The following is a 56075-nucleotide window of genomic DNA, read 5'->3' as shown; positions in this document are numbered from 1 at the left end:
CGGCGTCGCTCGATGGCGCATCGTCGTGGCGGCAGTTCGCTTCGATCACCTTTCCGCTCATCGGGGCCTTCTTCACGATCAATGTCGTGCTGAGCCTCAAGGGCTTCCTCCAGGTGTTCGACCCGATCGTCGCACTCACCAATGGTGGGCCGGGAACGTCGACCGAATCGGTCACGCTGCTCATCTTCCGGGGGGGATTCTCCGGTGGAGAGTTCGCCTACCAAACCGCGAACGCTGTGGTGTTCTTCATCGTGATCACCATCGTCTCGCTCCTGCAGTTCCGGGTTCTTCAGCGCAGAGAGGTCGATTACTGATGTCATCGACAGCCACCATCCTCGCCCACGCAGAGGCGGCCACGCCGTCGCCGAAGCGCCGCCGCCGCGCACCTGCGGATGACGATTCACGCAAGACCAACTGGTGGGCGACGGCGTTCATCGCCGTGTGTTCCCTCACCGTCCTCATCCCGCTGTACCTGGCGGTGTCGGTGGCATTGAAGACGCCGGAGCAGCTCGCCGCGGGCACGGGGTTCGAATTGCCGAATCCCATTCGCTGGGAGAACTTCGCGGATGCCTGGGAACGCACCGCCTTCCCGCAGGCGCTGCTGAATACGGCGATCATCACGGTCGGAGCCGTGGTGTTCACCTTGCTCACCAGTTCGGTCGTCGCCTATGCGCTCGCGCGCAACAGCCACCGGCCGTTCTTCAAGGGAGTGTTCTTCTACTTCCTCGCGGCGCTGTTCATCCCGTTCCCGATCATCATGCTGCCGCTGGTCAAGCAGACGGCGCTGCTGGGCCTCGACAACCAGGTCGGCATGATCATCCTGTACACGATCTACGGGCTGTCGCTGAACATCTTCATCTACTCCGCGTATATCCGTTCGATCCCGATCGAGCTCGAAGAAGCGGCGCGGGTGGACGGTGCATCGACGTGGCGGGTGTTCTGGCAGATCATCTTCCCGTTGCTCACGCCGATGAATGCCACGGTCGGCATCCTCACGTGTGTGTGGGCGTGGAACGACTTCATCATGCCGCTCGTCGTCCTGACCGATCCCGGGGCTCGCACCCTGCCGCTCGCGCAGTATGTGTTCCAGGGGCAGTACAACACCGACTACACGACGGCGTTCGCGTCGTACTTGATGGCGATGGCGCCCTTGCTCATCGTGTACATCTTCTCCCAGCGCTGGGTTATCTCCGGCGTCACGCGGGGATCGATCAAGTAGGTATCGAGGGGCGGGGCGCGAGGGTCGGATCTCACCGGGGATCCGGCCCTCGCGCCGTTCGCAATACGATCGATCAGGGAGTGCGTCGAGGATGACGAGGTCTTCACCGCCGATCATGTCGTCGTGACGACGGAATCGTGGACCGACGATCTGCTAGGTCCGCTCGGGCCTCACCAGAGGCCCGTGACGGCACCTCGTCCGTTGTGCGTCGTCCCCCCATCGATCGGCGCGGTCTCGTGTTCTGCCAGATCGTGCACCCAGGGTGGCTGACGGTCGATCGACAGCGAGCCCGCGCCCGTGCGATAGAACGCGGCCACCGTTCGGCTCATGACGAAGGCGAGCGCCACGTCCCCGGCGTGGCGGCAGGTCACGAGGGCGCTGCGCGCGTGCAGGTCGCGCATCAAGCGGGCGAAGTCGTCGGGAGTCTCGGTCGGGGGGATCTGGCTCTCTGTCGGAAGATGGGCACGAAGATCAGCCACGAGTTCTCGGCGTGCACGTATACGGAGGCGCGCGAACGCCTCCGTATACGCCCGGTCGGCGATGCTCCAGGGAACGTCGCCCATGACGTGCGCGTAGCGTGCGATCTTCTCTTCGTTGCTGATCGCGTACAGGGGATGTCGCCTCATCGCGGTGCCTTCTGACTGGAGTCGCCCGGATACGCCCGTGGGCCGTAGACGTCGAGGGAGGTATGCGGCAAGCCGACGTCGTTTTCGACGAAAACGAGCCGGCGGCAATGTCGGACCCCCTCGTCAGAATGGGGGTATGGAAGAGCTCGCGGGATCGGCAGGCAGCGACGGCGACATCGCCGCGCTGGCCGAGATCGTCGCGAGCGTCGAATCGGTGGCTGCGCAGCTCACAGCGGCACAAGTCGCCGAAGTTCGACTTCTTGCTCAGGCCGGGCAGCTCGCCGAAAAGCAGGCTTCGGGCGCTCGTGCGAATGTGCGCGTCCACGACATGGCGCTGCGGGCGATCGCCGCCGAAGTCGGCGGCATCCTCCGGGTGACCGACCGCACGGTGCAGCAGCGCATCGGCGAAGCGCGGGAGATCGTCGAGTGTTACCCCGCCGCATTGGCGGAGTGGGAAGCAGGACGACTGACTCGCGGCCACGTCCGGGTCATCGTGGATGCGGGTGCGGTCGTTCCACCGGCGCAGCGTGCCGAATTCGAGCGTGAGGCGATCGCGCGGTGCCGGATCGATACCCCGAACCGCGTACGCGCCGGACTCGAGATTCTCGCCGAGCGGATGGCTGACCGCTCCTTCACCGAACGGCACCGGGACGCGTGTATCTCCCGGGCGGTGCGGGTCGTTCCGGGGCGGAACGGCATGTCTGATGTCGTGGCGTCTGTGCCCACGGTGATCGCCGATGGAGTCCTCGACCGGCTTACGCAGCAAGCGCAATCCGTCGTCGACGCGCGCGAATCGGGCGACGACGACGCGCGCACGATAGATCAGGTGCGCGCGGACGTGTTCGCCGATCTCCTGCTCGCAGGCTTGCCCGCACTCGACCCCACGGCGACGGGCGATGCCCCCGGTGCCCTGGGCGCTATCCGCGCCCAGGTGCAGGTGATCGTTCCGGTGCTCACCCTTCTCGGCGCGGACGACGGTCCTGTCGATCTCGTCGGTCGGTCCCCTATCGATGCGGATACTGCTCGCTGTCTCGCCGCGAACGCGTCGAACTGGGCTCGTGTGCTCACCGAGCCGATTCAGGGAGTCGTGCTGGCCGTCGACCGCTACAACACCCCGTGGCCGCAACGCCGGTACCTTCGGGCGCGTGATCAGCACTGTCGGTTCCCCGGATGTCGGCGCGCGGCGATTCGGTGCGAGATCGACCACACGATCGACGCCGCGTTGGGCGGGCCCACCGCGCTCTGGAACCTTGCGCATTTGTGCCAACGACATCACAGCATGAAGCAGTTCACGAGATGGAAGGTCCGGCAACTGTCGGGCGGGATCCTCGAGTGGACGTCGCCCACCGGCCGGATCTATCGCGAAGACGCTCCCGCACCACCGGTCTACTTCGTGCCATCCTCGCTCGTGGGCTCGGCGTCGGCACCTTTCTGAACGGAACCCGCAGCTCGAAGATGGGGTTGATTCCTGCCGACCTTTGCAGTCGTCTCGTGGCGATCGGGTCGAAGCGCACGATTGAGCACCACTACTGCGATTGTGGCGCCACTCGATCGTCCAGCGCATCCGCCACGAAGGCAGCCATCGCATCCGCGCCGAAATGGTCATCGGCCGTGATCGTCACGACGGCATCGTCGGAGAAGATCAGCATCTGGCCGTACGCGCCGTGAAGCCGCCATGCTGAGCCGGGACCGCCCCAGCCGGCCATCGCATAGCGGTCATAGCCCGGGTTGACTCCCGAGACGACCCCGTCGCTGTGCATCGCATCGACCCACGTCGCCGACACCAGTTGCCGGCCGTTCCACCACCCGCGGTCACGGATGAGATGTCCGATCCGTGCGAATTCTTCGGTGCGCAACGCCACACCCTCGCCGGCGAGGATCCACCCGTTCGGACAGCGCATCCACGCGACGTCTTCGATCCCCAGGGGGTCGAACAATCGCGGGCGCAAGTACTCGGCCACGTCCCCGACCTGGGTGGCGAGTACGCGCATCGCCGTGTACGTGCTCGCGTTCGAATACTGGAACACGCGCCCTCGGGACGGACGCCGCAAGAACTCGAGCGCGAGATCAGGCCAATCGGTCATCATCGTCTCCGACCACGGCAGATCGATCCCGCTCGACATCGTCAACAGGTGCCGGAGGGTGACCTCCCCGACGCCAGCACCGAGGTCGACGTCGGGCAGGTGGATAGCGATCGGCGCATCCATCGAGATCGCGCGCTCGTCAGCGGCGATCCCTGCGGCGAGCACGCAGATGCCTTTCGCGGCCGAGTGGATCTCTTCGCGGACGTCCGCGCTCCAGCGGTGCTCCGCGACCTCGGTGCCGATCCGGACGTGCAGACCATGCGCCCGGAACCCGGTGACATCGGCTTGCTGAACGATCCGGTCGCGGATGATCTGCGCGCTACTCACTCTCACAGTCTGCCGGTACCGGGCGCGCACCAACGGGTCGCGGCCGTCATTGCGCAGGTGCTCAGCGCTTGCCCTTCAGATGCGCTTTGGCTTCCTTCTCGATGAGCACCGGAACGAAGTCGCGCACCTTTGCGCTATCGAAGCCGGCGCGAGCCTTCTCGACGGCAGCGGAGATCTCGGCAGCGGGCTTCTCCGGGAACCGTTCCTGCAAGCGGCCGACGATTTCTGCAACAGCGTGATCTTCGTCGCGGGTCTTGTCTTCGGCCACAGTTACCTCCGCTCGTGAGGGGCCAGAACGTCCCCTTGATCCGACTCTACTGGTCTGCGTTTCCGGGCGACACAGGTATCAATGGCGACCGCTCGCGGTGGTGCAGCATCCGTTCATCATCTGCACATTCGAGGTTCATCGACATCGCGGCTCGCAACCCGGAACATGGGTTCATTCGGCGCCGGCGCCGCACGATCCTGAAGCGAGAGGCGACGCCATGACCCGACCCGTTCGAGTTCTTTCGCTGTACGAGGGCTTCTTCGCCGGTGGAGCACGAGTACTCCACACCGACCTCATCTCGGGTCTCCACGCGAGAGGTGCGCAACAGCACAGCGTGCTCTCGATCGCGTCGGAGGCGCATCGGGAGTCCACGCGGCAGCCGATGGCGGCTGACCCGCGCTATCAGCACCTTCTCCGCGCGGGCATCGGTGTGACGACGCTCGGCCGCTCTGCGGGTGCCGAACCTCCGGGACGGCACACCTTCACCGACCGAGAACTCCTCGTGGCGAGTGCGGCCGTCCGTCAGGCGGACGTCATCCTCTCGTTGAAGGAGCAGCCTTTGGGTCTTCTTCTCGCGCTCAGTGAGCGGGGACTGCTCCCGCCCGTGCCCGTGGCGACGTGCCTGCACCGATCAGACCCGATCCATTCCGGGCCCGCCCTGGGCTGGCTGGTGGAAGCGACGGCCCTCGGCATCGTCGACGCGACGATTTCATGTGCCATCTCAACCGACGACGCCTATGCGCGCGCCGGTGTCGACGCGATCGACCGCTACATCATCGCGAACGGGATCGATACCGACCGGTTCCGGCCGGGCACCCCGGACGAAGTAGGGGCAACGAAGGCTTCGCTCGGTATTCCGGCGTCGGCTCCGGTCGTGGTCTTCGCCGCACGCTTCGACGCGATGAAGAATCCCGGCCTGTTCCTGCGCGCCGTCGCGGAACACCGCGCCAACCGACCCGACGCGCACTACGTGCTGTGCGGGGCGGGTATGGACTGGGCCAACCCCGCTTTTCGAGAGCTGGCCGATGAGGGCGGTGTCGGTGAGGCCGACTCGATCCACGCGCTCGGCATCCGCGACGACATGCCTGCGATCTTTCAGGTCGCCGATATCGTCGCGCTCACGAGCGCTTTTGGTGAGGCATCTCCCCTCTGCCTCTTGGAAGGCGCCGCGTGTGGCGCCACTCCGATCACGACTGACGTCGGCGACGCTGCCCATCAGGTGTCCGGGTTCGGACTGGTCACCAGTCACCGGCCTCACGAGATTGCCGCCGCGTGGGACGTGGCGCTCGGCAACCGGCAAACGGGGAGAAGCGCGTCCCTCGCTGCTCGCGACGGAGTCGGACGTGATCGCATGGTGGCCGATTATGCCGGAGCCATCAACCGGCTCCTCAGCATCGAAGAAGCAGCTGCCTGAGACCCGTCAGCCCAACCCGACCCGGGCGAGGAACGCGTTCGTGAACCGGCCGCCTGGGTCGAGTCTGCGCCGTAGCGCGACGAAGCGCTCCCACTCGGGGTAGCGGCGGGCGATGTCGTCGCCGGGCATGGTGAAGACCTTGCCCCAGTGCGGGCGCGCACTGTCCGGCAGGGCGTGCTCGAGCGTCGGAAGGAAGGCGCGCACGGCGGGTTCGTCCGGGCGCCACGTGAAGTGAAGCCCGACGGTATCCGTGCCGGAGGCGCCAGAAAGCCACAGATCGTCGGCAGCGATCGTCCGCACCTCGCAGACCAGCAGCAACGCGGCGATCGGTTCCGCCAGCGCGCGCAATGCGGTGATCGCCGCGCGGGCATCGCGCCGCGGCACGAGGTACTCGGACTGGAGCTCCTCGCCCGATGACGGCATGAACGCGAGTCGGAAATGGGGGAGCCGGTCAAACCATCGCCCGGGCTCCCCGCCCTGGGCCGTGCACGGCGCCGGATCGATGCCAGGAAGCGGATGCCGCGGCCCGTCGGCCCGTATCCCACCGAGTCGGGCAACGTCGCCGCGGGCGTTGCCGACGCGCGCTTTCACCCACACCTGATCGATGTGATCCGCATCCGCCCACCGAGTGAAGAGGCTCACGCTGTCACCCGCCGACGTGAGGGTGTCGAAGTCCGCGAGGGCGGCATCCCAGGTCACGCCTTCGTAGACCGTCTGGGCCACGTCGTACGCGGGCTCGACATCGAGGTGCACGTGCGTGACGACGCCGAGCGCGCCGAGCCCGACGACGTATCCGGCGAAATCCTCGTCGCCGCGGGCGACCGTCGCGAGATCGCCGGATGCTGTGACCAGCTCGAGCGCCGCGACCTGGGTCGCGAGCGATCCCGTGCGGTCGCCCGAGCCGTGCGTGCCCGTCTGCACCGCTCCCGCGACCGAGATGTGCGGCAGCGATGCGAGGTTGCGAAGCGCCAGCCCTTCACGTTCGAGCGTCGGCACGAGATCTCCGTACCGGATGCCGGCTGGCACCCGCACCGTGGCCCGATCGGGCGCGACGACGACGTCATCCGCCCGGGTCAACGCCTCGAGGGAGATCAGCACGCCGTCCGTGTCGGCGATGTCGGTGAATGAGTGGCGGCTGCCGATCACCCGGATCGAGCGCTCGCTCGCGACGATGCGGCGGAGCTCATCCATCGTCTGCGGGGTGAGCGCGGCGCGCGCACGGAACTGGATGTTGCCGGCACAATTGGTCAGGTCGATGGTCATCTCAGATGCCCACGGCCCGGATGAGCGTCGAGCGGTCGACGTTCATCATCGGTGTCGCAAGTCCCAGACGCGTGAGCGCCTCACCGGACAGAGTCACGCCGGTGCGGGCCCACTCCGGCATCCCGTCGGGGCGGATGCTGGCAGCGGCGAGATCGACGATCTCGACCCGATAGCGCCGCGCCCCATCGAGCCCCGGGAGCTGAATGCGTCCGAGCGGCGCCTCGATCGAATGATCGACGACGCTCAACCGGTACAGCGCCTCGGACCCGTCGCGCGCGATCACGCCCTCGAGCTCGACTGCCGGGTTGGATGAGTCGGCATGCACGACCGTGCCCGCGTGGAGAAGCGGACGCATCCGCTTGTGGAACGCGATCCATTCGCCGAGATGGGCGAGGTCATCGGGCGCCGCGACGGCGAGGTCCCACTCGATCCCGAAGTGGCCCCAGATCGCCGTCGCGGCGCGGAAGTCGAGATCGAGCGCGCGACCGGTCGTGTGGTCATGATCGGCACCGACGTGCGTGCCCATGAGCTCCGGCGGGAGGATCAGCGACGTCCATCGCTGCAGACGCTGCCGCTCGTGCGCATCGATGCAGTCCGACACCCAGACGCGGTCGCAGTGCTCCATGATCCCGAGGTCGATGCGGCCGCCGCCCCCGCAGCACGACTCGATCTCCAGGCCCGGGTTCCTGCTCGTGAGCGTGTCCAGCATCCGATACGTCGCGAGGGTCTGATCGTGCACACCGGGCCGGAACGACGGGCTGTGCCCCGCGTCGACGAGCGGACGGTTGTGATCCCACTTGAGGTAGTCGATGCCGTACTCCTCGATGAGGGCCGAGACGCTCTCGAGAACATACTCATATGCCTCGGGGTGCCCGAGGTCGAGCACGTGCTGCTGTCGCGACGGAACGCCGGGTCCGTTCGCGGTGCCGAACACCCATTCCGGATGCCGGCGCGCCAGCTCGGAGTCGAGATTGACCATCTCGGGTTCGAACCACAGGCCGAACTCCATGCCGAGTTCGTGCACCCGGTCGGCCAGAGGGCCGAGGCCGTCCGGCCAGACATCGCCGTCGACCTGCCAGTCGCCGAGACCGGCGGTGTCGTCGCGGCGGCCGGTGAACCATCCGTCGTCAAGCACGAAGCGCTCGACGCCGAGACCGGCAGCGTGCTGCGCCAAGTCGAGCAGGCGAGGCAGGTCGTGATCGAAATAGACGGCCTCCCACGTGTTGAGGATGACCGGGCGCGCCGTGGACGGATGCTGTGGACGCGCGCGGAGGAACTCATGGAACCGTCCGGCGAACGCGTCCAGTCCCTCACCCCATGACCCCATCACCCACGGCGAGGAGTAGCTCTCGTCTCGGCCCAGCACGATCTCGCCCGGCAACAGCTTCTCGCCACCGCTCAGCAGTCGCCACCCCGTGTTGCTGCGTTCGGCCGAGACGACGCCGTTGCCCGACCAGGCCAGGTGCACGCCCCACACGGTGCCACGGCGGAAGCCGAAATCACTCTCGCCCGCGCACAGGACGGTGGCCGAGTCATGCCCGGGGCGCCCGCCCCATGCTTCGCGGGTCCAGCGACCGTGCCGGAACGGATGCCGCTGTGGCGCACGTTCGTGCGCATGCCGGCCGGTCATATCCAGGAGTTCGTCGGCGAGAGCCGGCACAGGAAGAGCCGGTTCGAGCGCGGTCACCTCGTATCCGTCCTCGCCGCGGTTCGTCACCGTGGCGCGCACCCGGACCAGGCCCGCCGGTTCCACCACGAGCTCGGTCATGACCTCAAGACCGTTCGCCGGGTCGGTCGCGACGCTGACGAGGTGCGCGGCGCCCTCGCCGTCATCGATCGTGTGAGCGACGGATGCGGGCGCGAACGACCAGCTACGCCCACCGCGACTCCCGAGGATCCCAGGGTGCCCCAGCCATCCGCGCGTGTGGAGCGGGAGGAGCCCCACGAGCGGTTGCGCGTAGACCACCGAATCACCAACCGGCACCGCCAGCGCGGTGAGGACATCGCCGAGAACATCGCCGTCGATCTCGGGCCCCCAGTGCAGCACGGTGGGCAACTCATTGCTGTCGAGGCGTGCGATCAAGCTCGTTCCGCCGCGGCGGAGGTGGATGAGGCGAGGGGAATCGGTGGAAGTCATGCCGTCTTTTCGCAGGAAGATGTGATCGTGGCCATGGTGGCCTTCACTAGTCTGCCGGTCGAGGGCGGAGTGTGACGTCTCCCGCGCTACTCACCTTCCGAGGCGAGGCGATCGGCATCCGCGCTGTCGATGAGGTCTTCGTTCGCGTCCGGATCGAACTCTTCGTGGCCGTCGACCTCGACGACCGGTTCCCCCTCGGGAATGTCACTGTCCGGCACGGAGAGATGCGGGGGGTGCCCCTATGTGGTTAGTCAAGCGAAGTAGAAGCCCAGCGGGTGTCCGCGGTTGTGTCGAAGTCAGGGCAGTGGAGCGCGCCGAGGTCTGTGTAGGTTCTTCTTGAAGTTGTCCCTTTCGCGGATAGTTGTCCGTTCGAGTCGCCTATACGAAGGTGCGCGTGCGTTCGCACGTGATTTTGACGATCTGTTTGGGGATAGCCGATCCCGCTCGCCAGCGGATTGCCGGCGGGTGCTTCTCGGTCGCGACGCGGCGACCCGTCAGCGTATCTCGGCGTTTCTAGAGCAGCGATCCGAGGTCGGAGCCGAGGGAGGGGTAGGTGGCGGTGGCGGATTTGAGTTGCCGGGTGGTGAGGCCGAGCTTGATGGCGAGTCCGAAGGTGTTGATGAGTTCGGAGTAGTCCGGGCCGAGGAGGTGTGCGCCGAGGATCTGGTCGGAGGCCGTGTCGATGATGATCTTGGCGGCTGCGGTGGTTTCGGCGACTCGGTAGGTGGAGTACCAGTGGCTGGTGTCGGTGAAGTGCACCGCAATGTCGTGCCCGTTGCCGACGGCTTCGTGCTCGAGGAGTCCGACACGGTTCAATTCGGGGATGGTGAAAACAGTGGTGGGCACTCCGGTGTAGTCGGGCGTGGTCGTGGTGCCTTTGATCATGTTGGATGCGGCTACTTTGCCTTCGAACACGGCGACGGGGGTGAGAGGGTGGCCAGGCGTGTCTGCGGCGTCGCCGGCGGCGTATACGGCCGGGTTGGTGGTGCTCTGCAGGTGGGCGGCGACCGCGACACCGCGGGCGCCGCTGGCGATGCCGGCGGCGTCAAGATGAAGGCTGGCGAGGTTGGGAACCCTGCCTGCGCCGTGGACGACGAGGCCGGTGTCGATGCTGCCCGTGCTGCCGGTGGTGTCAATGTCGACTCGGTAGCCGGCCGGCGTGGCTTCTACTCCGGTGACGGTCGTGTTGCGAAGGACACGGATGCCGGCCTGCTCGGTTCGGCTGATGAGGAGTTCGACGAGGTCGGGATCGAACTGGCGCAGCGGGCGTGACCCTCGGTCGATGATCACGCAGTCGGCGCCCGCACGGGCGGCGATGTGGGCGAATTCGAACGAGATGAAGCCGCCGCCGATGAACACGATCTTCTGCGGTAGCTGATCGAGATCGAGGAACCCGGTGCTGTCGATGAGATTCCCGGCACCGCGGAAGTCCAGGGTGCGCGGGGTCGCACCGGAGGCGATAAGGAACCTGTCCGATCGATGGGCGGTGCCGTCGATGGTGAGCTCGTTGGTGCCGGTGAACTCGGCGTGCCCGTGGAAGGTGGTGACGCCATTGCCGGTGAGTTCGTTCTCCATCCGCTTCGGGACATGATCCGTGAAGCCGCGTTTCCGCGCCATCAGCGCTGGCCAATCCAGAGTCATCCCGTTCTGGTCGATACCGGTGCCGTTCATCAGCTGAGCTGCGTCGATGACCTCCGCGCCGCGGCGCAGGATCTTTTTCGGATCGCAGCCGCGCAGCGCGCATGTTCCGCCGTAGGGGAGTTCGTCGACGATCCCGACCTGCCATCCCTGCGCGGCGCACTTGTTGGCCGCAGCGATTCCCGCCATTCCCGCGCCGATCACGACCAGGTCGAACGTGTCACTCATACCGCCGCTGCTTCCGCGTGGGCGATCGCGTCGCGCAACTGTTCCAGTGTCGGGGATCCGGCGAGACCGTTCGGGGTGAGGTAGACCCGGCAGGACAAGCCCGGCGGCGCATCTGGTGCCGGAAACAATGCAGCCCCCTCGAGGAGAAGTGTGGGGGAGCCACGGAAGTCCAGCGCTTCCGCGTTCGCCTGCGTGGCTACGCGCTGCCGTTTCACCGTGAGGTCGGAACGCTCCGCGGCGATCATCGCCACGCGTTCCGCGGCCGTCTCCCAGTTGGGACACCCGTCGAAGTACTGCACCGTGATTTCCATGCACCGACCATAAACGTTGCAGTCAGATGCAAGGTCAAGTGGTGTGATGGAGACATGCGCATCGGAGACCTCGCCGAAATGACCGGCGTCAGCACACAGACCATCCGGTTCTACGAACGCGAAGGCTTGCTGCCGACCCCGCACCGAGAGAGCAACGGATACCGGGCGTACGAAGACCGTACGGTGGCACGAATCGGGTTCATCCGTGCCGCGCAGGCCGCTGGCCTCAAGCTGACCGATATCGCAGGAGTTCTCGAGCTGCGTGAGGCCGGACAAGCTCCCTGCTCACATGTGGAAGCCCTACTGGCTGGGAAACTCTCCGAGGTCCGTGCGCGACAGGAAGAGCTTGCCCGACTCGAAACGGAACTTGTCGGCATGATTGCGGCAAGCCGGATGCTTGACCCGGCGGAATGCTCCGCAGGCAGCGTCTGCAACCTGATCCCGCAGTAGCTGCCTGCGCCCATGCGACGCTCTCCGCGTCGCGGCCATAGACCTGGCGCCGCCTCAGCTGGCGTCTTCCCGGAGCGAGCAGCCCATACAGGTCGCGAAGGATGCTCGCCGGTAGCATCTGGCTTGTGCAGGATTCCGATATCGACCCGAAGGCAGCGGTCGCACTAGGGTGCTCATGCTGCGGCCGAAGCTATCAGCGTTCGAAACTTCACGCACTGGGGGACTCGGGGGCCTTCATCTGTCGGCGCTGCGGTCTATACGTCGCGCTCCGACTTAGACACGATCCCGTCCCGCGAGCGGACAAGTAGCCCACCGCTAAGCCGGATGTCGTGACAACCGTTGCATCTCACTGTAGGCCAGGGCCCAGCGGGCCGCCTGCAGTTGTTGTGCCTCAGGCGACCAGTCTCGTCGGAGACGGCTGGTAGAGGCTCCCGTCCCGGAGCATCGCGTAGAGGACGTCGGATCGTCGGCGGGCGAGAGCGAGCAGCGCTTGGTTGTGGCGTTTGCCCTGGCTGATCTTGCGGTCGTAGTAGGCGCGGGATTCGGGGTCGCGGAGCGCGGCGAATGCGGAGAGGAACATCGCGTTCTTCAGGATCTTGTTCCCGCGGCGCGATGAGTACTCGCCGCGGATCGAGGACCCGGATCGTCGGGTGACGGGGGCGAGGCCGGCGTAGGCGGCGAGGTGCCCGGCGGTCGGGAAGTGTTTGCCGGCGACTTCGGTGAGGAGTCGGGCTGCTGTCCTGACGCCGACTCCGGGCATGCTCGTCAGGACGGGCTGAAGAGGGTGCGCATCGACCATCTTCTCGACCTCCGCCGCGACCTCGTCTCGCTGCTTCCGCAAGCTCGCCAGCTGCGCGGCGAGGCGTGGGAGCACCAGGGCAGCGGCGTTCGTGCCGGTGACCACGACCGTCTGCTCGCCGAGCGCGGCGATGATCTCGAGCGCCCAGTCGCGACCTTTGCGGGGTGCGAGTTTCAGCATCCGCGTAGCGATCCGTTTCTCGCCGGCGGCGCGCATCGCGGCCGGTGAGGGGTATCGCTGCAGGAGGTCGAGGATCGCGGGGTGATCGAGTCGTGGCCCCATGGCGCGTTCCAGCGCGGGGTGGATCTGGGTCAGCAGCCCGCGGACGCGGTTGCCGACTTGGGTGATCTGGGCGGCGAGGTCGTCGTCGAATCCGCAGAGCATCGAGAGTTCCGCGACCTGTTCGTCGGTGACCTGGATCGACCGCAGGGTGTGCGGCATCGTCCGCGCGGTCTCCGCGATGATCGCCGCGTCCCTCGCGTCGGTCTTCGCTTCGCCTGGGTGAAGGTCTGCGATGCGTCGCATCGCCAGTCCCGGCAGATATCCGACCAGCGCGCCTGCGGCTTGCGCGACCGCTACCGGCAGCGCGCCGATCGTTGCCGGCTGATCCACGATCAGCAGCACACCGCCGTTCTTCTGAAGGTCGATGAGCACCGCGCGGAGCTTGCGCTCGTCGTTCGGGAGCGCCCGGTCGTAGAGCTTCTTGCCGGCCCGGTCGAGAGCGACCGCGTGGTGCTCGCCTTTGCCGACGTCGAGGCCGACGAACACGTCGACCTGGTCGTAATTTTCGATCTGGGTGACCACAGCTCCTCCGCTCGCTCGGGTTGACAGCTGCGACGGTGCGTCTCGGCATCCACGTTACGAACGACCTCGAGAGTGCTCGGGCCTGGCCCCTATCAGCGATCACCCACCGCCAACCAGGCTCGGTGACAACACCCCCCGGATCATGCGTACGACAGGGGGGACCAATCATGCCGAGCCCGGCAGGCTGCCACCGCCCGGCATGCTCACCAAGCGGCTACGAAGAAGGTAACGAGGGGGAGATTCGTCATGGTCGGGCTCCTCTACTCTGGAGCCTCCCACGGTAGCGCTCGAGCATCTGCGCGTGAAGGGCACGGAGCGAAGCGGCGTTACAGCAGGTCGCGGCGGTGGACGAGTGCGGCGGCGCCGATCAGCGGCGCATCGCCGCCGAGCCCGGCGCGCACGACCCGCAGGCGCGCGGCGTAGGCGTTCACTGACGACACGCGAACGGCGGCCTCGATCTGCTCGGTGAAATCGTCCGCAACGAACGAGAAGCCGCCGCCGACGACCGCGAGCTCGAGATCGAGCAGCGTCGCGGCGTTCGCGAGCCCCACACCGATCGCGTGGGCCGACCGCGCGACCGCGGAGACTGCCACCGCATCGCGGTCTCGATACGCGGCGGCGAGCTCTTCACCGGTCGTCCCCGCCCAGCCGTGCCGTTGTGCCCATGCCACGATGTGGGGGCCCGAGGCGAGCTGCTCCACGGTGGATGCCGCCGCATCCCCGTCGATGTCCGTCACGACGACCTGCCCGATGTGCCCTGCGTTGCCCGAGCAGCCGGCGACAAGCCGACCGTCGGAGATGATTCCGCCGCCGACACCCGTCGAGACGACGAACACGAGGGCGTTGGCGACGCCCCTCGCAGCACCGAGCCAGGCCTCGGCGAGAGCGATGCACGTGCCGTCGAGCCGCAGCGTGACGTCGTTGAGACCGCTCTCCCGTGCGACGAGCTCGACGATCGGCATGCCGTGCGCGGCGGGGAGATTGATGGGAGAAATCGTTCCGGCGGTGAGATCGATCGGACCCGCCGCGCCGATCCCCGCGGCGGTCACCGCGCTCCATTCGGGGAGCGACCGGCAATGGGTGATCACCTCGGCCAGAGCCCGCTCCAGCACGGTCCGATCGGCCGCGGCGGCCGCACCGGTCGCAGACCGCGTGCGGGACCCGCGAACGATGGCACCGCTCTCATCGATGAGGGCGGCCTCGACCTTGGTGCCGCCGAGATCGATAGCGAATGCGAGCGCCATGTGAATCCTCCCTGAGAGCCCTGTTCCATGCCTTTCACGGCATGGGCCCCAGCGTAGTGTCGGCCCCAGCTGTCGGTATCCGCCTGTGGCTTCGCTTGACGGAACTCCTTGGGGATCCGCGCCGATCGACTGGAGCCACTCGTGGCCGCACCCGTCCTCGCATCGCAGCCCACCTCTGCCATGGGCCCCATTCGCCAGACCTACGCAACGGCCGAGACCTTCCCCCCGGTCGCCCGTGTGTACACGCAGGTCTCACAGGTCGCCAAAGAGGTCGGTCTCCTCCGCCGCGCACCCCGCTTCTACGCCCTCGTCGGTTCGGGTGTCGCGCTCGCGTTCGGCGCGTGCGTCGCGGGCTTCATCCTGCTCGGCGACAGCTGGTTCCAGCTCCTCATCGCCGCGGCGCTCGGCATCGTCTTCACGCAGGCGGCCTTCCTGACGCACGAGGCTGCGCACCGGCAGATCCTGTCGACGGGCCCCGCCAACGACCGTCTGGCCCAGATCCTCGCGGCCGCAGCCGTCGGTATGAGCTACTCGTGGTGGGATGCCAAGCACTCGCGTCACCACGCCAATCCCAACCGCGTGGGCAAAGACCCCGACATCGAGGTCGACACCGTCTCGTTCCTCGAGGAGGACGCCGCGAAGTCTCGGGGCTTCGTGCGACTGATCACCCGCAAGCAGGGCTGGTTGTTCTTCCCGCTTTTGACGCTCGAAGGCATCAACCTGCACTACCTCGGCCTGAAATACCTCGTCACCGAGCCGAAGGTCAAGGGCCGGTGGATCGAGCTTTCCCTCATCGTCGCGCGCCTCGCGCTGGTCTTGGTGCCGGTGTTCCTGCTCCTCCCGCTCGGTATGGCGTTTGCCTTCATCGGCGTGCAGATGGCCGTCTTCGGCGTCTACATGGGGGCCTCATTCGCCCCCAACCACAAGGGCATGCCGATCATCGACGAGCACGCCCGGCTCGACTTCTTCAGCAAGCAGGTACGCACCTCCCGCAACATCCGTGGCGGCTGGTGGGCCACGTGGTTCATGGGGGGTCTCAACTACCAGGTCGAGCACCACCTCTTCCCGAGCATGGCACGCCCGCACTTGTCGAAGGCGCGACTGATCGTCATGGATGCCTGCGAATCCAACGGCATCCCGTACACCGAGACGAGCCTGTGGCGTTCGTACGCGATCGTGATCGACTACCTCAACCGCGTGGGCCTGGCCGCACGCGACCCGTTCGACTGCCCGATGGTCGGCGAGTACCGGCGCGTCTGACACGCAACGGACACAACGACAAAGGGGACGGCGCACGCCGTCCCCTTTGTCGTTGTAGATCAGGCGTTGCGCCGGATGACCTTCATCAGCCACGCGATGATCGCGATGACGAGGACGACGAGTCCGATCCACAGCAGGAACTTCGCCGCTTCGACGAAGACTCCGAACAGGATCAGAACGATGGCGATGACAAGAAGAATGATGGCAAGAGGCATACCTCGATCATCTACCCGGTTCTCGCGAAGCGGCAGATGGGTTGACAACGCGCCCTGCGGTGAGTAGAAAGTGTCGCGCCTATCTGTATCGCCCCGACACTGTCAAGGCCCTCGCCGGTCTCCCCGGTTCCTCGGTTCACTGAACACCAGTGAAGATACGACACCGAGACTGAGGGCGAGATCGTGAAAGACATCCTGTTCGACGGGCACCGGATTCTCACCACGGACAACGTCGCGGATGCGGTCCTCGACTACGCGCGTGTTCTTCTTGAGCACGACAAGACCGACATCGTCCGCTTCCCGACCCTGTACGACGGCAGCTTGAGTCAATGCGCGATTCTTCTCGGCGCGAGCGGCGTGCTCGCCGTCGTCGACGCCTTCATCGACCTCCCGATGGTCGTGGATGGCGCGGACCGCGCGTGTGACGAGATCTCTCGCCGCGCGGACGCATTACGGTAGGGGAGTGGGCAGGTTCAGCTATGAAGGCGATGCGAAGGTCGATTTCGACGATCGGGTACTCGCGCATCTGCAGGTCGTGATCGGGCAGAAGCTTCGCCGCGGGGAGCCGTTCTTCTTCAGTTGGCGCAACGATGCCAGTCTCGGCGACGGGCGAACGACAGTCTGGTTGCACCCGCAAGCGTCGCTCGTCTTCAAGTTCCACGGAAGCCGGCAGCCCACGCTCAACCGCGCGTGGCTCGAAGCGCTCAGCCAGACCGCGAACTCCGGCTCCGGGCTTTACGTCGTGCCCGAGCCTTCCGACTCCGGCACCGGCGAGGTCATGCTCGGCTGAGGTCTGCACGACCTCCGGACTCTGTCAATCCCCTCGACCCCTGCCCCGCTGGCGCGAAGGATGGGCTCAGAGGTGAGGGCCGATGACGACCAGCGTTCCGGAGAATCGGGACATCCAGATCGACGACGATCTGGAGTTGATTCCTATCGATGACCGTTCTTGGCGCCTCTGCGATACGCGCTGGAGTCCCAGCGATGCTCCGCACGTCGTCGCCTACATCGAGCACGTCGACGAGCACTACGACGTGGTGTGGATGAGCGGGACCCACCGTCGCTCCCGCCTGACCTGCCTCGAGGAGTGCCTCCGCGCCGGACGCGACCATCTCTCGGAGGAAGTGGCGCCGGGAACGCGACCGGTCGCGATCCCGCACTTCCCGCCGCAGCGGACGGCGTGAGCGCCGGTCAGGTGGCGACGTCGACCGTCTGGGGTGCGGCATCCTCTTCGGAGTCTGGTGCGGGCTCGATGTTCTCGGCGACAAGCGTGATTCCGCCGGACGAGTTCGCCGACTGAGCGAGGTCTTCGATCCATTCGCGGCTGAGCTCGGTCGGCTCGGGGTCGTCGAAGACGAACCGGATCGGAATCGACGGGTGTAGCCAGATGCTGCTGCGGCCGCGCGGCTCATCATCCAGATGCCGCCACGACACGGTGAAGCTCTCGCCGCGGCGAAGTTTGGTCGCGAGGACGACCTTCAGATGCGCCAACGCCCGGTCGTCGATGTGGATCGGTGTCGCCGATCCGCCGTAGTAGAGAGTGCCCACGGAGGGGAGTCTAACCCCACGTGCTCAGTCGATGCGCGAGTGGTCGCCGAGGCGGTGCCACGTGCGGTTGTGGTAGACCAACGCGTCGCCCTCGCCGACATCGCGGCCGAGTTCGGACTGCAGAGCGTGGGCGGCGATGACGGTGGATCCCCCGGCATCCATCCGTCCGATGACGGCGCAGCGCACCCAGGCCCGCACGTCGTGATAGACGGGCTCACCGGTGACGAGCCGTGACCAGCGGTGGGTTTCGGCAAATCGGTCGATCCCGCTGGTCGCGCCGAGCTGCGCGACCTCGAGATCGTGCGCGTCGAGCAGGTGCACAACCAGGGTTTCGGCGCGCAGAAGCACGTCGGATGCCGAGGACTGCGATGAAATCGAGAAGATCAGCAGCGGCGGTTCGGCGCTCACCGACGCGACCGAGGTGGCCGTCAGGGCGACCGGTCCATCGCCCGCGTCGGCGGTGATCACCGCGACCCCTCCCGGGTGACCGCGGAACAGGAGCTTGAACTCGTCCGCCGACAGTGACGACGCGAACTGGTGGCCGGGCGCCTGGGTCAGCGGTGTGTTCTGCGGTGCGGAATCGAACGTCATACCTCGACGCTACGCCGTCCGCGAGACACAAGGGCCAGCGGGGGCGTTCTTGTGACGGTGTGTGACGGGCCGGGCTTCAGGCGGCCAGGCCGCCCTGCGGGCGGATGACGCCGAGGCGGGCGAGCCCCAGATACATCTGGCAGCCGAGGCAGAATGCGAAAGCGGCGTTCAAGAACGCCGCGACGAACGCGGCGGCGCCGGCGATCGGCAGGGCCCACGGCACGCCGATCAGGTGCAGGACCAGACCGATCGTCACGACCGTGAAACCGACGACCTGCGCGAACCGCGGCGGGCGCGGATCTTCCAGATCGACCGGGGGCTTCAGGCGTGGCCGGACGAGGGTGCGAAAGAGCACCGACCACGGAGATGTTGTCGGCGAGGTGAAGCCCCAGACGAAGAGCAGATCGACGACCAGGAGCACCCAGAACGCGGGGTCGGCCACGCGTTCGGCGAACGATGCGCCCGGGCGCGTGGCGGAGCCGACGAGTGCGAGGAAGGTGCCGAGCAAAAGGAGCACCGCCGTGATGGATGCGGCGAAGCGCGGTCCGCGTGGATCGATCGCCGTCGGACGCGCACCGGTGTCGGGAGTCGTGGCCATGCGCCCACGCTAGCGATTCCACGGACGTTGAAAGCATCCGCCGTCATACGACGACACGCATCCTGGGCGTGCGGCGCCGTACCGTGGGGGGATGAACACTCCCGCCCGTTGGGCCGTTCTCGGTGCCGGTGCCATCACAACAGACTTTGTCCACGCCCTTCCGGCGGCCTCGCACGGTGTCTTGCACGCGGTGGCCGCGCGCGACGCCGACCGCGCGCGGGCTTTCGCCGACGCGCATGGCGCGCCGGCGTGGGGCACCTACGACGAGATCCTCGCGCGCGACGACGTGGATGCCGTGTACATCGGAACTGTGCACACCTCGCATGCGGAGCTCGCGCACGCGGCGCTGGATGCCGGCAAGGCGGTGCTGTGCGAGAAGCCGCTCGGCGTGACCGTCGAGGAGACCGAGGCGCTTCTCGCTCATGCGGAGGCGGTGCGGCTTCCCCTGGTCGAGGCCTTCAAGTATCGCTTCGGGCCGTTCCCCGACCGGCTGCGACGGCTGATCGAGAACGGAGTGCTCGGCGAGGTGACAGCGATCGAGGCATCCATTGGCTTCGACGCCGGTGACCGAAGCGGGCGCCTGTTCGATCCGGCCACCGCCGGTGGTGCGATTCTGGACGCCGGCTGCTACCCCGTCTCCCTCGCCGTCGGCGTCGCCGCCTGGACCGACCAGCTGAGTGACCCGCGCATCGTCGACGCGTCTGGTGTGGTGGGCGAGGTCGACGAGCGAGCTGAGGCCACGATCGAGTTCGGCGCTCTCACCGCGCGGGTCGCCACAGCGATCACGGAGTCCCTCTCGCGACGCGCCGTCATCCGCGGAACAGCGGGTGAGATCGAGATCGCGAACGTGTGGGGGAGTCGGGTGGAGAGCACCGACGCCGCCACGCTGCGCCTCAGCGATGGGACCGTGGAGGAGATCCGCACGGACACCGTGAGTCCGATGGCGGCGGAAGCGGACGCCACGATCCTCGCGCTGCGCGAGGGTCGCACCCAGGCGCCCGAGATGCCCTGGGACGAGACGCTCGCGACCGCGCGCCTGCTCGCCGCCTGGCGCGCCGCGCTGTAGGTCACACCGCGCGGATCGGGCCGGACCGCGGCCCGTGTACCTGGAGGTGCAGCCGCTCCATGCGGGCGTCGAGCAGCGCGGCCGAGTCGGCGGCATCCTTCAACTCTGCGAGCAGTTCACCCGGCACCGCCCGGTCGTACTTGTAGTAGATCTTGTGCTCGAGGCTGGCCCAGAAATCCATTGCGATCGTGCGGAACTGCACCTCGACCGCGACGTCCACGCGCCCCGTCGACAAGAACACCGGCACCTCGATGATCGCGTGCAGGCTCTTGTACCCGTTGGCCTTCGGCGTCGCGATGTAGTCCTTCACTTCGCGCACGCGGATGTCGTCCTGCTGCGTGAGCAGGTCGAACAGGCGGTAGGCATCCTTCGCGAAGCTGGTCGTGACGCGGACACCCGCGACGTCGGTGATGTGCGCGCGAATCGACTCGAACGTCGGGTCGATGCCTTTGCGGCCCACTTTGTCGATCAGGCTGTCGGCGGTCTTGACCCGCGCCGAGATGTGCTCGATCGGGTTGTAATCGTGCGTGAGCTGGAACTCGTCGCGCAGAATCCCGAGCTTCGTCTCGACCTCGCGCAGGCCGAACTGATACTCGAGCAAGAAACGCTGGAACTCATCGCGGAGCGCTCGCAGCTGCTCGGGGGAGAACGTCGCGATCCCGTCGTCGGTCATGACGGACAGGGGCTGCGGGGTGACGGCCATGTCTCGACGCTATCGATCGCGCATAGTTGTGGGCTGTGAGTGCAGAATGGATGCCGGGTATGCATATACTGGGAAATCACATACTCAGTATGCACGAGCGGAGAAGCACATGTCGGTACGACAAAGCCTGCTGGCGATCCTCGATCAGGGGCCCTGCTACGGCTATCAGCTGCGCGCAGAGTTCGATCGGCGTACCGGATCGACCTGGCCGCTCAATGTCGGTCAGATCTACAACACGCTCGACCGGCTCGAGCGCGACGGCCTCGTCGAGAAGGGCGAGACCGACGATCAGGGGCACGTGTATTGGCAGATCACGGATGCCGGATCGGCCGAGGTGCGCGCCTGGCTCGCGTCACCGGTCGAGCGCTCCTGCGGCACGCGCGACGAGCTGGCGATCAAGCTCGCCGTCGCCGCGACGTTGCCGGGCGTCGACGTCGGCGACGTCATCCAGACCCAGCGTGCGGCCTCGCTGCGCCAACTCCAGGAACTCACCCGCGCCAAGTACGCCGGAAGCGACCCGGACGGCCCCGAAGAACTCGCGTGGTCGCTCGTCGTCGACTCGATGATCTTCACGGCGGAAGCCGAGATCCGCTGGCTCGACCACACCGAGCAACGCCTCGCCCAGCATCCGCAGCACGCGATGACGCTCGAGCTGTCGACCGAAAAGCCCAAGCGCGGACGCCCCGCCAAGGTCGAGGCCGACGCATGAGCACCGTCCTGCAACTCATCGGCGTGACCGCGGGCGAGGGGCCTCGGCCCGACCTCACGCGGCGCACGGCCATCACGTGAGCGGCGCGTAACCTCGACCCATGACCGCCGTGTACCTGACGACCCCGCACGAACTGATCGACCTGCAACGGCGCGGCCGTGTGCGCGTTCTCGACGTCCGCTGGCGCCTCGGCGGTCCGGACGGTCACCCCGCCTACCTCGAAGGGCACGTGCCGGGCGCTGTCTTCGTGCGGCTCGATGAAGACCTGGCGGCGCACGGCGACCCGACGGACGGCCGCCATCCGTTGCCCGACGCGTCGGAGTTCCAAGCATCCGTCCGTCGCTGGGGGGTCGATGACGGCGACATCGTGGTCGTCTACGACGACTGGCAAGGATACGGTGCGGCACGCGCATGGTGGATGCTGCGCGACGCCGGCGTGGATGCCCGCGTGCTCGACGGAGGGCTTCAGGCCTGGCGTGACGAAGACCTGCCGCTCGAGACCGGCGAGGTCACGCCGGCGCCGGGATCGGTCACCTTGCGACCGGGCCAGTTGCCGCAGCTCACGATCGACGAGGCCGCCGCGCTCGCGCAGGACGGTGTTCTGCTCGACGCGCGCGCCGGAGAGCGCTATCGCGGCGAGACCGAGCCGATCGACCCGCGCGCCGGGCACATTCCGGGCGCGCTGAGCGCACCGACGAGCGAGAACCTGGACGAGCGGGGGCGGATGCGTTCATCGGCCGACCTCCGCGCACGGTTCGCCGAGTTCGGCCCCGTCGATGCGCCCGTCGGCGTGTATTGCGGATCGGGCGTGAGCGCCGCGCAGCAGGTGCTGGCGCTCATGGTCGCCGGGTACGACGCCGCGCTGTACCCGGGCTCGTGGAGCCAATGGTCGAACCACCCCGATCGCCCCGTGGCGACCGGCGCGCAGCCCTGACGTCAGGGTTCGTGGGGCAGGTGTGGCCGCTTCCGCCGCGTGATGCGGCACGTACTGCCCCTTGAGTGTGCGCGGTGCGAGGGGCTGGTGCCTTCGTGGGGCAGGTGTGGCCGCTTCCGTCGTGGGATGCGGCACATACTGCCCCCGGAGCGCAGCCTGCGCACGCCGAGCCGGATGGATGCCGGGCTCTCAGCTGGCCGCCAGGCTTCTCCGCGATCGGCGTCGTGGTGAGGATCTCCGGCATCCGTCTACGCCACTGTCGGGGGCATGAGCCCGACACGACCCATCCGATCGGGAGGTCATTCCGGATGACCCCACGTGCGGCACAGACCGCACCTGACGGAAGGAATGAACCATGCGTACAAACCTGAAGCGCGCGACCCTGTACACGTCCGCGGGACTCGGCGCCGCCGCTCTCGCTATCGGCTTCGCGCTGCCCGCGAATGCGGCCGAAACCCAGGACATCGAGAACTCGACCACGCAGTCGTCCTCGCAGACCGACACCATGACCGGTGACATCAGCGCCTGGTTCGACGACATCGCCAGCGAGACGCTGTCGCTCGACGGCAACGGTGTGAGCCTCATCCAGGGCCCGCTGGTCAGTGACGTCGCGAACGTGAGCGACGTGGCAGGCGGCCCGATTCTCTCGGGCAACGAAAGCGCCATCGGCTCGGGCAACGATGTGAGCGCCCCCATCGGCTCCGGCAACGACGTGAGCGTGGACGCTCCGGTCGGCTCCGGCAATGACGTCGCCTCGGGCAACGAGGTCGGCAACGGCAACTCTGCGGACCTCGGCGGTGTCGGAAACGGCAACAGCGTCGGTGACGTGGGTGCCGAGGTCGGCGACATCACCAGCGATGTCACGGGTTCCGTGGGTGACGTGACCAGTGACATCGGCGCCGAGGTCGATGGCCTCGTCGGTGACATCGGTGGGGACGTCGACGACCTGGTCGACGGCATCCTCGGCGACTGATCCGGCGGACGTACCTGGGTACCTGACCCAGGTCGCCACGAAGCGATGACGGCGGCGGCGTCGGGGAGAGATCCCCGGCGCCGCTGTCGCGTGTCAGCGCGCTTCGCGCCAGGAGTGTTGCGGGTCGTAGCCGAGCAGACGCCGGGCCTTGGCGGTCGAGAACAACGAGTCGTTCACGCCCAGCTTGCCGCGGACCTCCACATCCGGGAACACCTCGGCGACGAGCTCTGCGTTGGGCCGCGACATGACGGTGTCGGGCGACGCGATCAAGAACGTGTCGAACCCGGGTGGGGCCACGTCGAGCGCGCGCTCGATCGCATGGGCGCCGTCGCGCGCATCGATGTACGACCACAGGTTCCACGCGCGCTCGCCGGCATCCGCGTCGTAGGAGGGGAAGTCGGCGTAGTCGGCGGGCACCATGACGTTCGAAGCGGGTGGATTCGGCGCGTTCACGACGTCGTTCGAAGATCTCGGCGAGCTGACACAGCTTCCGGGTCTCGCCGTCCAGCGCCTCATGGCCGACGGCTATGGCTTCGGCGCCGAGGGGGACTGGAAGACGGCGACCCTCGTGCGTGTCGCGAACGTCATGGGCGCGGGCCTCCCGGGCGGCGCGAGCCTCATGGAGGACTACACCTACGACCTGGTCGAGGGGGATGAGAAGATCCTCGGCGCGCACATGCTCGAAGTCGCGCCGACTTTGAGCTCCACGAAGGCCCGGCTCGAGGTGCACCCCCTCGGTATCGGCGGCAAGGACGACCCCGTGCGGCTCGTCTTCACGGCCGATCCCGGACCGGCCCTCGTCGTGGCGATGAGCGACCTGCGCGATCGCTTCCGGCTGGTCGCGAACGTCGTCGAGAACGTCGACGCGCCCGATTTGCCACAACTCCCGGTGGGACGCGCGATCTGGAAGCCGGCACCCGATTTCGCGACGAGCGCGGCGTGCTGGCTGACGGCGGGCGCTGCACACCATACGGTGATGACGACCGCCGTCGGCATCGAGGTGTTCCGCGACTTCGCGGAGATCGCCGCGACCGAGCTACTCGTCATCGACGAGACGACGACGGTCCAGGATTTCCAGCGGGAGATCCGCTGGAACCAGGCCTACTACCGACTCGCGCAGGGACTTTGACGCTCATGACCTCCATCCCCCTTTCCGGTACGCAACACACCCTCCGGTCGGGGGAGTACGAGGCGACGATCGCCAGCATCGGCGCGTCTCTGCGTCGACTGACTCACGCGGGTCGAGAGCTCATCTTGTCCTTCGCTGCCGATGAGGTACGTCCGAGCTTCCGCGGGGCGACCCTCGCACCGTGGCCGAACCGGGTCGCCGCGGGCACCTACGATTTCGCGGGCGACACGTACGTCCTCCCGATCGCCGACGCGGGCCGGCCGAACGCGCTCCATGGTCTCGCGTCGTGGCTGGATTTCGCTGTTGTCGCGGAGAGTGATGACAGCGTCACCCTCGTGGCGACCGTCGTCCCCCAGGCCGGATACCCGTGGCGGGTCCGCGTCGAGACGACGTTCGCGCTGGGCGCGGATGGTCTCACCCAGACGGTCGTCGCTACGAACGAATCGGGGGAGTCTGCGCCGTTCGGGACGGGGCCGCATCCGTACCTCGTCGCCGGACCCTCGGCGCTCGACACCTGGACGTTCGCGCTCGACGCCGCCCAGGTCCTGGAAGTGACCCCCGACACACTCCAGCCGGTCGCACTCGTCGACGTCGCCGGCTCCGCGCGGTTCGACTGGCGCAGTCCTCGCGTGATCGGCGACGCCGCGGTCGACCATGCGTTCACCGGGATCGGTTCTGCCGTCGCACGTGTCACCGATCCGACGGGCACAGGCGTCGAAATGACATGGGATGCCGCGTGCTCCTGGGTGCAGGTGTACACCTGTGATCAGCCGGGTGGATCCGCGAACCCCGTGCACCGCACGGGCCTCGCGGTCGAGCCGATGACGTGCGCTCCCGACGCCTTCAACGATGACAACTATCCCTACGACACCGGGCTTCAGGTGCTTGCTCCGGGCGCGAAGTCCATGGCATCCTGGCGGATCGCCGCGCTCTGACTCGGCGCAGCCCTCCCTTCAGATCGCTTGCTCGCCTGAATTGTTCAGGCCTTCGCCGTCGATTCCGCCCGCCCTCGTTGCCTAGGATCGAGAGCGGAGGATGACGTGGCCGACAAGCGCAAGCGGGTGCGAACCCGCGATGTCGTCGCGGAGGGGCTGTACATCGCCTCGGCCGCAACACGGCTGAGCCTGAAGAACAGCATCCTCGTGCACATCCTGGCCGAAGGTGAAGACTTCGACCCTGACCGCTTCGTTCCTGATGCCCGTGCGGCTCTGTTGACTCTCGCTACTGAGGCAGAGGACGATGCGGCCCGTGCGGAGGCAGATCGCAAGGCTGCGCGGAGCCGCCACAGCGAATCTGGCGGGACGCACGATTACCGGTCTCGCGACGTCCGCAACCTTCGCCGTCGCCGCAAGCAATCGCTGCACGTTGCCGCGGAGTTGCGTGCTCGCGCCGACGACGAGACGGAACTGCGCAAGCTCATCGCCGACGCACGCGAGGCAGCATGGTCGGAGGTCGCGAAGAACATCGACAGCGCCCTCCGGATCGAAGCCGCACGTCCGGACCTCGATCCCGACTACGACCGCATGCGGATGGCGCGGATGCAGGCACTCCGACTCGTCGATCTGCCCAAGCTCCGCGCCCACCGCCGGAGCGTCGTCAAACAGCAGGAGCTCCGTGCCGAGGGCATCGAACCCGGCCCTGTCGCCGGTCGCACTGCCGACCCCCGCGGCTTGGACGAACTCGAGTAGCTCCTCTGGCCCCGCTGATCGAGTGCGGTCGCGGAGCGGTCGTGTACCGAGATCACCCTGTCCGCGCCCTCGATTGGGAGGAATGCAACGCCTCATGTAAGCTGGTCGCTGGCCTTCGAGAGTCGGCTGGGCGCCCGTAGCTCAATGGATAGAGCATCTGACTACGGATCAGAAGGTTAGGGGTTCGAGTCCCTTCGGGCGCACACTGTGTTGAGACAGTGCTTATCGAAAACCCGCGGATTTCCGCGGGTTTTCGTGTTTCTGGGCTTACATCGGCGAACAGGTGGACATCGCTGCGACCTACGCGCCGTGCTCGTACGTGGCTCGCAGTGCGGTCGAGTCTCAACTGGTCACACTTGCCAGAGGCTACTCCTGGGGGAGTACACGCAGGTGACTCCTACGGGCGGACGACACCGTCGGGCCGGTGCGGGACGCAGATCGCGTCGGTGGGGCGGGAGCCCCGACGAACTCGAAGAAGCCCATCATGTCCACGCAAACCTCCGCCCGTGAGAGCGTTCCGACCCCTGTCCCCGCCCACCAGGTCCACGCCGATGCGGGACTGACACCGCACGCCTCGACCTCCGTCCGAGCGGACCGGCCCGTCACCACACGGACCCGCCCGGGAGGTGTCGTCCTGATCGCCGTCCTGGCCTGGATCGGCGCGGTCGCAGAGATCCTCTCCGGAGTCCTCGTGTTGACCGGCATCCTGAACCCGGTGAACGTATCGACCGAAACGGCGTCATCACGCACCCGGCCGACTTCGTCGGACTGATCGCCTCCGGCCTCGGTGCCGTCATCGGCCTCGCCCTGCTCTACGCCCGGCGAGCGAACGCCTACTTCGCCCGCTGATCGGTCTGATCTGCAACACGAAAGGCCCGCGGAATCCGCGGGTCTTTCGTGTTGCGGGAAGCGGTCGGGGTCAGAGGGCCCCACCGTGTGGCGCTCGTCAGTCGCGCGCGGCGATGGCCGCCGCGAGGAACGGCGCGGTGACACTTCCTGAGGCCGCCGACACATCTCGCGGCGTCCCCTGAGCGACGACCTGACCGCCCGCATCGCCGGCCCCGGGGCCCATGTCGATGACCCAGTCGGCCTGCGCGACGATCCGCATGTCGTGCTCCACGATCACGACCGTGTTGCCGCCGTCGACCAGGCTCTGGAGGTGGCCGAGGAGTCGGTCCGCGTCGGCGGGATGCAGTCCCGAGGTCGGCTCGTCGAGCAGATACAGGGTGTCACCGCGTTGGGCGCGGCGGAGCTCCGATGCGAGCTTCACGCGCTGCGCCTCGCCGCCGGAGAGCTCTGTCGCGGGCTGGCCGAGCGGGATGTAGCCGAGCCCGACATCGAGGAGCGCGTCGAGATGGCGCGTGACCTCTGCGTCATCGACGAAGAGCTCGCGGGCGTCGCGGACGCTCATGCCGAGGACGTCGGCGATGTTGGCGCCGTGCAGGCGGATCTCCAGCGTCTCCGGGTTGTAGCGCGTGCCGCCGCACGTGCTGCAGGGAGCGTGGACGGTCGGCAGGAAGAGCAGCTCCACCTGCACCGTCCCCTCACCCTTGCACGTCGGGCACCGGCCACTCGGCAGGTTGAAGGAGAACCGGCTGGCCGGGTAGCGCCGGCTGCGGGCCTCGGGGCTCGCGGCGAACAGCGCTCGGATGCGATCGAACAACCCGGTGTAGGTGGCGACGTTCGAGCGCGGTGTGCGTCCGATCGGCTTCTGGCTGACCTGAACCACGCGGCTGACCCGCGCCGCGGATCCCGACACGGAGCCGGCCGTCGTTATGGGTGCGACGGACAGGAGTGGGTCGTCGGAGGCGAGGCCCTCCGATTCGGACTCCGTCGCCGCATCGTTCAGGTCACTGGAGAGGTTCGCCTTCAGCAGATCGGGGAGCGCCTGGGTGACCAGCGTCGACTTGCCCGAGCCCGAGATGCCGGTCACCGCGGTGAGGCATCCGAGCGGAATCGACACCGACAACCCGGTCAGGTTGTTCCGGACGACATCGACGAGGGTGAGGTGCCCGTCCGGCTCGCGTGGAGCGATCGCCGCAGGCCGTCCTTCTCGCGGACTGGCATTATCGAACAGGTAGCGTCGAGTGACGGACGCTTCGACGTCGCGAAGCCCGTCGAGGGGGCCGGAGTAGACGATCGTCCCGCCGGCGGCGCCGGCACCCGGGCCGATGTCGACGATCCATTCCGCGTGACGGATGACGTCTACCGAGTGCTCCACGAAGTACACCGTGTTCCCGCCGTCGCGGAGCGCCCGCAGAATGCGCAGCAGCGCCTCGGTGTCGGCAGGATGCAGCCCCGCCGACGGCTCGTCGAGGACGAACATCACCCCGAAAAGCTGTGACAGGACCTGGGTGGCGAGCCGCATCCGCTGCAGCTCACCAGACGACAGCGTGGGCGTCGCACGATCGAGCGACAGGTATCCCAACCCCAGGTCGAGGATCGGAGAAAGGCGGTCGAGAAGCTCGCGGACGAGTCGCTGCGCCGCCAGCCGCTTCTCCGGGGCGAGCGGTTCGGCGGCGGATGCCGCAACGATCTCAGCCGGCATCCAGTCGGGCGAGAGGACATTGTCGAGCAGGGCTGCGAGGTCCTCCAGGGGGAGTCCGGCGAAACGCGTGACGTCGTAGCCCTCGAAGGTGACCGCGAGTGCTTCGGGCTTGAGTCGACGTCCGTCGCACAGGGGGCAGCGGACGCTCTCCATGAAGCTCGCGGCCTTCTCGCGCATTCTGGCGCTCTTGGACCCCGCGAACGTGTCGAGCACGTAGCGTCTGACTCCGAGGAACGTGCTCATGTAGCGCGGTTCCACGCCGGCCGCGACCGCCTTGCGCACGTCCGCAGGAGAACGGTCCGTGTAGATCGGCACTTGCGGCGACTCGTCGGTGAGCAGCGCCCAGTCGCGCTGCTCCTGGGTCAGATCGCGCCAGGGAACGTCGATGTCGTAGCCGAGGGAGATGAGACTGTCGCGGAGCTGTTTGCCATGCCAGGCCGTCGGCCAGGCGGCGAGTGCGCCATCGCGAATCGACAGTGAATCGTCGGGCACCATCAGGTGCAGCGGCACGTCGTAGACCTGGCCGATGCCGTGGCACTCCGGGCAGGCACCCTGGACCGTGTTCGCCGAGAAGTCCTCGGCGAACAGCATCGCCGCCCCGGCCGGATATGTCCCCGCGCGTGAGAAGAGCATGCGCACGACGCTCCCGATCGTGGTGGCGCTTCCGACAGTCGAACGCGCGCTCCCGGCGTTCCTTTGCTGGGGCAGCGCGACGGCCGGAGGCAGACCCGTGATCGCGTCGACGTCCGGGACGCCGACCTGGCTGATCAGGCGGCGGGCGTAGGGCGCCACCGACTCGAAGTAGCGACGCTGCGCCTCGGCGTAGAGCGTGCCGAATGCCAGCGAGCTCTTGCCGGATCCGGAGACGCCGGTGAAGGCCACGAGCGCGTCGCGCGGGATCTCCACCGCGACGCTCTGGAGGTTGTGCTCGCGCGCGCCGGTCACGACGATGCCAGGGGTCAGGCCGGAGCGGGCCGGGGGTACGGCTTCGACCACGGTCTGCCTCTTCTCGGGTGCGGGGGACACCTCTGGAAGACTACATCGGCGGGTGGGATGGCCGAGGCCGCTTGACAACGATCGAATCGCGTTGCTCACGGGTTTCGGTCTCGCGATCACTCTCGCCGGATGCACGTTCGCGGTCAGGCCGCCCCGGCGAGCTCCTGCCGCAAGATGCCGGCACCCGCGCTGAGAGCACTCATCTTCCCGAGGGCGACGTCCCGCGCCAGCGGTGCCATGCCGCAGTTGGTGCTCGCGATGAGCTTGTCCGCGTCGACGAAGCGGAGTGCACTGCGGAGGGTGTCGGCGACTTCCTCCGGCGTCTCGACCGTCGTGCTCGCGACATCGATCGCGCCCAGCATGACCTTCTTGCCACGGACGAGTTCGATGAGCTCCACCGGCACATGGGAGTGGTGGCACTCCAACGAGATGATGTCGATGCTCGAACGCTGCAGAAGCGGAAAGGACTCCTCGTACTGTCGCCACTCCGACCCGAGCGTGGCCTTCCACTCGGTGTTCGCCGTGATCCCGTACCCGTAGCAGATATGGACGGCCGTTTCGGCGCGCAACCCCTCCGCCGCTCGTTCAAGCGTGGCAACGCCCCAGTCCTGGACCTCGTCGAAGAAGACGTTGAAGGCCGGCTCATCGAACTGGATGATGTCGACGCCGGCCGCCTCGAGCTCCCGCGCCTCCTGGTTGAGAATCGTCGCGAATTCCCATGCCAGCTTCTCGCGACTCTTGTAGTGGCGGTCCGACAAGGTGTCGATCATCGTCATCGGGCCGGGGAGAGCCCACTTGATGGGCTGATCGGTCTGCTGGCGGAGGAAGGCGGCATCCTCGACGAACACCGACGTCGGGCGGCTGACAGCGCCGACGACGGTCGGCACGCTCGCGTCATACCGGTTTCGGATGCGGACGGTCTCGCGCTGCGCGAAGTCGACGCCGTCGAGGTGCTCGATGAACGTCGTGACGAAATGCTGACGGGTCTGCTCGCCGTCGCTGATGATGTCGATCCCGCGCCGGCACTGCTCCTGCACGGCGCTGCGCAGGGCATCCTGCTTTCCTTCGACCAGCGCTTCGCCCTCCAGTTTCCAGGGGGACCAGAGCGTTTCAGGCTCGGCGAGCCATGATGGCTTCGGCAGGCTGCCGACGATCGCGGTGGGCAGCAGGTGCGGCAGGGGCGAGGGCATGCTCGACGCGTCTTCGCGGGTCATCGGGCGAGCACGGCGTCGGAGGCGGCCCACTGCTCGAGGGCCTCCTTATGCGGCTTCATGAAGTGCTCCTCGGTGTACGCGCCCTGTTTCTTCGCGAGTTCGCTGCGCTCCACACGGTCGTAGGAGATCTGTGTCGCTGTGTAGTCCTGATGGTCCAGGCGCGGGCGATAGACATCGGCGGCGGGGGAGTTCGCGTTGTAGATCTCCGGCCGATAGATCTTCTGGAACGTCTCCATCGTTCCGATCGTGCCGCTCAGCTGCAAATCGGTGTAGTCGCCCACGAGGTCTCCGCGGAAGTAGAACGCGAGCGGCGCGACACTTCCGGGAGGCATGAAGTACCGGACCTTGAGCCCCATCCGTCCGAAGTACTCATCAGTCAGCGAGTACTCGTCCTGCTGGTACTCGACTCCGAGAACGGGGTGGCGGTAGTCGGTTCGGGTGTAGGTCTTGCTCGTCGACACGCTGATGCAGATTACCGGCGATGCCTCGAAGCGTTCGCGGTAGGCGTCCGAGGCGAGGAAGTGCCGGAAGAGCTTCCCGTGCAGCTCGCCGAAATCGTCCGGGACGATGTGCTTCCCGGCCGCCGCGGCTGCCGCCGGCAGCACCACGCTGAAGTCGAAGTCGCGGACGTACGACGAGAAGTTGTTCCCCACGATCCCGTGGCTGCGCTCGCCGTTCTGCCGGTCCACGATCTGGATGTCGAGGACTTCGAGAAGGGGGAACCTCTGGTCGACGCCTCCCGACGTGAACTCCAGGTCTGCGGAGACGATCTCCAGCTCGATGCCGTACCGGTTTCCGTTCGAATCGTCCGCGTGGACGAGTTCGTTGACGCGGTGCTCGATCATCGTCAGCGCGTTGCGGAGGTTCTGTCGACGGCTCTCTCCCCGTGCCAGGTTGGCGAAGTTCGTGGTGATGCGGGAGCTCTCCGACGGGGCGTAGTCCTCGTCGAACGGGGTGGTGGTGATCGTGAAGGTGAATGCGTTCGCCATGAGCGGCCAATTCGGGGCTGGTCGGCCGGGCTCGGCCTTGCGGAAGTGAGTACGACCATCGTGCCGGGATGCCGGAACTATCGAGTAACATGCGTCACCTATACTCTCGTATAGGATTTATCTATGCCCCGAGGATCTGCGAGCATCACGCTGCAGCAGCTTCAGTACTTCATCGAGGTCGCCGCGGAGGGATCGATCAGCGCCGCCGCGGACCTCCTCTTCGTCTCCCAGCCGACGATGTCCGCGGCGATGCGAGAACTCGAGGCGCGCGTGGGCCGCACCCTCCTCCTCCGCTCTGCGCGCGGCGTGACCCTCACCGCGGATGGCGCGGAGTTCCTGGGATACGCGCGCCAGGTCGTAGAACAGGCCGCGCTCCTCGAACAGCGCTACCTCGGGCGGCCTCCGTCGAGGCGCCTGCTAGGAGTGTCGGCGCAGCACTACTCCTTCGTCGTCGACGCCTTCGTGCGGATGGTGAAGGCCAGTGGTGCGGACGAGTACGAGTTCTCGCTGCGTGAGACGCGGACGTGGGACATCATCGAGGACGTCCGGACCCTCCGCAGTGAACTCGGCATCCTCTATCGGAACGACTTCAACCGGAAGGTCATCGACAAGCTCCTCCGCGACTCCGGGCTCGCCTTCCACCCGCTGTTCCTCGCCCAGCCGCACATCTTCATCTCGCGGAAGAATCCGCTCGCCGCGCGTGAGCGCGTCACCCTCGACGACCTCGCTAACTCGCCGCGGCTGACATTCGACCAAGGCGCGAACAACTCGTTCTACTTCGCCGAGGAGATCCTGTCGACGCTGTCGAGCGCACGAGACATCCGGGTCTCCGACCGTGCGACCATCTTCAACCTCATGATCGGACTCGACGGCTACACGATTTCGACAGGCATCGTCAGTGACGACCTCGACCCGGAGATCGTCGCCATCCCCCTCCAGGTCGACGAGCGCATCGAGATCGGCTGGATCGGTCACTCCGGAATCCCGCTGACCGAAGGAGCTCAACGCTACCTCGCCGAGGTGCGCGTGGTCGTCGCCGAATACGGGGTCGAACTGCGGGGGTGAACGCTCTCCCGCCCGATCAGTCCTGGTGCCGCCGTGCGCGAACGATCAGCCCCCGCAGGGCTCGTTGAAGCGCTCCACGGCGTCCCGCAGCCCGCTGGACGCGGCATCCAGCGCTTCGGGCGCGGCGTCCGGCTCGGCAGCAGCGTGGACGTCATTCAGGCCGGTGATCAGGTCGTCGAGAATCGGCGAGATCTGCTCGTTGGTGATCTGTGGAGAGACGGAGTAGAGACCGGCCGAGGCAGAGGCGAGGTTCGACTGCGCTGTGGTCATGTCCCCGGCCAGCAACGCGGTATCGGCGGCAGTCACCTGCTCCTGCACGTTCCCGAGGCCTTCCGCGAGCACCCCGCATGCGTCCTGGGTGCTCTGCGGACCCGTGGTCGCCGAGCATGCGGTGAGCGCAGCGACGGACACGAGCAGGGCGGTGCTGCCGACGACGAGACGGGGGAAGGGCATGGGCTTCTCCGAACGGATGCGGTGGACCCTCCAAGAGTGTCATGCCCAGCCCGGTGCGGCCCGACCGAGCGAATGCGGCACGATGGAGGAAGGTCGTGCACGGATGCCGGCCGATCCCCACGGAAGGCGCGATTCGATGACGCACGCACCACAGGACTGGATCCGATCCCTCGGCGATACGGGGCTTCAGATCTCCGCGGTCACGGTCGGGGGCAGCCCGCTCGGCAGCATGCCCCAGGACTACCGCGCGACGGCCGATGCCCTCAGCCGCCTCACGCCCTCCCAGTACCGGGTCACGCAGGACGACGGCACCGAGCCGCCGTTCCGCAACGCCTACTGGGACACGCATGACGACGGCATCTATGTCGATGTCGTCTCCGGCCAACCCCTGTTCTCGTCTACCGACAAGTTCGACAGCGGAACCGGGTGGCCGAGTTTCACGCGGCCTATCGACCCCTCGGCGGTGACCGAGAACGTCGACGGAATGCTGTGGATGAAGCGCACGGAGGTGCGCTCCGCGGGAGCCGACAGTCACCTCGGGCACGTCTTCGACGACGGCCCGCGGGATGCCGGCGACCTCCGCTACTGCATGAACTCCGCGGCGCTGAGATTCGTCCCCGCCGCCGAGCTCGACCAGCAGGGCTACGGTGAATACCGCACCCTGTTCCCGGACACCACGACCCAGGAGAACGCATCATGAGCGACACCGGATCCATCACCCGCACCCCCGGCACCGAAACCGCCGTGCTCGCCGGCGGCTGTTTCTGGGGCGTCGAAGACCTGATCCGCCGTCAGCCGGGCGTGCTCGACACCCGTGTCGGCTACACCGGTGGCCAGAACGATCACGCGACCTACCGCAACCACCCGGGCCACGCGGAGGCGGTCGAGATCGTCTTCGATCCGACGAAGACGACGTACCGCGATGTCCTCGCGTTCTTCTTCCAGATCCACGACCCGTCGACTCTCAACCGCCAGGGCAACGATGTCGGAACGAGTTACCGGTCGGCGATCTTCCCGCTGACGGCCGAGCAGGAGCAAGTCGCCCGCGACACGATCGCCGACGTGGATGCGTCGGGACTGTGGCCGAACAAGGCCGTGACGACGATCGAACCGGCAGGTCCGTTCTGGGAGGCCGAACCCGAGCACCAGGACTACCTGATCCGCATTCCGCACGGGTACACGTGCCATTTCGTGCGTCCTGGTTGGGTGCTGCCCGCACGCGATGTGGATGCCGCCGTCTAAAGCGGAGTGACCCGCACCCACACGAACCCGTGGGGGCGGAGCACGATGCCCTCGTCGAGATCGACGTCCGCTCCGAGCACGAGATCGCGCGCCGCGCGGTCGAAGCCGGAGAGGGTCAACGGGTCGATCTGAACCTCGGCATCCGCCACGTTCGCGAGGACGAGCACCACGGCGTCGCCGGATACACGCTGATAGCCGACGACGCTGTGGTGCGACGTGCGGAAGCTCGTGAGTGCGTTGCCCGCGAATTCGGGCGTCGACTGGCGCACCGAGATGAGTTTCGTGAGCCGGTGGAACACGCGGCCCGCGGGGGTTGCGAGGTCGCCCCGACGCGCGTATTGATCGCGTGCACGATTTCCGCGATGCACCCAGCGTGAGTCGCCGCGGCGGTCGGGATCGTCCGCGTAGGAGTAGTCGTTGAGCTGAGCGACTTCGTCGCCGAGGTAGAGCAGCGGCACGCCCCCGGTCGACAGGGCGATCGCGTGCGCGAGCACGACCCGGTCTTCCCCGGCCGCATCGCCCGCCTCGATCCCGGCGAGGGATGCCGTGGTCCCGGTCACCCGTGCGTCCCCTGTCGCAGGGTTCTCCTGGAACGCCACCCCACGCGCGAACGTCCCCTCGTGCTTGCCGGTGTAGAAGCGATTGAGGAACTGGCGGTGGCGGTAGCCGTCGATCCCGAACTCCGCCGCATCCTCATCGGCGAACGTCCACCCGATGTCGTCGTGGCTGCGCACGTAGTTGACCCAGGCGGTCCCTCCCGGCAGTGCGTGTCGGCGCTCGAGCGCCTGCTGCAAGAGGCGCCCGTCGCGGGTGGCGAGCGCTTCCCACGTCAGCGCCATCTGCAGCGGGTTGTACGAGAGGCGGCACTCCTCCGGCGATATGTAGGAGGCGACCTCATCGGGGTGCACGATCGCCTCGGACTTGAACACCATCCCCGGGGCTGCCATCGCCAACACGGCATTGAACGCCTGCAGCAGCAGGTGGGCTTCGGGGAGCGACTCGCACGACGTGCCGAGCTGCTTCCAGATGAAGGCGACGGCATCCATGCGGAGGACCTCGACCCCCTGGTTGGCGAGGAACAGCATTTCGCCGGCCATTGCCCGGAACACGGCGGGGTTCGCGTAGTTCAGATCCCACTGATACCGGTAGAAGGTGGCCCACACCCAGCGGCCGTCATCCAGGGGCACGAACGATCCGGGGTGATCGTCGGGGAAGATCTCACGCGTGGTCCGCTCGAAGGCGTCCGGCATGGTGCGGTCGGGGAAGATCAGATAGAAATCCTCGAACTCGGGGTCGCCGGCGAGGGCTTTCTGCGCCCACTCGTGCTGATTGCTCGTGTGGTTGAAGATGAAGTCGAGCACGAGCGATATGCCGGCAAGCCGCAGTTCAGCGGCGAGGTCGGCCAGTTGTGCCATCGTTCCGAGACTCGGATTCACCCGGCGGTAGCTCGACACCGCGTAGCCGCCGTCGTTCTCGCCGTCGGGGCTGTCGAACAGCGGCATGAGGTGCAGGTAGGTGAGTCCGAGCTCGCGGAAATACGGGATCTGCTCGCGAATGCCGTCGAGGTTGCCGCCGAAGCGGTCGACGTAGCAGACACCGCCGAGCATCCGCTCGGACTGGAACCAGTCCGGGTCGCTCGCGCGCTGCCGGTCGCGGACCTTGAGATCGAGAGGGCGGCCGTTCCATGAGGCGGATGCCGCAGCCACGACCTGCGCGAGCTGCTCCTGCCCGTCGGGACGGTCACCGTAGAGCCGCGTGAACAGGCTGTGCAGACGGGGGAAGTGCGCGTCGAAGCGCTCGAGGAAGTCCTCGTCGAGACGCCCCGCGGCAGCGGCCCGGGCGAGTGCTGCGTCGCGGTCGTCCTCCATCGCGTCCAACGGCCGGAAGTCTGAAGTGGTCATGTCGGCTCCTTCCCGCCCAGCCTACGGGGGCGGCGTAGGCTCGAACGGTGAGCGCATACGTCTCGGCGTTCGAGCTGTTCTCCATTGGAGTGGGCCCCTCGAGCTCCCATACGGTCGGTCCCCTGCGGGCGGGCCGTGATTTCGCCGCGCGTCTGCGAGACCAGGGGTGCCTCGATCGCGTGGTCCGGATCACGTGCACGCTCTACGGGTCGCTCGGCGCGACCGGCATCGGCCACGGCACACCGGATGCCGTCGTCGCGGGTCTGGAGGGCCTCGAGCCCGAGACGGTCGATCCCCGCGCCGTCCGCGACCTGTGGAGCGCATGGCCCGAGGGGCGTGATCTTGTGGTCGACGGCATCCATGCGGTGCCGTTCGAGCGTGGTGACATCATCTTCGAGCCGCGCACGCGGTTGCCGGGGCATCCGAACGCCATGACGCTCGAGGCGTGGGCCTCGCGGGATGCCGGGCCCGCCCGAGCGGGGGGCGCCGTGTTCCGCGAGACCGGTGCCGCGATGCTGCCGCCCGCGCCGCGATCGGACGAAGGGCTCGTGCTGCGCGAGACCTATTACTCGATCGGCGGCGGCTTCATCCGCCGCGACGGCGAGGCGGTGGTCGTGCCCTCGGAGCCGATGCCCGTGGTGTTCTCCAGTGCAGAAGAGCTCTTGAGGCAGTGCGACGAGCGCGGGATCACGATCGCCGAAGCGGCACGCCTGAACGAGCAGGCGCTGCGGTCGGAGGCAGAGGTCGCCGCCGGACTCGACGCGATCTGGGACGCGATGGCCGGGTGTGTGGATGCCGGACTCCACGCCGACGGGGTGCTTCCGGGGGCGTTGGGCGTGCGCCGCCGCGCGGGCGCGATCCGCGCACAGTTGGAGGATGTGGAGACCAGCGGCGGCCGCGAGATCCCGGGGGAGTGGCTGGGCGCGTTCGCGCTCGCCGTCAATGAGGAGAACGCCGCCGGGGGCCGCGTGGTGACGGCGCCGACGAACGGTGCCGCCGGCATCCTCCCCGCCGTCGCGATGTACTGGTGGCGCTTCCTCGCCGACTCCGGGCTCGGGTCGGGAAACGCGGTGACCCCCTACGGCGAGCTGGTCGGCTCGGCGTTGCTCGGCCTGCATTCGGCGGGGGATCCCCTCGCACCATCGACCGAAGAAGCGAACCGGCGGCGCGGTATCAGGCGCTTCTTACTGACGGCATCCGCGTTGGGATCCTTGTTCAAGGCGAACGCGTCGATTTCGGGGGCTGAGGGCGGCTGCCAGGCCGAGGTCGGGTCGGCGTGCGCGATGGCCGCCGGAGGTCTGACCGCCGTGATGGGCGGCACGAACCGGCAGATCGAGAACGCGGCGGAGATTGCAATGGAGCACCACCTCGGACTCACGTGCGACCCGGTCGGCGGCCTCGTGCAGATCCCGTGCATCGAGCGCAATGCGATCGCGGCATCGACAGCGGTGACGGCGGCGCGGCTCGCGCTGCGCGGTGATGGTACGCACTTCGTGTCGCTGGATGCCGTGGTCGAAACCATGCGTCAGACCGGCATCGACATGAGCACGAAGTACAAGGAGACGAGCGAGGGCGGCCTCGCGGTCAATGTGATCGAGTGCTGAGCGCTCGGGCGCATTGCTGGGGGTTCGTGGGGCAGGTGTTGCCGCATCCTGGCGCTGAAGCGGCACGAACTGCCCCCTGAGCCTGGGGTGCCTCGTGTGATGGGGTTCGTGGGGCAGGTGTTGCCGCATCCTGGCGCTGAAGCGGCACGAACTGCCCCGTGAACCTGGGGGCGATCGCGCAGGATGCCGGTGTCAGCTCCGGCGGGCCAGCGCGGCGCGCACGAGCTCGGGCCCGGCGGGTGGATACGCGCGCACATGGCGCGCAGTGAGACGGATGACCTCCCATCCCTCGGCGGCCAGAGCGGCGTACTTCGCGATGTCTCGATCCCACTGATCGCGATCGGTGCGGTGGTGGTCGCCTTCGATCTCTACGATCACGCGCTGCGAGACGTAGGCCGCATCGCTGATACCGATGAGGCGACCGGCGCGATCGCGCACCTCGACGTCGAGCGCGGGCTCGGGAAGTCCGGCATCCTCCGCCGCGAGTCGGTAATCCGTCTCCAGCGGCGATGCGCTCCCGACGCGCACGCGCGCGAAAGCGCGCAGGAGTTCTGCCCTCCCGCGACGGCGGAGGATCGATGCGGCGTTGTGCAACTGAGTCATAGTCGCGAGCCGGTGCTCCGGGCGCGGCTTACCTCTGTCATCCCGGGGAACGAAGACGAGAAAGTCGCCGAGCTGAATCAGCGCGCGCTCGCCCAGCTCCGGCATCATCGCCCATGTGGATGCGGGGGAGCTGACACGCATCCCGAGGTACTCGACGACGGAAGCGAGCGACGGCACGACTTTGATTCCCCGTACGCCCTGCCGCCGCGGCGGGCGGTGCGGAGCGTGTACTGCGACGATCAGATCGGACTCCGGGTCGAATCCGTGCCGCAGCGGCGCGCCGTATATTGCCGCGGCCGTTTCTCCTGCGAAGAAGGCGTGGGGCGACATCACCGCAGTCAAGGCCCGCGCGCGCCGGATGACCCTTGCCCTCTTGCGGCGGTCCGTTGCCAACGGGCGCCCATCGGTGCCGGCGTCGCCCTCGGGCGCGATTCGCACTCCACGGAAGGCATGCTCGAGGTCTGTCGCCCGAAGGCGGCGACTCGTGACACCCATCTCGCGCGCACGCGCCGTCGTGAACACATCGCCGAGCGTGGGAGGGAGGGATCGGGCGCGTGGCGGCATCCCGACACTTTCGCGGCAAGACGACACCGCGCGAGGCCGCGCGTCCACGAATGGGGACAACCGCGGGGGATCGCACGTTGTGGAGGAAGGGTGGCACTGCCTGCCTCGCGAGCGGGCAGCATCCGCGCACCATAGGATCGATGGACCCGAACACCGGAACGTCAGCAAGGATGCCGATGACCGAACTCCTCCGCGCGAGCGAGCGCGAATTGACCGAGCCCGTGAGCCTCACACTGCCCAGTGGTCGCCTCAACACCGCCGCGATCGGTTTCGCGCGTACGCCGCTGGTCGACACGTCCGGCATCGATGGTCGGCGGGAATGGGGCCGCAACAAGCGGTGGGAGTATTGGAATGTCATGACGCCGACGCACATCGTCGCGCTCACGATCTCGTCGCTCGACTACGCCGGCGTGCACGAGGTGTGGATCTTCGAGCGCGCGACGGGTCGCTCCTGGCACAAGAACGCGACGGTCCTCCCCGCCACGGATGTCACTCTGCCCGCCTCCCTCGGCGGAGGCATCGCAATCGCGCGCGCTCGCGGCCTGGCTGTCACCGTCACGCCGGCCGATGACGGTCGCGTGTGGCTGCTGCACGCCGAGATCGACGGGGCCGTCTTCGACATCACCGTCACCCGGCCGCCCGGGCATGAGTGCCTCGCGGTCGTCGTGCCGTGGTCGCATCGACGGTTCCAGTACACCGTCAAGGATGTGGCCCTCCCCGCATCCGGCGTCGTCACCACAGACGGGGTCACCCACCGCGTGCCCGAGGGGTCATGGGCGGTGCTCGACCACGGCCGCGGCCGGTGGCCGTATGACATCCGGTGGAACTGGGGTGCGGGTGCGGGAGTCTCGGGAGGGCGGACGATCGGCATCCAGGTCGGCGGGAAATGGACCGACGGAACCGGGTCGACCGAGAACGGTGTCGTCGTCGACGGGATGCTGCACAAGATCTCGGTGCCGCTCCACTGGGACTACGACGTGGACGATCCGATGCGACCCTGGCGCGTGCACGGCGGGGCGCTGGATGCGACCCTGACGCCGTTTTACGACAAGATCTCGAGGGTGAACCTCGTGGCACTCGCCTCGCGCACTCACCAGTGCTTCGGCGTCTGGTCGGGGACGTTCGAGGGGACGACGTTCGACGGCATCGAAGGCTTCGCTGAAGACGTCCACAATCGCTGGTGAGCGGATGCCGGGAGACCTAGGCTGGCACCAAGGCGGGTGACATCATCGCCTGGCTCGTCGATGACTATGCACTCGGACGCGGGCATGCGATGGCCCTCGTGCACGTCATCACAAGGGGTCCCCAGATCTCCGCACGGCATGTCGAGACCGGCACTGCCCACAGCGATCCGACGGACACCCTCTGGCTCGACGGGGTGGCGACCAAGCCCGACGGCGCCTGACTACTCCGACCGCAGCTTCGCGGTGAGGGCGTGCAGCTGCACGAGCTCCTCATCGCTCAACACCGACATACGCTCGGCGATCGAGCGGCCGTGCGCGGTGGCCACCCGGCGGAATGCGGCCAGCCCCTGCTCGGTCGCGCGCACGATCGCTCCTCGCCCGTCTTCGGGGTCGGGGCACTTCGAGATGAGGCCGCGGGCGACCATCCGATCGACGAGGCGCGAGACGCTCGGCTGACTGATCAGCATGTTCGCGGTGACATCCCGGAGACGCGCGGCGCTGCCGTCACCGCGCGTGACCGTGAGCATGACGTCGTACTCCGCTTGTATGAGATCCTCTTCGCAGAAATCGACGCTGATCTCCTCGAACACCTGATGCTGCGCCCGGAACAAGCTCTCCCACGCGGAGATTGCGAGGCGGCGGTCACTCATGGCGTCCACTGTAGTGCGCACATAGGCTCGGAGGTATGAGACGTCTCGGCACGCTGATCGCTCTGCTGGCCGCGATGATCCTGGGCGCGAGCGTTCCGGCATCCGCTGCGACCGGCGACGTCGATGACTTCACGTTCGATTCGTTCACGGCCGACTACACGCTCACCCGCGACGCCGACGGCACGAGCCACCTCGCGGTGGTGGAAGAGATCGTCGCGGTCTTTCCGGATGCCGATCAGAATCGCGGCATCCGGCGGTTGCTCCCGGACAGCTACAACGGGCAGCCGGTGAATGCGCAGATCGAGTCGGTGACGGACGAGAACGGTGCTACCCGCCCGATGGAGATCGACTCGGACGACGGCACGGTCTCGATCGTCTCGCGGGCCGATGACTACCTGCACGGCAGGCAGACGTTCGTGATCACCTATTCGCTGGAGAACGTCACATGGAACTTTCCCGACACGGGGCTCGAGTTCTACTGGGATGTGAATGGCGTCGATTGGGCGCAACCGTTCGCCGCGGTCACCGCGCGGCTGCACCTCGCGCCTGACCTCGCGTCGGAGCTGGCCGGGCGCATGGCCTGCTATCAGGGGTATCAGGATGCGGGCGACGCGTGCGCCTCGATCACGCAGACGCAGGATGCCGACGGCGGCACGGTCATCACCGCCGAGGCGGCCGGACTCGCGCCGAATCAGACCCTGACGATGGCGGTGGGGTTCGAGCCCGACACGTTCGCCGTCTTCGACTCGTCGTATCTGGCGGCGCCGATGGGCTGGGTGCAGGCGATCGCCGGGCTCGCGGTGGTCGGAGCGGGCGGGATGGCGGTGCGCGCACGGCGACGTGGACTGGCCGACGAGCCGGGGCGACCGACGATCATTGCGGAGTACACGCCGCCGCGGGGCATCGACGCGCTCGAGAGCGCGGTGCTGCTCGGAAAGCCGACGAAAGCGATCCCCGCCGAGGTGCTCGAGCAGGCCGTGATCGGTTCGATCCGCATCGTCGAAGGCGAGGCGAGCTGGCACAGCAAGGGGAAGCTCGTGGCCGAGCTCATCGATCCGGCGCGTGCCGACGGCGACGGCCGGATGCTGCTCGACGGCCTGTTCCCGAACGGCACGCCCGGCGACCGGTACGAGTTCGGAAAACAAGACACGCGGTTCTCGCGAGTGGCCCAGCGGATCCTCGCCGCGGCCGAGGCAGAGCTGCAGGGCCGCGGTCTGCGCCGGACCGTTCCCGGTGCGACCCGGGCGGCGCCGATGATCGTCGGGGGCATCGGGCTGCTGGCGGTGCTGGCGCTCGGGATGGCGGCGATCGGCGTGAACGTGCGGCCCGCCGTGCCGTTCGCGGTCATGGGCCTCGCCGCGCTGCTCTTCATCGCGATCGTGGTGATGTGCGTGCGCAAGCCGCTGAGCGCAGCGGGCGCCGAAGCGCGTGATCACCTGCGCGGGCTCGAGGAATTCATCGCCTGGGCCGAGGCTGACCGCATTCGGATGTTGCAGTCGCCCGATGGTGCCGAGCGCGTCGCGGTCGATGTCAACGATCCCCGGCAAAAGCTCCAGCTGTACGAGAAGCTGTTGCCCTACGCCGTCGTGTTCGGCCAGGAGAAGGAGTGGTCGACGCAGCTGGCCGTGCTCTACACGGCGGTTGGTGCGCCGGGCCCGTCCTGGTATTACGGGGTGGGTGCCTTCGACGCGTCGTCGTTCTCGTCGGGTATCGGCTCGCTGTCATCGGCCGCCATGTCGTCGTCGTCGACATCGGGTGGATCGAGTGGTGGCGGCTCTGCCGGCGGCGGCGGGGGAGGCGGAGGTGGCGGCGGCGTCTGACGTGCCCGTTATCCCTCGAGGATCTCCCGCAGCGTCTCGAGACTGATCTCCTCGGGGCTACCGTCGACATGCTCCTGGACGGTGAAAGGCAGTCCGATGTCCGTCAGGTGAGCGACGGTCTTCTCCAGCCGCGGGACGGCGTCGATGTGGTCGATGCCGAAGAGCGTGGCGGAGAAGAGCGGTTCGCGGCGTTGGACGCTGCGACGCAGCTCCACGGTGGACCGCCCGGTGATGCGGTAGAGCGACTGCAGGACGGTGCTCGGCAGATCGGGAGTGCCGTCGAGGGTCAGCGAGATCGCGGTGTCGGCCATGGATTCATTCCATCACGCTCCGGCGGCGGGCAGGACATGGAACAAAGTAAGGCCCGGTCAGAGAGGCTTCTGACCGGGCCTTGTCCCTTGCACCAAGAGTGTCCTGCAATCACATGAGGTAGTTGCCACAGCAAAACAACTACCGTGCGAGCACTCTATAACGGAAAGATAACGATGCACAAGAGTTTTCCGTTACCTTTTCGTGATTCTGCACAAACTGTCGTGTCTCTGTCCGATGACAACCCATCTGTAGTTTCTGCCATCGATTCTGTGGTCGTGATAACCGACCTGTAGTTTCCGCCAACCCATCTGTAGTTTCTGCGGGCTCCTCGTCCGACCGCGGGCGTGTCTCGCCGCCTGCGTGTCTGGTCGGTCGTACTCTGGCGGCGTCAGAGGACTCTCCAACTGAACATCTCGTCGAGATCGGAGAGCAGATGACGTTGAAGCGCTGGGAACCCGCGGCTACGGTGAACGCCCCGCACGCGCAGATCGAGTACGTCGTTCGGGGCGTGGATCATCGCCGGGATTCTGTTGACGTAGTCGATGTGCCGTTCGAGACGGTCGACAAGGTTCGGACCCCGAAGTCGTGGAAGCACAAGAAGAACTACACGGGCCAGTACTGGGCTGCCACGACCGGCGGGCACGTCTGGTTCGAGTCCTTGTATGAACGCGTCGCCCTCATGCAGATGGACCGCGACCCCGCTGTCGCGGCCATCTCGTCTCAGCCGATGTGGATCGACTGGGCGGGAACGCCTCGACGCCACGCGCCCGACTTCTTCGTCCGCTTCTGCAATGGATCGGCCGCGGTAATCGATGTGAAGCCTCTGCTGCGCATCAAGCCGGATGACGTCGAAGCATTCGATTGGACCTCGGCCCTGTGTGGCGAGCTGGGGTGGGACTACTTCGTCGTGCATGACATCAGTGAGAGCGAGGGCCGCAATCTTCGATTCCTGTCTGGTTACCGGTATGACCGGTGGCGCGATTCGGCGAGTGTGGATGTGATGCGTGCCCACTCCGGCGAGTCCGCGCGGTTGTCGGAGTGGGCGAGCTTGTTGGAGGGCGTATCGGCGCAGCCGCTGGGCGCCGTCTACTCCGCGCTGTGGTGGCGGGATCTGATCTTCGACTCGTCGCGGCGTTTGTCGTTGACGACGGTCGCGAAGGCGGCGTGATCGTGCGGGTCGGCATCGGTGTGACGCTGACCTGGGACGAGGAGCGGTTTGTGATCATCGCCGCTGACTACCGGCACGTCACTCTCCGCTCTCTGGAGGCTGACTTCACGCGGATGGTCGACGCCGATGAACTGGTCAGGTTGCCGAACGTCACCTGGCATGCGGACCGCACCGCGTCGGCGACCGGATCGGCGGCCCGCGTCCTGGACGGCCTCGACGATGACGAGAGACGCATTGTCGATGCGTGGGCCGAGCAGTTGGCCGTGGTCAAAGCCGCCGTCGAAAACGGGCAGCCGGCGAAGATGTACTTCGAAGACGTGCGCACGGCTATGTCAACCCTAACTTCCGTGACCTCGTTGGAAACCGTCCGCCGCAAGTTCCACCGGTATTGCGCGGAAGGGGTCCTCGGGCTTGTGGACGCGCGGCACCTCAACCGAGGCAAGCGAGACATCGACGTCCGTATTGGCATGGCGCTGAGCGAGCTCGGCGAGAAGGGGACGACGCGATCATCGGGGACGACGAGCCGGACCTTAGATCGGCTGCGATGGATGCTGGAGGAGGACTACGGCGACGCGATCGACATTCCTAGTCAGCGCACGCTGTACCGGATGGTCGCGGCGCATCCCACGGCACGAAAGCTGAACGGCTCTGCGAAGTCACGTCAGTCGTCCGCCAACAAACCCGGTAGGGCGTTCGGTGTGCACGGTTCGCTTCGACCGGGGGAGCATGTGCAGATCGATTCCACGGTGATCGACGTGCCATCGCGGCTGCTGGACGGTCGCCTGAACCGTGCGGAGCTGACGGTCATCCACGACGTCTCGTGCCGCTCCATCCTCGCGGGAGTCGTGCGAGCCGTCGCGACGAATTCGGCGGATCTCGCGGGCGTGCTCGCGCGGGCGCTGACACCCTACGAGCTGCGGCCGCCAGGCGCGCGGGAGCAGCGCGAGCGTGTTGCGGCGACATGGACTGGGCGGTTCATGATCGACCAGGAGCGACTGGACCACCACCGGCTCGCGCAGCCGTACATCTTCCCCGAGACGATCACGACCGACAACGGCAAGATCTACCGTTCCGAGGCATTCCGCCGGGGCTGTGAGCGAGCCGGTATCTCGCTCATCCACGCGGCGCACGAGACCGGCACCGACAAACCGCATGTCGAGAGCGGATTCGACGCGATCAAGGACGGTTTCGTGCAGTACTTGGAGGGCTTCACCGGTGGCAGTGTCGAGCGTCGCGGTCGAGGCGAACCGACCGATAGGGCACTTGCCCTCAACCAGCTACAGGAGCTGCTCGAGGACTGGATCGCGATCGAGTGGCAGAACCGACCGCACGCCGGTCTGTCCGATTCGATGCTCCCGGGGCGGGCGCTCACACCGAACGAGATGTTCCGCGCCTATCGGCGCATCGCACCCGAGCTGCACATCCCGTTCGGCTTGGACGAGTTCATCGGATTCCTTCCTGCCAAGACCTGCACGTTGCAGGACTACGGGATCAATCACGCGCGGCGCGTCTATCGCTCGAACCGCCTCACCGAGCTTCGTGCTGCTGGAGCGGGCGGAGAGGGCGCTACTCGACTTTGCGTGATCCGCTTCGACCCGCACAATCCGCTGTTCGTGTGGGTGGAGCACGGTGAAGAGTTCGTGCCCTTCCGGTGTGTTGGCGACCTCCTCGACGAGCCGATGGGCGGCGAGATCTGGCAAGCGGCCCACGCTGTCGACACGGCCACGGACACAGCGACCCGCGAAGAGGCCGCGTACCTCGCGGACCGAATGAAGCGCGCCCAATGGGTGAGGCCCGGCAAAGAGCGCAATCGCGCCGTCCGCACGGCCGAGGTCGACCGCGATCCCATGCACATGACAGGTGTGTCGAAGACGATCGCGCGAGAGACACCAACGACCGAGCCTGACGGAGACGAGGTCATTTGGGAACGCGGTGGCGGTTTCTCGCTGCTCACTGACGACGACGGAGTGTGGGAGCGGCTGACATGACTCAGGCCATCAGTACGCGCGAGGGGTGGTCCGCGTTCGTCAGCGAGACGTTGGACAAGCCGCTCCCGACCACCCGCGCCGAACTGGATGCGCTCTCGCCGGGCGACCGCGCGATGAATCGCGAAGCTCGCAAGCAGTTCATGATCCGCGGCCCAGTCGTCAACACAGCTCAGTTCGCGGCGATAGAAAGGGAGATCCTCAGACGGCTGATGCTCAACCAATACAAGTCCCACGGCAAGCTCGGCGTGATCGTGTCGGGGGAGCCGAATATCGGTAAGACCACGACGGTCTCGCATATTGCTCGACGGTTTGAGCGTCGCCGACGTGACATCGGGCGGGCCGGTGGTGGTAACTCGATCCCGGTGATCTACGTGTCGGTGCCGCCGTCGTGCACACCGAAACTGATGCTCGGAGAGTTCGCCCACTTCCTTGGACTCCCCGTGCGCGCGCACTACAACACGGGAGAGCTGATGAACACCGTTGCCAGCGTGATTGCCGCGTGCGGGACCGAGCTGATCATCGTCGACGAGATCCACAACATCAACCAGAAGTACAAGCAGATGGGCGAGGCATCCGACACGCTCAAACAGCTGTCGGAGAAGTGCCCCGGCACGTTCGTCTACGCCGGAGTAGATGTCGAAGCAAGCGGGCTGCTGGACGGTACCCGTGGACGGCAGATCAGCAGCCGATTCGACATCCTGAACCTGCACAAATTTGAGAACACCGGCAGAGGCAAAGCGGGATGGGCCGATCTGCTCGTCGCGGTCGAGAGTTCGCTCGGTCTCATCGACCAGCATCCCGAGGCGATCCTGCGCCACGCCAGTCACCTCCACGCTACGACGGGCGGCGTGATCGGCGATCTCACCGGGATGGTGCACATGCTCGCGATGGAAGCCATCGACAACGGCACCGAACGCCTCGACCTGGACACCGTCTTCGGCACCGTCCCGGCCGCCGCCGCTGACAAGGTGCCCGTGTCAACATGAAGACGCCGACGCCGGCCGGGAACGTGCGCCCGCTACCAGTGATGGTGCAGCCCCTCCCCGCCGAAACCATCACCGGATTCCTCGGCAGGCTCGCCACCGCGAACGCCCTCACTCCCCGCGAACTTCGCCTGCACGTCACCGACCTCGCTGGGCTGTCACCCTCGCACCCCAACCTCGAGCGCGCTGCGAAGTGGGCGGAGCGGCTCGGCGGCCTCAAGCCCGGGCACTTCGAGAACGATGCCCGCAAGAACGCGATGTATGTCCGTTGCCAGCACTACGCCTGGCAACCGACGCTCTGCAAACGGTGCGGATACGCGCAGGCCGCCAGGAACGCGTGTCGGCGGTGCGCGAGAGGGGAGCAGACCTTGGTGCAAAGCAGGGGTGGCGCTGTCTGCAACCGCCACCGGCGCTGGCATCTTGACGGCGCCGATGTCGACCTCGCGGGGTTCCCGGAGTTCGCCCATGCCGAGCGTTGCCTGTCGGGCACGCTGTGGAAGCGCGGCATCGGACTCACCACCGGCGAGCTGCAATTGGCCGCTTCTCTCGTTCGGTATTGGTCGATCGAGGAGCGCCTCGACGGGAGAATCGCCGATCGAATGGCAACGATCGGAATCAACTCGCTCGATGCCGACAGCGTCTTCCTCGCGGCCTACCCCGAGATCGTGCGCCTGACCACGATCCTCACCGACCTGTCCTTCGCGAGCTACCTGCTCAGCCCTCGGTTCAGCCTTGCGGAGCAGGTCTGGGCTCTTGAGGCCGCGGTTGTCACCGTCATGAGCGGCTGCACGACTTCACGCCTTCATCAGATCGCGGAACAGATCGTGGCGCGAGGGAAGATGGCTGTGGAGACCGCGTTCGGCATGCGCCAGAACGCGAGCAACAACCGCCCCGCGACCCTCGAGAAGTCACTCGTCGCATCGTCCCAGAGGCACCGAAGCTGCCTACTCCGACACCTCAGCACCGTCAGGATTCAAATCCTCCCCTATGAGCCCGGGTTTGCGGTCCCGTCGAATCGCGTGCTGGGCCGCCGCAAGCCGCTGCCTGATCTCGTCGACGCGTAGTGCCCGGATCTCGGCCGCCGCGTGTGCGTGGTGGCCATCAATCGCCCAACTCTGCGCCGGCGCTAGCTTCCTTGTCGATTGGGACGCTGAACGGCTCCTGGGTCTTGTTCGCCACCCCGGTCTGCTGAGCAAGTCTGAGTGGGACCAGGCTCGCTCCCAACACGAGATCCGGATCATCGACGAGTGAGAGCGCCGACGGAGGAGAGGGCTTGAATGGCGACTCTTCATCAGGACGGCAGTGGCTCCCCGAGCCAGCGCCAGATAGGATCGACGCACCAAAGGCTGACCCGAACAGCTTCAAATTCAAAGGAGAATGAGATGAAGTTCAAGAAGTCAGGCGCAGTACTGGCAGTGATGGCGGCCGTGGCCGTGTCGGTCGGGTCGGCCGGTCCGGCCACCGCATTGGGTAGCTCATCAGCGGGTTGCTCTTCTGTTGAAGCGGTCTATGGCAACAGCTCTGCCACCGGAAGTGCTCAAACATGGACCTCGTATTCGGGCACTTGTGGTCAACTCGGGGTACGTATCTTCTACAGGCTGTATGCAGGTTCGCCGACGTACTACACCTCCTGGCAATACGGGTATAGCTCCGTTTACGCGGGCAACCCCGGCAACACCGTTCTTGGCGGCAATCATCTCGCTAGGCGCGGCGCCAACTCAGATATCAACTTTAACTCGTAATGCGCCGGTTGTTGGTGGTAGCCAGCGCTCTCCTTCTCGCGGCATCCTTGACCGGCTGTGGGGCTAGTGGTTCGAACGTCGGTACCACCGCCGATCAGGGTCATCCAGCCTTGTCGGACGGCGAGGTTAGCTACGACGAGTATCAAGCAGCGTTTCGTGCCTACAGTTCCTGTCTTGAAGACGCGGGCTACAAGTTGGTAGTTCACGCTGAAGAGAACCAGACGATCCAGTTCTCCGTTCCCGGTGGAGCAGTCGAGTCAGGCGTGGATGCAAACTGCTACGACGAAGAATTCGCGGAGGTCGATGCGACCTGGCAGATTGCCCACATCGATACTTCCGAGTCCGCTCGCATACTGCGTACCTGTCTCGAGGGACTCGGTATCACTCCAGGAGAGTCGTATGACGAGATGACCAAACAACTCTCTGATTCTGGCAACGACCCGAGCGCCTGCTCCGCCTACTCGTGAGGGTAGAACGGAAAGGTCGCAAACCTCGTTCGGTTCTCTTCTTCGTCGTCGCATGCATCGGACTGTGGGCGATACCGGTGGCGATCGCCGGAGGCACGTGGGCTGTAGGGGCGGGGCTCGAGAGCGAGGCTGTATCGGCACCTCGAATCGATTACGTAACCGTCGGGGAGCGGATGGATGCCGAGGTACGCGAGGCAGTCGTCGATGTCTACTACGGGTCGGCCTTTGTAGCATCGGGAGGTGCGGGAGGAACGATAACCACGGTCGACGTGATGCCAGGAGATCCCCTCACTGAAGGCGATCACATTGCCTCAATCAACGGCGGGACACTCATCGCATACTCCCAACCACTTCCTCTCTACCGAGCACTATCGAGGGGAGATCGGGGACCGGACGTTGCGGCACTAGCAACGTTCCTCAGCGCGATGGGTCTACTGGATCCAGGCTACGTCGACGACAACTTTGGTCCTCAGCTCGACAGGGCGGTTCGAGAGTTTCAGCGGACGCTCGGCTACCCGGTCGACGGAGTATTTCGACCTGAATTCGTCTTGTACGTAGGTCCCGACTTCACTGTTGGTACCGTGTCGATCCAGCTCGGGGATCAGGTCGCGCCGGGAGCGGAGATCGTCAGAGGGGCACCGCCCGTGCTGAGAGCCGAGATAGTCGGTGTGGATCTGAGACCCCTTCCGCCGTTCTCGGGTGGGCCTCTTTCGCTTGAGATCGCCGGGACGACGTTCACGGTTGATGGCACGTCTCTCGAGGGAGAGGCTGTAGCAGGGATCGCACAGGGCCTCGCCGCGCTATCAATGAGCGGTGAGTTGATTGATGGGGGACAGATTAGGCGATACTCCGACGCAAAGATCTCGTTGGAGAACCCGAGCCGGTGGGGAGCGCTGCCATCTTCTGCGGTGTACGTGGGAGCGGAAGGACAGTTCTGTGCTGTCTCGGATGACGAAACCGTTGAGTCCCTGACGATTGTCCGGGACGCAACCGGCGAAATCGGCACCGTTCTCGTTCCAAGCGAACTTGTTGGATTGAATGTACTAGCCGACGTGTCTCGTGCGGCAGAGAAAATTCTCGCCCAATGCAAGTAGCGGTCGAGGACATAACCGCGATGTTCGGTGGTCGAGTCGTGCTGAAGGTCGGGCACGCGACGTTTCAGTCGGGGGCGATCAGCGGGATTATCGGCCCATCTGGCAGCGGTAAGTCCACACTCCTATCGATCATCGCTGGTTTCCTGCAGCCGGCGACGGGAAAAGTGGAGTATCGCGACGGTGGTCGTCTTGGCCCACCAACGATGTCGGATATTTCATGGGTGCCACAAGGCGCATACCTACTTCCGGACCGAACAGTGCTAGACAACGTGGCGCTGGGCGCACTGTCAGTGGGGCTCGAGCTTGCTGTCGCGAAATTCACTGCGTTGCGCGCCCTGGAAAAGGTTGGACTCGAAGATCGCGGCCGCGATCTCGCGTCCAACCTGTCCGGGGGCGAAGCACAGCGCGTAGCGCTGGCACGTGCAATATGTGCGCCGCGACCGATTATCCTTGCCGACGAACCCACGGCCAGCCTCGACCGAAAATCTGCGGGCACGGTCGCGAACATTCTGAGAAACATGCCCAGCGATCGACTTGTGATCGTCGCCACGCATGACCCACTTCTGATAGAACGATGCGATCAGATCTTGGATCTCGGTGTCTCGTGAGTCATCGAACTGGATGGCGAGTGTCGCACTTGGTGCGCGAGGCCATGAAGAACGTTTTCGGACGCCGCTCGCGGCTTTTTCCTTACGCGGCCGCCGCACTTCTGTCGTCCACGTTTGTTGTCTTGGCGTTGCTCGCTCAGTCGATCGACTTCGACCACGAGATTGCAGCTGCGCACGACAAGGGGAGGAATATCTTCACAGTCCAGTCGTCCTCGTCCGATAGGCCGGTCGTCATCACGCGAGAGTCCTGTGAGCGTCTAACGGGTGAGGCGGCCGTCGTTCGTGCGGGAATCATCACGGACAGGGGCCGGAAGAACGCGCAACCTTTGGGTAGCTCCCTTCCTCTGGTCGCAGTGAGTCCTACCTTGTTACCTCAAGTTGATCAAGGTAGAGCTGTCGTTGGGGTTGCTCTGCATCCCTCGGGCGCAGAAAGCAACATCGTCATTGACGGAGTTGTTCTTCGGGCAGTCTCCGGGCTCCGAGAGCCTGCTGGCATCGACGTCAACTCGGCAATTGCAATCCCTCTGGGGGTAGACGTCGTAGATGATCCTCGATGCGTGATTGAGATGAAGTGGAACGCAGATGGTGATGACCTTCAGCTCGCGCTCAATCAACTGCACGTGCAAGGCGGCCCCATCATCGCTGTTCCCGTCTTCGCGGAGACAACGTCTCTGATTGGTGGCTTCCTAGCGCGTTCTGAGCGATGGCTTCCGATCCTCGTAGGTTGTCTGGGCGGCGTAGCTACGTCTCTCGCAATCCGAACTCGCCGAACTGAGCTCGCTGCTTACGTTTTTGCAGGAGCAACTCGCTCAGCCGTGGCGACGCTTGTGTCGCTTGAGTGCATCCTCATCGGAGGGGTAGCTGCCTTCGGCGGCGTCCTAACCACGCTCACTCTGGCCCCTTTCGCGTTGTCCCCTGCTTCACAGATGTTCGCAATGGTCGCAATGGGCGCAACCTGGATCGCGTCAGCGCTACCAGTTTCGTTGCAGGTCGCAGTTGTCTCGCCTGTTGAGCTCGGAAAGCGTCGGTGACGAGCGTGTTGCGGACCAACACCCGCGGGGCGAGCGGAGCACAGGTCGTTGACAACGCATCCGCGTTTTCTGCCGATCGATGTGTGGTTGCCCTCGCGACGCGATCGCGGATCCGCAAGACAAGGCGAGGCCGCACGGGGGTGCGGAGGCTCGTCCGCTAGCAGTAAAATTTACGCGTCCGCACGGGTGACTACCCGGTGGCGGAGATTGTTCGGCGAGGAGCTGATCGTCATCGAAGCCAGACTCGATCACCGGCGCGAGGTCTACGACCGGTAGGGATGCCGCCATCGGCGCGCGAGCGAGACTGACCAGGGCGAGTGTCGCTACGGCGAACCACAAGCACGTTGTCACGAGCGACGCCCAACGAGGCGAGCTTACTCACGGGAGCATCCGAGAACACGCGGTAACCGACCACAACATCACTGGCAAAAACTACAGAATCGCTGTCATCGGACAGTCTCACTCCAGTTGTCCGATTCTCACGGACCTGTCGAGTCGTCTCACTCCAGTTGTCTGATTCTCACTCCAGTTGTCATGAAGACGGCGTGCCGCGCGGCACCACTTCGCGTCGGGAGTAGCTTGCGGGCAAGCCGGGAGGTTCCATGGGAGCGCTCTGATCGGGTGCGGGATTCTCCGGAAGGGAGAGTTCTCCGTGACCTTGACCCAAGACTGGCTCGCCGCGATTGACGGGACCAACGCTCTCGCGGGCACGATCGAGTTTTCCAGACACGGCCTCCTCCAGCACGCGGATCCCGTCGACGCGGCGCGCGTGAAGTTCGAGGATGCGGATCCGGTACGGGAGTTCCCGTCGTGGCCGGGCAAGCGGAACTTCGAGGGCAAGCTGTGGATGGCCTCGACGGGCCGGCACGTACCGTTCGAGTCGTTCTGGGAGCGTTCGTTCCTGACCTCGCTGGACCGGACGGGGGATGTCGTCGGGGTGGCGAGCCAGCCGATGTGGATCCGCTGGCGGTCACCGAAGCGCTCACACGCGCCCGACTACTTCGTGCGCCGCTCCGATGGGAGTGCGCTGCTCGTCGACGTGAAGCCGGTCGAACTGATCAAGCCCGAAGACAGCATCAAGTTCGAACTCACCCGGCGCCTCGCAGCCGCACTGGGATGGTCATACCTCGTCTTCGATCAACTTCCCGGAGCCACCCAGGCGAACCTGCGCTTCCTGCTTCGATACCGCGAGCCCGCGTGGCTGGAGGGCGTCAACATCGCCGAGCTCAGGCTCACCGGCCGAATGAGTCTGGGCTCGCTCGCGGCGGCCCTCGGTGGCGTTGCCCGCTCAGGTGTCGGCGCCGCGTATGCACTCGTGTGGAGCGGAGTTGCCGAGGCGGATCTGCGCCGGCCCCTGTCGATGACGACCGTCGTCGACCTCGGAGCGGCGGCATGAGCATTCACCCGGGCGACGTCATTCGGTGGCAGGGCGGAAGCCATCAGGTGGTCGCGATCCGACCCACCTACCTGACCTTGCGCGCCATCGATGGTGACGGAGACGACGTGGAGGTGCTCGCCGCCGATCTGCGACATGAGGCGGAACCTGTCGCACCGGCATCGCTCCGCTCCCTGCTGGATCTGCGGAGCCTGCAGGACCTCGACGCGCGCGACCGCAAGATCGTCGACGTGTGGCTCGAGGAACTCGCGCGGTTCGACGACCTGGTGGCGGCGGGCGTGACCAAGCCCGCGGCGCGGCAGCAGATCATCGACGACGTCAATCGTCGACTCGGAACCGACTACAGCCCGGTCAAGGTTTCGCGGCAGCAACGCGCGCTCGAGGAGTTCGGGGTCAGCGGTCTTCTCGATCGACGTCGCCACGGCCTGGCCGACATGCCAGGCCGTTCCTACGACGAGCGCCTGATCGACGCGATCCTGACTGTCCAGGCTGGCCAGGAGCGGAAATCGACTGGAACCGGGACGCGGCTAATCTGGCTCGTCCGCAGAGAGCTGGACGACCGCTTCGGCGAGGGCGTTGTGCCGATGCCGAGCCGCGCAACGATGTACCGGCTCCTGAGTGAGCTCGATGCGGGCAAGCACACGCTCGGGACTGCCCGTACCCGCCGCACCACGGCGAATCAGCCGGATCATATGCACGGGGTGCGGTCGGGGGTGCGGCCCGGGGAGCAGGTGCTGATCGACACGACGCCGATGGAGATCCTCGTCGAGTGCGACGGTGAAACTGTCCGCCCCGATCTCACCCTGTTGCTGTGCGAAGCATCCAGGTCGGTGCTCTCGGGGATCGTCACCGTCGGCTCGCGCAGCATCGACCTGGTGGTGGTCCTCGCTCGCGCTCTCGTGCCGTATGCGTCTCGCCCCGATGGGGTGCGCGCGAACCGGCGTCAGGTATCGGAGGCATGGACCGGCACGGACGGGCTCATGATCGAGCGGTTCGAGGCGATGCGGGACGCGCAGCCGTACGTCTTCCCGGAGTCGATCACGACCGACCGTGGCGCGTCGTACGTGTCCCGGCACTTCTCGGATGCGTGCCGGACGTTGGGGATATCACTCACCGTCAACGCCGAGTACTCGCCGACGCAGAAGGCGAAGATCGAGCGGATGTTCCGCACCGTCAAGGACATGTTCACCCAGTACGCGATCGCGTTCCTCGGGCAGAGCACCGACATGCGCGGCGACGAGATCATTGCGACGAGCCAGCTGCTCACCCTCGAGCAACTGCAGGAGCTGTTCGAAGACTGGGTTGCAGTGACCTGGCAGAACCGACCCCATAAGGCGCTGCGCGACCCCCGCAATCCTCGGCTGATGCTGACGCCGAACCAGATGGTCGCCGCGTACCGGGAGATCGCGCCAGAGTTGCAGGTGCCGCTGACGGCCGAGAAGTACATCGCGCTTCTCCCCACCGAGTGGCGTGTAATCAACCACTACGGCGTCGACATCGACCTGCGCGTCTACGACTCCACAGAACTCGGCCCGCTGCGGAAGAAGCGGTCGCCGCATCATCGGCAGCAGGGCAAGTGGCCGTTCCACGTCGACCCCTACAACCCGATGACGGTATGGCTGGAACTCGGCGACCAGTTCCTCCCGCTCGACTGGCGATCCCCGTACAGCGGAGCTCCGATGGCCGACGAAGTGTGGCGGGTCGCCCGCGCCCAAGCAGCCGCCCGCGGCGAAAGCGAGCCGAGCACCGACGACCTCAACGAAGTGATGCGCCGGTTCATGTACAAGGGCAACGCCATGCCGACGAGGCGGCAGAAGAAGCGTGCTGTAAGCGCACGGATGGATCCGCTGGCGATCACCAACCAGCTCCCTCACATCGCACTGGCGGCCCCGCCGGGCGGCGAGCTTTCGGCTGCTGGTGACGTCGGGGACAAGGAGACCGACTCGGTCGCCGCGAAGCCAGCGTGGCCGGTCGCGGCACCGTTCGGGATGACCCGGTCGCCGGATGAGGCGTGAGCGCCGTGTTCGATGACCTGCTGGGCGACTTCGACTTCGACGCCCCGTCGACCGACTTCGACTATGCGACCAAGGAAGGGTGGCGCGAGTTCGTCGAGTTCGTCGCCCAACGGCCGCTCCGGATCACACTGACCGAGTACGACGCGATGGACTCCTCAGGGCGTGCACTGTTCAACATCGCCCGCGAACGGTACATGACCCTCGGCGCCCGG

The 56075-nt window shown here is 66.4% G+C and carries 56 protein-coding genes, 1 tRNA gene and 3 pseudogenes (2 of these 60 running past the window's edge); 36 read left to right on the top strand and 24 right to left on the bottom strand.

Going from position 1 to position 56075, the window contains the following annotated elements; all coding sequences use genetic code 11:
• Positions 1–314 carry the end of a sugar ABC transporter permease gene (locus Q0653_RS13385; RefSeq protein WP_298945129.1) on the top strand. 625 nt of this gene lie to the left of the window's left edge, so the window shows 314 of its 939 coding nt (coding positions 626–939); the start codon falls outside the window, past its left edge; its stop codon occupies positions 312–314.
• The gene (locus tag Q0653_RS13380) at positions 314–1219 is read left to right on the top strand and encodes a carbohydrate ABC transporter permease (protein ID WP_298945128.1); all 906 of its coding nucleotides are present in this window, start codon (positions 314–316) and stop codon (positions 1217–1219) included. The genes Q0653_RS13385 and Q0653_RS13380 overlap by 1 nt, the downstream gene beginning before the upstream one ends.
• Before the next feature lie 170 nt (positions 1220–1389).
• Here the strand turns inward: Q0653_RS13380 and Q0653_RS13375 are convergent, their stop codons facing one another.
• The gene (locus tag Q0653_RS13375; RefSeq protein WP_298945126.1) at positions 1390–1845 is read right to left on the bottom strand and encodes a hypothetical protein; all 456 of its coding nucleotides are present in this window, start codon (positions 1843–1845) and stop codon (positions 1390–1392) included.
• 136 nt (positions 1846–1981) lie between these two features.
• On the opposite strand from Q0653_RS13375, the gene Q0653_RS13370 reads away from it, so the two are divergent.
• On the top strand, positions 1982–3280 hold the full coding sequence (locus Q0653_RS13370; RefSeq protein ID WP_298945124.1) for an HNH endonuclease signature motif containing protein: 1299 nt from the start codon (positions 1982–1984) through the stop codon (positions 3278–3280).
• 91 nt (positions 3281–3371) lie between these two features.
• Here Q0653_RS13370 and Q0653_RS13365 read toward each other — a convergent pair whose 3' ends face one another.
• Both Q0653_RS13365 and Q0653_RS13360 read right to left on the bottom strand, forming a co-directional pair.
• Positions 3372–4256 carry a serine hydrolase gene (locus tag Q0653_RS13365; protein ID WP_298945122.1) on the bottom strand — a complete coding sequence of 295 codons (885 nt, stop codon included), beginning with the start codon at positions 4254–4256 and terminating at the stop codon, positions 3372–3374.
• Positions 4257–4317: 61 nt separating this feature from the next.
• Positions 4318–4524 (bottom strand): three-helix bundle dimerization domain-containing protein, encoded by a 207-nt coding sequence (locus Q0653_RS13360; protein ID WP_298945120.1) that lies wholly within the window; start codon positions 4522–4524, stop codon positions 4318–4320.
• Positions 4525–4741: 217 nt separating this feature from the next.
• On the opposite strand from Q0653_RS13360, the gene Q0653_RS13355 reads away from it, so the two are divergent.
• Positions 4742–5938 carry a glycosyltransferase gene (locus tag Q0653_RS13355; protein ID WP_298945118.1) on the top strand — a complete coding sequence of 399 codons (1197 nt, stop codon included), beginning with the start codon at positions 4742–4744 and terminating at the stop codon, positions 5936–5938.
• Between the two features lie 6 nt (positions 5939–5944).
• On the opposite strand, the gene Q0653_RS13350 is transcribed toward Q0653_RS13355, so the two are convergent.
• The 5 genes from Q0653_RS13350 to Q0653_RS13330 form a co-directional block, all read right to left on the bottom strand.
• On the bottom strand, positions 5945–7201 hold the full coding sequence (locus Q0653_RS13350) for a D-arabinono-1,4-lactone oxidase (RefSeq protein WP_298945116.1): 1257 nt from the start codon (positions 7199–7201) through the stop codon (positions 5945–5947).
• Between the two features lies 1 nt (position 7202).
• Positions 7203–9338, bottom strand: a complete 2136-nt coding sequence (locus tag Q0653_RS13345; protein WP_298945114.1) for an alpha-galactosidase — start codon at positions 9336–9338, stop codon at positions 7203–7205.
• A gap of 86 nt (positions 9339–9424) precedes the next feature.
• Positions 9425–9556: a hypothetical protein gene (locus Q0653_RS13340; RefSeq protein WP_298945112.1), complete on the bottom strand. Its 132-nt coding sequence runs from the start codon at positions 9554–9556 to the stop codon at positions 9425–9427.
• 295 nt (positions 9557–9851) lie between these two features.
• Entirely contained in the window at positions 9852–11204 is a 1353-nt protein-coding gene (locus tag Q0653_RS13335; RefSeq protein ID WP_298741132.1) for an NAD(P)/FAD-dependent oxidoreductase, read from the bottom strand.
• Positions 11201–11515 carry a hypothetical protein gene (locus tag Q0653_RS13330; RefSeq protein ID WP_053546315.1) on the bottom strand — a complete coding sequence of 105 codons (315 nt, stop codon included), beginning with the start codon at positions 11513–11515 and terminating at the stop codon, positions 11201–11203. Before Q0653_RS13330 ends, Q0653_RS13335 begins: the two co-directional genes overlap by 4 nt.
• Before the next feature lie 54 nt (positions 11516–11569).
• Here Q0653_RS13330 and Q0653_RS13325 point away from each other — a divergent pair, with 54 nt between their 5' ends.
• A complete protein-coding gene (locus Q0653_RS13325) occupies positions 11570–11965 on the top strand; it encodes a heavy metal-responsive transcriptional regulator (protein ID WP_053546316.1) in 396 nt (131 codons plus the stop codon).
• Between the two features lie 391 nt (positions 11966–12356).
• Here the strand turns inward: Q0653_RS13325 and Q0653_RS13320 are convergent, their stop codons facing one another.
• Complete coding sequence (locus Q0653_RS13320; protein WP_298945243.1) at positions 12357–13556, bottom strand: IS110 family transposase; 1200 nt, start codon at positions 13554–13556, stop codon at positions 12357–12359.
• A gap of 338 nt (positions 13557–13894) precedes the next feature.
• Positions 13895–14812, bottom strand: coding sequence for an ROK family protein (locus Q0653_RS13315; protein WP_298742151.1), 918 nt, complete (start codon positions 14810–14812; stop codon positions 13895–13897).
• A 180-nt stretch (positions 14813–14992) separates the two neighbouring features.
• Here Q0653_RS13315 and Q0653_RS13310 point away from each other — a divergent pair, with 180 nt between their 5' ends.
• Positions 14993–16072: an acyl-CoA desaturase gene (locus tag Q0653_RS13310; protein ID WP_298945241.1), complete on the top strand. Its 1080-nt coding sequence runs from the start codon at positions 14993–14995 to the stop codon at positions 16070–16072.
• 59 nt (positions 16073–16131) lie between these two features.
• Here Q0653_RS13310 and Q0653_RS13305 read toward each other — a convergent pair whose 3' ends face one another.
• Entirely contained in the window at positions 16132–16287 is a 156-nt protein-coding gene (locus Q0653_RS13305) for a hypothetical protein (RefSeq protein ID WP_298742153.1), read from the bottom strand.
• A gap of 183 nt (positions 16288–16470) precedes the next feature.
• Here Q0653_RS13305 and Q0653_RS13300 point away from each other — a divergent pair, with 183 nt between their 5' ends.
• The 3 genes from Q0653_RS13300 to Q0653_RS13290 all read left to right on the top strand — a co-directional run bounded on the left by Q0653_RS13300 (position 16471) and on the right by Q0653_RS13290 (position 17471).
• Complete coding sequence (locus tag Q0653_RS13300) at positions 16471–16746, top strand: hypothetical protein (protein WP_298742154.1); 276 nt, start codon at positions 16471–16473, stop codon at positions 16744–16746.
• 4 nt (positions 16747–16750) lie between these two features.
• Positions 16751–17077, top strand: coding sequence for an ATP-dependent DNA ligase (locus Q0653_RS13295; RefSeq protein ID WP_298742155.1), 327 nt, complete (start codon positions 16751–16753; stop codon positions 17075–17077).
• Positions 17078–17159: 82 nt separating this feature from the next.
• Positions 17160–17471, top strand: a complete 312-nt coding sequence (locus Q0653_RS13290; RefSeq protein WP_298945108.1) for a hypothetical protein — start codon at positions 17160–17162, stop codon at positions 17469–17471.
• Between the two features lie 7 nt (positions 17472–17478).
• Here Q0653_RS13290 and Q0653_RS13285 read toward each other — a convergent pair whose 3' ends face one another.
• The 3 genes from Q0653_RS13285 to Q0653_RS13275 all read right to left on the bottom strand — a co-directional run bounded on the left by Q0653_RS13285 (position 17479) and on the right by Q0653_RS13275 (position 19024).
• Positions 17479–17835: a hypothetical protein gene (locus Q0653_RS13285; protein ID WP_298945106.1), complete on the bottom strand. Its 357-nt coding sequence runs from the start codon at positions 17833–17835 to the stop codon at positions 17479–17481.
• A 24-nt stretch (positions 17836–17859) separates the two neighbouring features.
• Positions 17860–18426 (bottom strand): flavin reductase family protein, encoded by a 567-nt coding sequence (locus Q0653_RS13280; protein WP_298945105.1) that lies wholly within the window; start codon positions 18424–18426, stop codon positions 17860–17862.
• Positions 18427–18502: 76 nt separating this feature from the next.
• The gene (locus Q0653_RS13275; RefSeq protein WP_298945103.1) at positions 18503–19024 is read right to left on the bottom strand and encodes a DUF4395 domain-containing protein; all 522 of its coding nucleotides are present in this window, start codon (positions 19022–19024) and stop codon (positions 18503–18505) included.
• A 91-nt stretch (positions 19025–19115) separates the two neighbouring features.
• Between Q0653_RS13275 and Q0653_RS13270 the strand changes: the two genes are divergently transcribed.
• Positions 19116–20090 carry a Gfo/Idh/MocA family oxidoreductase gene (locus Q0653_RS13270; protein WP_298945101.1) on the top strand — a complete coding sequence of 325 codons (975 nt, stop codon included), beginning with the start codon at positions 19116–19118 and terminating at the stop codon, positions 20088–20090.
• Between the two features lies 1 nt (position 20091).
• Here Q0653_RS13270 and Q0653_RS13265 read toward each other — a convergent pair whose 3' ends face one another.
• On the bottom strand, positions 20092–20763 hold the full coding sequence (locus Q0653_RS13265; protein WP_298945239.1) for a GTP pyrophosphokinase family protein: 672 nt from the start codon (positions 20761–20763) through the stop codon (positions 20092–20094).
• A gap of 139 nt (positions 20764–20902) precedes the next feature.
• On the opposite strand from Q0653_RS13265, the gene Q0653_RS13260 reads away from it, so the two are divergent.
• The 3 genes from Q0653_RS13260 to Q0653_RS13250 all read left to right on the top strand — a co-directional run bounded on the left by Q0653_RS13260 (position 20903) and on the right by Q0653_RS13250 (position 23409).
• Positions 20903–21502 carry a PadR family transcriptional regulator gene (locus Q0653_RS13260; protein WP_298945099.1) on the top strand — a complete coding sequence of 200 codons (600 nt, stop codon included), beginning with the start codon at positions 20903–20905 and terminating at the stop codon, positions 21500–21502.
• A gap of 100 nt (positions 21503–21602) precedes the next feature.
• Positions 21603–22436, top strand: a complete 834-nt coding sequence (locus tag Q0653_RS13255; RefSeq protein ID WP_298945097.1) for a sulfurtransferase — start codon at positions 21603–21605, stop codon at positions 22434–22436.
• A 355-nt stretch (positions 22437–22791) separates the two neighbouring features.
• Complete coding sequence (locus Q0653_RS13250; protein WP_298945095.1) at positions 22792–23409, top strand: hypothetical protein; 618 nt, start codon at positions 22792–22794, stop codon at positions 23407–23409.
• 93 nt (positions 23410–23502) lie between these two features.
• Here the strand turns inward: Q0653_RS13250 and Q0653_RS13245 are convergent.
• Positions 23503–23838: pseudogene (locus Q0653_RS13245) on the bottom strand (NAD(P)-dependent oxidoreductase); the annotation flags it as partial.
• On the opposite strand from Q0653_RS13245, the pseudogene Q0653_RS13240 reads away from it, so the two are divergent.
• The 5 genes and pseudogenes from Q0653_RS13240 to Q0653_RS13220 form a co-directional block, all read left to right on the top strand.
• Positions 23831–24538 (top strand): annotated as a pseudogene (locus tag Q0653_RS13240) (L-arabinose isomerase); the annotation flags it as partial. The pseudogenes Q0653_RS13245 and Q0653_RS13240 sit on opposite strands and share 8 nt — an antisense overlap.
• 5 nt (positions 24539–24543) lie before the next feature.
• Positions 24544–25473 carry an aldose 1-epimerase family protein gene (locus tag Q0653_RS13235; protein ID WP_298945094.1) on the top strand — a complete coding sequence of 310 codons (930 nt, stop codon included), beginning with the start codon at positions 24544–24546 and terminating at the stop codon, positions 25471–25473.
• A gap of 105 nt (positions 25474–25578) precedes the next feature.
• The gene (locus Q0653_RS13230) at positions 25579–26226 is read left to right on the top strand and encodes an asparagine synthase (RefSeq protein WP_298945092.1); all 648 of its coding nucleotides are present in this window, start codon (positions 25579–25581) and stop codon (positions 26224–26226) included.
• Between the two features lie 130 nt (positions 26227–26356).
• Positions 26357–26429: transfer RNA gene (locus Q0653_RS13225), tRNA-Arg, on the top strand.
• A 281-nt stretch (positions 26430–26710) separates the two neighbouring features.
• On the top strand, positions 26711–26998 hold the full coding sequence (locus Q0653_RS13220; RefSeq protein WP_298945090.1) for a hypothetical protein: 288 nt from the start codon (positions 26711–26713) through the stop codon (positions 26996–26998).
• Between the two features lie 174 nt (positions 26999–27172).
• Here Q0653_RS13220 and Q0653_RS13215 read toward each other — a convergent pair whose 3' ends face one another.
• The 3 genes from Q0653_RS13215 to Q0653_RS13205 all read right to left on the bottom strand — a co-directional run bounded on the left by Q0653_RS13215 (position 27173) and on the right by Q0653_RS13205 (position 31973).
• The gene (locus Q0653_RS13215) at positions 27173–29770 is read right to left on the bottom strand and encodes an excinuclease ABC subunit UvrA (RefSeq protein WP_298945237.1); all 2598 of its coding nucleotides are present in this window, start codon (positions 29768–29770) and stop codon (positions 27173–27175) included.
• 143 nt (positions 29771–29913) lie between these two features.
• Positions 29914–30948 (bottom strand): methionine synthase, encoded by a 1035-nt coding sequence (locus tag Q0653_RS13210; RefSeq protein ID WP_298945235.1) that lies wholly within the window; start codon positions 30946–30948, stop codon positions 29914–29916.
• Between the two features lie 32 nt (positions 30949–30980).
• Complete coding sequence (locus tag Q0653_RS13205; protein WP_298945088.1) at positions 30981–31973, bottom strand: putative oxygenase MesX; 993 nt, start codon at positions 31971–31973, stop codon at positions 30981–30983.
• Positions 31974–32096: 123 nt separating this feature from the next.
• On the opposite strand from Q0653_RS13205, the gene Q0653_RS13200 reads away from it, so the two are divergent.
• Positions 32097–33038, top strand: a complete 942-nt coding sequence (locus Q0653_RS13200; protein ID WP_298945086.1) for a LysR family transcriptional regulator — start codon at positions 32097–32099, stop codon at positions 33036–33038.
• A gap of 45 nt (positions 33039–33083) precedes the next feature.
• Here the strand turns inward: Q0653_RS13200 and Q0653_RS13195 are convergent, their stop codons facing one another.
• Positions 33084–33491, bottom strand: coding sequence for a hypothetical protein (locus Q0653_RS13195; RefSeq protein WP_298945084.1), 408 nt, complete (start codon positions 33489–33491; stop codon positions 33084–33086).
• A gap of 229 nt (positions 33492–33720) precedes the next feature.
• Here Q0653_RS13195 and msrB point away from each other — a divergent pair, with 229 nt between their 5' ends.
• Together msrB and msrA are read left to right on the top strand one after the other, a co-directional pair.
• A complete protein-coding gene (msrB, locus tag Q0653_RS13190) occupies positions 33721–34191 on the top strand; it encodes a peptide-methionine (R)-S-oxide reductase MsrB (RefSeq protein WP_298945233.1) in 471 nt (156 codons plus the stop codon).
• A complete protein-coding gene (msrA, locus tag Q0653_RS13185) occupies positions 34188–34733 on the top strand; it encodes a peptide-methionine (S)-S-oxide reductase MsrA (protein ID WP_298945082.1) in 546 nt (181 codons plus the stop codon). The genes msrB and msrA overlap by 4 nt, the downstream gene beginning before the upstream one ends.
• Here msrA and Q0653_RS13180 read toward each other — a convergent pair.
• Complete coding sequence (locus Q0653_RS13180; protein ID WP_298945080.1) at positions 34730–36634, bottom strand: amylosucrase; 1905 nt, start codon at positions 36632–36634, stop codon at positions 34730–34732. The genes msrA and Q0653_RS13180 overlap by 4 nt on opposite strands.
• 47 nt (positions 36635–36681) lie before the next feature.
• On the opposite strand from Q0653_RS13180, the gene Q0653_RS13175 reads away from it, so the two are divergent.
• Positions 36682–38238 (top strand): L-serine ammonia-lyase, iron-sulfur-dependent, subunit alpha, encoded by a 1557-nt coding sequence (locus Q0653_RS13175; protein ID WP_298945078.1) that lies wholly within the window; start codon positions 36682–36684, stop codon positions 38236–38238.
• Between the two features lie 192 nt (positions 38239–38430).
• On the opposite strand, the gene Q0653_RS13170 is transcribed toward Q0653_RS13175, so the two are convergent.
• Positions 38431–39171: a DUF559 domain-containing protein gene (locus Q0653_RS13170; protein WP_298945076.1), complete on the bottom strand. Its 741-nt coding sequence runs from the start codon at positions 39169–39171 to the stop codon at positions 38431–38433.
• A 410-nt stretch (positions 39172–39581) separates the two neighbouring features.
• Between Q0653_RS13170 and Q0653_RS13165 the strand changes: the two genes are divergently transcribed.
• Complete coding sequence (locus Q0653_RS13165; RefSeq protein ID WP_298945074.1) at positions 39582–40589, top strand: DUF2804 domain-containing protein; 1008 nt, start codon at positions 39582–39584, stop codon at positions 40587–40589.
• A 26-nt stretch (positions 40590–40615) separates the two neighbouring features.
• A pseudogene (locus tag Q0653_RS13160) lies at positions 40616–40810 on the top strand (DUF4287 domain-containing protein); the annotation flags it as partial.
• Here Q0653_RS13160 and Q0653_RS13155 read toward each other — a convergent pair.
• Positions 40811–41239 carry a MarR family transcriptional regulator gene (locus Q0653_RS13155; protein WP_298945072.1) on the bottom strand — a complete coding sequence of 143 codons (429 nt, stop codon included), beginning with the start codon at positions 41237–41239 and terminating at the stop codon, positions 40811–40813. It lies immediately after the preceding pseudogene.
• 35 nt (positions 41240–41274) lie between these two features.
• On the opposite strand from Q0653_RS13155, the gene Q0653_RS13150 reads away from it, so the two are divergent.
• Entirely contained in the window at positions 41275–43059 is a 1785-nt protein-coding gene (locus Q0653_RS13150) for a DUF2207 domain-containing protein (protein WP_298945071.1), read from the top strand.
• A gap of 8 nt (positions 43060–43067) precedes the next feature.
• Here the strand turns inward: Q0653_RS13150 and Q0653_RS13145 are convergent, their stop codons facing one another.
• Positions 43068–43370, bottom strand: coding sequence for a hypothetical protein (locus Q0653_RS13145; RefSeq protein WP_298945069.1), 303 nt, complete (start codon positions 43368–43370; stop codon positions 43068–43070).
• Positions 43371–43804: 434 nt separating this feature from the next.
• Here Q0653_RS13145 and Q0653_RS13140 point away from each other — a divergent pair, with 434 nt between their 5' ends.
• From Q0653_RS13140 to Q0653_RS13090, 11 genes are all read left to right on the top strand, one after another.
• Positions 43805–44539, top strand: a complete 735-nt coding sequence (locus Q0653_RS13140; protein WP_298945067.1) for a TnsA-like heteromeric transposase endonuclease subunit — start codon at positions 43805–43807, stop codon at positions 44537–44539.
• A complete protein-coding gene (locus Q0653_RS13135; protein ID WP_298945065.1) occupies positions 44470–46527 on the top strand; it encodes a hypothetical protein in 2058 nt (685 codons plus the stop codon). Before Q0653_RS13140 ends, Q0653_RS13135 begins: the two co-directional genes overlap by 70 nt.
• Positions 46524–47513 (top strand): TniB family NTP-binding protein, encoded by a 990-nt coding sequence (locus Q0653_RS13130; protein ID WP_298945063.1) that lies wholly within the window; start codon positions 46524–46526, stop codon positions 47511–47513. Before Q0653_RS13135 ends, Q0653_RS13130 begins: the two co-directional genes overlap by 4 nt.
• Positions 47510–48574 (top strand): hypothetical protein, encoded by a 1065-nt coding sequence (locus Q0653_RS13125; protein WP_298945061.1) that lies wholly within the window; start codon positions 47510–47512, stop codon positions 48572–48574. Before Q0653_RS13130 ends, Q0653_RS13125 begins: the two co-directional genes overlap by 4 nt.
• 318 nt (positions 48575–48892) lie before the next feature.
• Entirely contained in the window at positions 48893–49252 is a 360-nt protein-coding gene (locus tag Q0653_RS13120; protein ID WP_282837502.1) for a hypothetical protein, read from the top strand.
• 110 nt (positions 49253–49362) lie between these two features.
• A complete protein-coding gene (locus Q0653_RS13115) occupies positions 49363–49719 on the top strand; it encodes a hypothetical protein (RefSeq protein WP_298945059.1) in 357 nt (118 codons plus the stop codon).
• Between the two features lie 77 nt (positions 49720–49796).
• Positions 49797–50813, top strand: coding sequence for a peptidoglycan-binding protein (locus Q0653_RS13110; RefSeq protein ID WP_298945057.1), 1017 nt, complete (start codon positions 49797–49799; stop codon positions 50811–50813).
• Positions 50804–51421, top strand: coding sequence for an ATP-binding cassette domain-containing protein (locus Q0653_RS13105; protein WP_282837505.1), 618 nt, complete (start codon positions 50804–50806; stop codon positions 51419–51421). Before Q0653_RS13110 ends, Q0653_RS13105 begins: the two co-directional genes overlap by 10 nt.
• A 1683-nt stretch (positions 51422–53104) precedes the next feature.
• A complete protein-coding gene (locus Q0653_RS13100; protein WP_298742182.1) occupies positions 53105–53848 on the top strand; it encodes a TnsA-like heteromeric transposase endonuclease subunit in 744 nt (247 codons plus the stop codon).
• A complete protein-coding gene (locus tag Q0653_RS13095; protein ID WP_298945050.1) occupies positions 53845–55863 on the top strand; it encodes a hypothetical protein in 2019 nt (672 codons plus the stop codon). Before Q0653_RS13100 ends, Q0653_RS13095 begins: the two co-directional genes overlap by 4 nt.
• Positions 55860–56075, top strand: the beginning of a protein-coding gene (locus Q0653_RS13090) for a TniB family NTP-binding protein (protein WP_298945048.1). 885 nt of this gene lie beyond the right edge of the window; 216 of the gene's 1101 nt are visible here — the first part of the coding sequence; the start codon lies at positions 55860–55862; the stop codon falls past the right edge of the window. Before Q0653_RS13095 ends, Q0653_RS13090 begins: the two co-directional genes overlap by 4 nt.

This window comes from uncultured Microbacterium sp., from assembly GCF_947488465.1.
Lineage (GTDB): Bacteria > Actinomycetota > Actinomycetes > Actinomycetales > Microbacteriaceae > Microbacterium.
This window is presented reverse-complemented; position numbering and strand designations above follow the sequence as displayed.

What these genes read in the sequence shown, in the direction of transcription:
- Q0653_RS13380 (WP_298945128.1), top strand. Translation starts at nt 314, where the DNA reads ATGTCATCGACAGCCACCATCCTCGCCCACGCAGAGGCGGCCACGCCG.
- Q0653_RS13375 (WP_298945126.1), bottom strand. Translation starts at nt 1,845, where the DNA reads ATGAGGCGACATCCCCTGTACGCGATCAGCAACGAAGAGAAGATCGCA.
- Q0653_RS13370 (WP_298945124.1), top strand. Translation starts at nt 1,982, where the DNA reads ATGGAAGAGCTCGCGGGATCGGCAGGCAGCGACGGCGACATCGCCGCG.
- Q0653_RS13355 (WP_298945118.1), top strand. Translation starts at nt 4,742, where the DNA reads ATGACCCGACCCGTTCGAGTTCTTTCGCTGTACGAGGGCTTCTTCGCC.
- Q0653_RS13350 (WP_298945116.1), bottom strand. Translation starts at nt 7,201, where the DNA reads ATGACCATCGACCTGACCAATTGTGCCGGCAACATCCAGTTCCGTGCG.
- Q0653_RS13345 (WP_298945114.1), bottom strand. Translation starts at nt 9,338, where the DNA reads ATGACTTCCACCGATTCCCCTCGCCTCATCCACCTCCGCCGCGGCGGA.
- Q0653_RS13335 (WP_298741132.1), bottom strand. Translation starts at nt 11,204, where the DNA reads ATGAGTGACACGTTCGACCTGGTCGTGATCGGCGCGGGAATGGCGGGA.
- Q0653_RS13330 (WP_053546315.1), bottom strand. Translation starts at nt 11,515, where the DNA reads ATGGAAATCACGGTGCAGTACTTCGACGGGTGTCCCAACTGGGAGACG.
- Q0653_RS13325 (WP_053546316.1), top strand. Translation starts at nt 11,570, where the DNA reads ATGCGCATCGGAGACCTCGCCGAAATGACCGGCGTCAGCACACAGACC.
- Q0653_RS13315 (WP_298742151.1), bottom strand. Translation starts at nt 14,812, where the DNA reads ATGGCGCTCGCATTCGCTATCGATCTCGGCGGCACCAAGGTCGAGGCC.
- Q0653_RS13310 (WP_298945241.1), top strand. Translation starts at nt 14,993, where the DNA reads ATGGGCCCCATTCGCCAGACCTACGCAACGGCCGAGACCTTCCCCCCG.
- Q0653_RS13305 (WP_298742153.1), bottom strand. Translation starts at nt 16,287, where the DNA reads ATGCCTCTTGCCATCATTCTTCTTGTCATCGCCATCGTTCTGATCCTG.
- Q0653_RS13290 (WP_298945108.1), top strand. Translation starts at nt 17,160, where the DNA reads ATGACGACCAGCGTTCCGGAGAATCGGGACATCCAGATCGACGACGAT.
- Q0653_RS13280 (WP_298945105.1), bottom strand. Translation starts at nt 18,426, where the DNA reads ATGACGTTCGATTCCGCACCGCAGAACACACCGCTGACCCAGGCGCCC.
- Q0653_RS13275 (WP_298945103.1), bottom strand. Translation starts at nt 19,024, where the DNA reads ATGGCCACGACTCCCGACACCGGTGCGCGTCCGACGGCGATCGATCCA.
- Q0653_RS13270 (WP_298945101.1), top strand. Translation starts at nt 19,116, where the DNA reads ATGAACACTCCCGCCCGTTGGGCCGTTCTCGGTGCCGGTGCCATCACA.
- Q0653_RS13265 (WP_298945239.1), bottom strand. Translation starts at nt 20,763, where the DNA reads ATGACCGACGACGGGATCGCGACGTTCTCCCCCGAGCAGCTGCGAGCG.
- Q0653_RS13260 (WP_298945099.1), top strand. Translation starts at nt 20,903, where the DNA reads ATGTCGGTACGACAAAGCCTGCTGGCGATCCTCGATCAGGGGCCCTGC.
- Q0653_RS13255 (WP_298945097.1), top strand. Translation starts at nt 21,603, where the DNA reads ATGACCGCCGTGTACCTGACGACCCCGCACGAACTGATCGACCTGCAA.
- Q0653_RS13250 (WP_298945095.1), top strand. Translation starts at nt 22,792, where the DNA reads ATGCGTACAAACCTGAAGCGCGCGACCCTGTACACGTCCGCGGGACTC.
- Q0653_RS13235 (WP_298945094.1), top strand. Translation starts at nt 24,544, where the DNA reads ATGACCTCCATCCCCCTTTCCGGTACGCAACACACCCTCCGGTCGGGG.
- Q0653_RS13220 (WP_298945090.1), top strand. Translation starts at nt 26,711, where the DNA reads ATGTCCACGCAAACCTCCGCCCGTGAGAGCGTTCCGACCCCTGTCCCC.
- Q0653_RS13205 (WP_298945088.1), bottom strand. Translation starts at nt 31,973, where the DNA reads ATGGCGAACGCATTCACCTTCACGATCACCACCACCCCGTTCGACGAG.
- Q0653_RS13200 (WP_298945086.1), top strand. Translation starts at nt 32,097, where the DNA reads ATGCCCCGAGGATCTGCGAGCATCACGCTGCAGCAGCTTCAGTACTTC.
- Q0653_RS13195 (WP_298945084.1), bottom strand. Translation starts at nt 33,491, where the DNA reads ATGCCCTTCCCCCGTCTCGTCGTCGGCAGCACCGCCCTGCTCGTGTCC.
- msrB (WP_298945233.1), top strand. Translation starts at nt 33,721, where the DNA reads ATGCCCCAGGACTACCGCGCGACGGCCGATGCCCTCAGCCGCCTCACG.
- msrA (WP_298945082.1), top strand. Translation starts at nt 34,188, where the DNA reads ATGAGCGACACCGGATCCATCACCCGCACCCCCGGCACCGAAACCGCC.
- Q0653_RS13180 (WP_298945080.1), bottom strand. Translation starts at nt 36,634, where the DNA reads ATGACCACTTCAGACTTCCGGCCGTTGGACGCGATGGAGGACGACCGC.
- Q0653_RS13170 (WP_298945076.1), bottom strand. Translation starts at nt 39,171, where the DNA reads ATGTCGCCCCACGCCTTCTTCGCAGGAGAAACGGCCGCGGCAATATAC.
- Q0653_RS13165 (WP_298945074.1), top strand. Translation starts at nt 39,582, where the DNA reads ATGACCGAACTCCTCCGCGCGAGCGAGCGCGAATTGACCGAGCCCGTG.
- Q0653_RS13155 (WP_298945072.1), bottom strand. Translation starts at nt 41,239, where the DNA reads ATGAGTGACCGCCGCCTCGCAATCTCCGCGTGGGAGAGCTTGTTCCGG.
- Q0653_RS13150 (WP_298945071.1), top strand. Translation starts at nt 41,275, where the DNA reads ATGAGACGTCTCGGCACGCTGATCGCTCTGCTGGCCGCGATGATCCTG.
- Q0653_RS13145 (WP_298945069.1), bottom strand. Translation starts at nt 43,370, where the DNA reads ATGGCCGACACCGCGATCTCGCTGACCCTCGACGGCACTCCCGATCTG.
- Q0653_RS13140 (WP_298945067.1), top strand. Translation starts at nt 43,805, where the DNA reads ATGACGTTGAAGCGCTGGGAACCCGCGGCTACGGTGAACGCCCCGCAC.
- Q0653_RS13130 (WP_298945063.1), top strand. Translation starts at nt 46,524, where the DNA reads ATGACTCAGGCCATCAGTACGCGCGAGGGGTGGTCCGCGTTCGTCAGC.
- Q0653_RS13125 (WP_298945061.1), top strand. Translation starts at nt 47,510, where the DNA reads ATGAAGACGCCGACGCCGGCCGGGAACGTGCGCCCGCTACCAGTGATG.
- Q0653_RS13120 (WP_282837502.1), top strand. Translation starts at nt 48,893, where the DNA reads ATGAAGTTCAAGAAGTCAGGCGCAGTACTGGCAGTGATGGCGGCCGTG.
- Q0653_RS13105 (WP_282837505.1), top strand. Translation starts at nt 50,804, where the DNA reads ATGCAAGTAGCGGTCGAGGACATAACCGCGATGTTCGGTGGTCGAGTC.
- Q0653_RS13095 (WP_298945050.1), top strand. Translation starts at nt 53,845, where the DNA reads ATGAGCATTCACCCGGGCGACGTCATTCGGTGGCAGGGCGGAAGCCAT.